The organism is Mesorhizobium sp. M1312 (genome assembly GCF_040318115.1).
Classification (GTDB): domain Bacteria; phylum Pseudomonadota; class Alphaproteobacteria; order Rhizobiales; family Rhizobiaceae; genus Mesorhizobium.
The window spans coordinates 112,468-170,138 of sequence record NZ_JAMYLQ010000003.1; the positions used below are offsets into that span (position 1 = coordinate 112,468).

Annotated in this window: 48 protein-coding genes (2 of these 48 only partly in view); 14 read left to right on the forward strand and 34 right to left on the reverse strand. The window is 61.8% G+C overall.

Annotation, left to right across the window (positions count from 1 at the left end; all coding sequences use genetic code 11):
* Both NKH36_RS05750 and NKH36_RS05755 read left to right on the forward strand, forming a co-directional pair.
* A protein-coding gene (locus NKH36_RS05750; RefSeq protein ID WP_352958001.1) for a CheR family methyltransferase crosses the window boundary here: on the forward strand, positions 1 to 637 show its end. It extends 2,462 nt beyond the left edge of the window; 637 of the gene's 3,099 nt are visible here — the last part of the coding sequence; its start codon lies beyond the left edge, outside the window; the stop codon is at positions 635 to 637.
* The gene (locus tag NKH36_RS05755) at positions 634 to 993 is read left to right on the forward strand and encodes a response regulator (RefSeq protein WP_352958002.1); all 360 of its coding nucleotides are present in this window, start codon (positions 634 to 636) and stop codon (positions 991 to 993) included. The genes NKH36_RS05750 and NKH36_RS05755 overlap by 4 nt, the downstream gene beginning before the upstream one ends.
* A gap of 18 nt (positions 994 to 1,011) precedes the next feature.
* Here NKH36_RS05755 and NKH36_RS05760 read toward each other — a convergent pair whose 3' ends face one another.
* Positions 1,012 to 1,395 (reverse strand): GFA family protein, encoded by a 384-nt coding sequence (locus NKH36_RS05760; protein WP_352958003.1) that lies wholly within the window; start codon positions 1,393 to 1,395, stop codon positions 1,012 to 1,014.
* Between the two features lie 458 nt (positions 1,396 to 1,853).
* Between NKH36_RS05760 and NKH36_RS05765 the strand changes: the two genes are divergently transcribed.
* From NKH36_RS05765 to NKH36_RS05775, 3 genes are all read left to right on the forward strand, one after another.
* Positions 1,854 to 2,072 carry a hypothetical protein gene (locus NKH36_RS05765; protein WP_352958004.1) on the forward strand — a complete coding sequence of 73 codons (219 nt, stop codon included), beginning with the start codon at positions 1,854 to 1,856 and terminating at the stop codon, positions 2,070 to 2,072.
* A 1,472-nt stretch (positions 2,073 to 3,544) separates the two neighbouring features.
* Positions 3,545 to 6,064, forward strand: coding sequence for a caspase family protein (locus NKH36_RS05770; RefSeq protein ID WP_352958005.1), 2,520 nt, complete (start codon positions 3,545 to 3,547; stop codon positions 6,062 to 6,064).
* Positions 6,065 to 6,079: 15 nt separating this feature from the next.
* On the forward strand, positions 6,080 to 6,403 hold the full coding sequence (locus NKH36_RS05775) for a hypothetical protein (protein ID WP_352958006.1): 324 nt from the start codon (positions 6,080 to 6,082) through the stop codon (positions 6,401 to 6,403).
* 60 nt (positions 6,404 to 6,463) lie between these two features.
* On the opposite strand, the gene NKH36_RS05780 is transcribed toward NKH36_RS05775, so the two are convergent.
* Positions 6,464 to 7,039 (reverse strand): DUF6931 family protein, encoded by a 576-nt coding sequence (locus NKH36_RS05780; protein ID WP_352958007.1) that lies wholly within the window; start codon positions 7,037 to 7,039, stop codon positions 6,464 to 6,466.
* Between the two features lie 191 nt (positions 7,040 to 7,230).
* Between NKH36_RS05780 and NKH36_RS05785 the strand changes: the two genes are divergently transcribed.
* Positions 7,231 to 7,761, forward strand: a complete 531-nt coding sequence (locus NKH36_RS05785) for an OmpA family protein (protein ID WP_352958008.1) — start codon at positions 7,231 to 7,233, stop codon at positions 7,759 to 7,761.
* 70 nt (positions 7,762 to 7,831) lie between these two features.
* On the opposite strand, the gene NKH36_RS05790 is transcribed toward NKH36_RS05785, so the two are convergent.
* The 7 genes from NKH36_RS05790 to tagH (NKH36_RS05820) all read right to left on the reverse strand — a co-directional run bounded on the left by NKH36_RS05790 (position 7,832) and on the right by tagH (NKH36_RS05820) (position 20,794).
* Positions 7,832 to 10,159, reverse strand: coding sequence for a M23 family metallopeptidase (locus NKH36_RS05790; protein ID WP_352958009.1), 2,328 nt, complete (start codon positions 10,157 to 10,159; stop codon positions 7,832 to 7,834).
* The gene (locus NKH36_RS05795) at positions 10,156 to 10,662 is read right to left on the reverse strand and encodes a DUF1036 domain-containing protein (protein WP_352958010.1); all 507 of its coding nucleotides are present in this window, start codon (positions 10,660 to 10,662) and stop codon (positions 10,156 to 10,158) included. The genes NKH36_RS05790 and NKH36_RS05795 overlap by 4 nt, the downstream gene beginning before the upstream one ends.
* 11 nt (positions 10,663 to 10,673) lie before the next feature.
* Positions 10,674 to 13,292 carry a serine/threonine-protein kinase gene (locus tag NKH36_RS05800; protein WP_352960710.1) on the reverse strand — a complete coding sequence of 873 codons (2,619 nt, stop codon included), beginning with the start codon at positions 13,290 to 13,292 and terminating at the stop codon, positions 10,674 to 10,676.
* A gap of 5 nt (positions 13,293 to 13,297) precedes the next feature.
* Positions 13,298 to 14,065 carry a PP2C family protein-serine/threonine phosphatase gene (locus tag NKH36_RS05805; RefSeq protein WP_352958012.1) on the reverse strand — a complete coding sequence of 256 codons (768 nt, stop codon included), beginning with the start codon at positions 14,063 to 14,065 and terminating at the stop codon, positions 13,298 to 13,300.
* Positions 14,066 to 14,225: 160 nt separating this feature from the next.
* The gene (gene tssM / locus NKH36_RS05810) at positions 14,226 to 17,789 is read right to left on the reverse strand and encodes a type VI secretion system membrane subunit TssM (protein WP_352958013.1); all 3,564 of its coding nucleotides are present in this window, start codon (positions 17,787 to 17,789) and stop codon (positions 14,226 to 14,228) included.
* A 22-nt stretch (positions 17,790 to 17,811) separates the two neighbouring features.
* Positions 17,812 to 19,326, reverse strand: a complete 1,515-nt coding sequence (gene tssL / locus NKH36_RS05815; RefSeq protein ID WP_352958014.1) for a type VI secretion system protein TssL, long form — start codon at positions 19,324 to 19,326, stop codon at positions 17,812 to 17,814.
* Positions 19,327 to 19,735: 409 nt separating this feature from the next.
* A complete protein-coding gene (tagH, locus tag NKH36_RS05820) occupies positions 19,736 to 20,794 on the reverse strand; it encodes a type VI secretion system-associated FHA domain protein TagH (RefSeq protein ID WP_352958015.1) in 1,059 nt (352 codons plus the stop codon).
* 199 nt (positions 20,795 to 20,993) lie between these two features.
* On the opposite strand from tagH (NKH36_RS05820), the gene NKH36_RS05825 reads away from it, so the two are divergent.
* The 3 genes from NKH36_RS05825 to NKH36_RS05835 are packed head-to-tail and all read left to right on the forward strand — an operon-like array spanning position 20,994 to position 24,936.
* Positions 20,994 to 23,321 carry a type VI secretion system Vgr family protein gene (locus tag NKH36_RS05825; RefSeq protein WP_352958016.1) on the forward strand — a complete coding sequence of 776 codons (2,328 nt, stop codon included), beginning with the start codon at positions 20,994 to 20,996 and terminating at the stop codon, positions 23,319 to 23,321.
* A 19-nt stretch (positions 23,322 to 23,340) separates the two neighbouring features.
* On the forward strand, positions 23,341 to 23,763 hold the full coding sequence (locus NKH36_RS05830) for a DUF6484 domain-containing protein (protein WP_065006851.1): 423 nt from the start codon (positions 23,341 to 23,343) through the stop codon (positions 23,761 to 23,763).
* 9 nt (positions 23,764 to 23,772) lie between these two features.
* Positions 23,773 to 24,936: a hypothetical protein gene (locus tag NKH36_RS05835; protein ID WP_352960714.1), complete on the forward strand. Its 1,164-nt coding sequence runs from the start codon at positions 23,773 to 23,775 to the stop codon at positions 24,934 to 24,936.
* A 1-nt stretch (position 24,937) separates the two neighbouring features.
* Here NKH36_RS05835 and NKH36_RS05840 read toward each other — a convergent pair whose 3' ends face one another.
* Genes NKH36_RS05840 through tssA form a run of 18 tightly spaced genes read right to left on the reverse strand, consistent with a single transcriptional unit; the run spans position 24,938 to position 44,917 of the window.
* Positions 24,938 to 25,987, reverse strand: coding sequence for a hypothetical protein (locus NKH36_RS05840; RefSeq protein ID WP_352958018.1), 1,050 nt, complete (start codon positions 25,985 to 25,987; stop codon positions 24,938 to 24,940).
* Positions 25,984 to 27,072 carry a DUF2169 family type VI secretion system accessory protein gene (locus NKH36_RS05845; RefSeq protein ID WP_352958019.1) on the reverse strand — a complete coding sequence of 363 codons (1,089 nt, stop codon included), beginning with the start codon at positions 27,070 to 27,072 and terminating at the stop codon, positions 25,984 to 25,986. The genes NKH36_RS05840 and NKH36_RS05845 overlap by 4 nt, the downstream gene beginning before the upstream one ends.
* Before the next feature lie 3 nt (positions 27,073 to 27,075).
* The gene (locus NKH36_RS05850; RefSeq protein WP_352958020.1) at positions 27,076 to 27,558 is read right to left on the reverse strand and encodes a hypothetical protein; all 483 of its coding nucleotides are present in this window, start codon (positions 27,556 to 27,558) and stop codon (positions 27,076 to 27,078) included.
* The gene (locus tag NKH36_RS05855; protein WP_352958021.1) at positions 27,558 to 27,980 is read right to left on the reverse strand and encodes a hypothetical protein; all 423 of its coding nucleotides are present in this window, start codon (positions 27,978 to 27,980) and stop codon (positions 27,558 to 27,560) included. Before NKH36_RS05855 ends, NKH36_RS05850 begins: the two co-directional genes overlap by 1 nt.
* Complete coding sequence (locus NKH36_RS05860) at positions 27,977 to 28,846, reverse strand: DUF4150 domain-containing protein (protein ID WP_352958022.1); 870 nt, start codon at positions 28,844 to 28,846, stop codon at positions 27,977 to 27,979. Before NKH36_RS05860 ends, NKH36_RS05855 begins: the two co-directional genes overlap by 4 nt.
* 2 nt (positions 28,847 to 28,848) lie before the next feature.
* Positions 28,849 to 29,388 carry a type VI secretion system-associated protein TagF gene (tagF, locus tag NKH36_RS05865; protein WP_352958023.1) on the reverse strand — a complete coding sequence of 180 codons (540 nt, stop codon included), beginning with the start codon at positions 29,386 to 29,388 and terminating at the stop codon, positions 28,849 to 28,851.
* On the reverse strand, positions 29,370 to 32,906 hold the full coding sequence (gene tssM / locus NKH36_RS05870; protein ID WP_352958024.1) for a type VI secretion system membrane subunit TssM: 3,537 nt from the start codon (positions 32,904 to 32,906) through the stop codon (positions 29,370 to 29,372). The genes tagF and tssM (NKH36_RS05870) overlap by 19 nt, the downstream gene beginning before the upstream one ends.
* 1 nt (position 32,907) lies before the next feature.
* Complete coding sequence (gene icmH, locus NKH36_RS05875; RefSeq protein WP_352960718.1) at positions 32,908 to 34,230, reverse strand: type IVB secretion system protein IcmH/DotU; 1,323 nt, start codon at positions 34,228 to 34,230, stop codon at positions 32,908 to 32,910.
* A 4-nt stretch (positions 34,231 to 34,234) separates the two neighbouring features.
* Positions 34,235 to 35,569, reverse strand: a complete 1,335-nt coding sequence (tssK, locus tag NKH36_RS05880; protein ID WP_126103011.1) for a type VI secretion system baseplate subunit TssK — start codon at positions 35,567 to 35,569, stop codon at positions 34,235 to 34,237.
* 39 nt (positions 35,570 to 35,608) lie between these two features.
* Positions 35,609 to 36,061 carry a type VI secretion system lipoprotein TssJ gene (tssJ, locus tag NKH36_RS05885; protein WP_352960720.1) on the reverse strand — a complete coding sequence of 151 codons (453 nt, stop codon included), beginning with the start codon at positions 36,059 to 36,061 and terminating at the stop codon, positions 35,609 to 35,611.
* Positions 36,062 to 36,064: 3 nt separating this feature from the next.
* The gene (gene tagH / locus NKH36_RS05890) at positions 36,065 to 37,534 is read right to left on the reverse strand and encodes a type VI secretion system-associated FHA domain protein TagH (RefSeq protein ID WP_352960722.1); all 1,470 of its coding nucleotides are present in this window, start codon (positions 37,532 to 37,534) and stop codon (positions 36,065 to 36,067) included.
* The gene (gene tssG, locus NKH36_RS05895) at positions 37,531 to 38,616 is read right to left on the reverse strand and encodes a type VI secretion system baseplate subunit TssG (protein ID WP_352960724.1); all 1,086 of its coding nucleotides are present in this window, start codon (positions 38,614 to 38,616) and stop codon (positions 37,531 to 37,533) included. Before tssG ends, tagH (NKH36_RS05890) begins: the two co-directional genes overlap by 4 nt.
* Positions 38,580 to 40,454 carry a type VI secretion system baseplate subunit TssF gene (gene tssF, locus NKH36_RS05900; protein WP_352960726.1) on the reverse strand — a complete coding sequence of 625 codons (1,875 nt, stop codon included), beginning with the start codon at positions 40,452 to 40,454 and terminating at the stop codon, positions 38,580 to 38,582. The genes tssG and tssF overlap by 37 nt, the downstream gene beginning before the upstream one ends.
* Before the next feature lies 1 nt (position 40,455).
* Positions 40,456 to 41,211 carry a type VI secretion system baseplate subunit TssE gene (gene tssE / locus NKH36_RS05905; RefSeq protein ID WP_352960913.1) on the reverse strand — a complete coding sequence of 252 codons (756 nt, stop codon included), beginning with the start codon at positions 41,209 to 41,211 and terminating at the stop codon, positions 40,456 to 40,458.
* Entirely contained in the window at positions 41,198 to 41,653 is a 456-nt protein-coding gene (locus NKH36_RS05910; RefSeq protein ID WP_095519759.1) for an Hcp family type VI secretion system effector, read from the reverse strand. The genes tssE and NKH36_RS05910 overlap by 14 nt, the downstream gene beginning before the upstream one ends.
* 48 nt (positions 41,654 to 41,701) lie before the next feature.
* The gene (tssC, locus tag NKH36_RS05915; RefSeq protein WP_352960728.1) at positions 41,702 to 43,207 is read right to left on the reverse strand and encodes a type VI secretion system contractile sheath large subunit; all 1,506 of its coding nucleotides are present in this window, start codon (positions 43,205 to 43,207) and stop codon (positions 41,702 to 41,704) included.
* Between the two features lie 3 nt (positions 43,208 to 43,210).
* Positions 43,211 to 43,750 carry a type VI secretion system contractile sheath small subunit gene (gene tssB / locus NKH36_RS05920; protein ID WP_352960729.1) on the reverse strand — a complete coding sequence of 180 codons (540 nt, stop codon included), beginning with the start codon at positions 43,748 to 43,750 and terminating at the stop codon, positions 43,211 to 43,213.
* Positions 43,751 to 43,756: 6 nt separating this feature from the next.
* Positions 43,757 to 44,917, reverse strand: coding sequence for a type VI secretion system protein TssA (tssA, locus tag NKH36_RS05925; protein WP_352960731.1), 1,161 nt, complete (start codon positions 44,915 to 44,917; stop codon positions 43,757 to 43,759).
* 325 nt (positions 44,918 to 45,242) lie between these two features.
* On the opposite strand from tssA, the gene tssH reads away from it, so the two are divergent.
* Together tssH and NKH36_RS05935 are read left to right on the forward strand one after the other, a co-directional pair.
* Positions 45,243 to 47,993, forward strand: coding sequence for a type VI secretion system ATPase TssH (gene tssH, locus NKH36_RS05930; RefSeq protein ID WP_352960733.1), 2,751 nt, complete (start codon positions 45,243 to 45,245; stop codon positions 47,991 to 47,993).
* A 189-nt stretch (positions 47,994 to 48,182) separates the two neighbouring features.
* Complete coding sequence (locus NKH36_RS05935; RefSeq protein ID WP_352960735.1) at positions 48,183 to 48,446, forward strand: hypothetical protein; 264 nt, start codon at positions 48,183 to 48,185, stop codon at positions 48,444 to 48,446.
* A 157-nt stretch (positions 48,447 to 48,603) separates the two neighbouring features.
* Here the strand turns inward: NKH36_RS05935 and NKH36_RS05940 are convergent, their stop codons facing one another.
* The 7 genes from NKH36_RS05940 to NKH36_RS05970 all read right to left on the reverse strand — a co-directional run bounded on the left by NKH36_RS05940 (position 48,604) and on the right by NKH36_RS05970 (position 56,091).
* Positions 48,604 to 49,338, reverse strand: a complete 735-nt coding sequence (locus NKH36_RS05940) for an ABC transporter ATP-binding protein (RefSeq protein WP_352960737.1) — start codon at positions 49,336 to 49,338, stop codon at positions 48,604 to 48,606.
* Complete coding sequence (locus NKH36_RS05945) at positions 49,331 to 51,103, reverse strand: branched-chain amino acid ABC transporter ATP-binding protein/permease (protein WP_352960739.1); 1,773 nt, start codon at positions 51,101 to 51,103, stop codon at positions 49,331 to 49,333. The genes NKH36_RS05940 and NKH36_RS05945 overlap by 8 nt, the downstream gene beginning before the upstream one ends.
* Entirely contained in the window at positions 51,096 to 51,929 is an 834-nt protein-coding gene (locus tag NKH36_RS05950) for a branched-chain amino acid ABC transporter permease (RefSeq protein ID WP_292180953.1), read from the reverse strand. Before NKH36_RS05950 ends, NKH36_RS05945 begins: the two co-directional genes overlap by 8 nt.
* 65 nt (positions 51,930 to 51,994) lie before the next feature.
* Entirely contained in the window at positions 51,995 to 53,161 is a 1,167-nt protein-coding gene (locus tag NKH36_RS05955) for a substrate-binding protein (RefSeq protein ID WP_352960742.1), read from the reverse strand.
* Between the two features lie 53 nt (positions 53,162 to 53,214).
* Positions 53,215 to 54,060 (reverse strand): nitrilase family protein, encoded by an 846-nt coding sequence (locus NKH36_RS05960; protein ID WP_352960744.1) that lies wholly within the window; start codon positions 54,058 to 54,060, stop codon positions 53,215 to 53,217.
* Between the two features lie 261 nt (positions 54,061 to 54,321).
* Positions 54,322 to 54,951: an ANTAR domain-containing response regulator gene (locus NKH36_RS05965; RefSeq protein ID WP_352960746.1), complete on the reverse strand. Its 630-nt coding sequence runs from the start codon at positions 54,949 to 54,951 to the stop codon at positions 54,322 to 54,324.
* Positions 54,952 to 56,091 (reverse strand): transporter substrate-binding domain-containing protein, encoded by a 1,140-nt coding sequence (locus tag NKH36_RS05970; protein WP_352960915.1) that lies wholly within the window; start codon positions 56,089 to 56,091, stop codon positions 54,952 to 54,954.
* 285 nt (positions 56,092 to 56,376) lie between these two features.
* Between NKH36_RS05970 and NKH36_RS05975 the strand changes: the two genes are divergently transcribed.
* From NKH36_RS05975 to NKH36_RS05985, 3 genes are all read left to right on the forward strand, one after another.
* A complete protein-coding gene (locus tag NKH36_RS05975; protein WP_352960748.1) occupies positions 56,377 to 57,024 on the forward strand; it encodes a class I SAM-dependent methyltransferase in 648 nt (215 codons plus the stop codon).
* Between the two features lie 240 nt (positions 57,025 to 57,264).
* Entirely contained in the window at positions 57,265 to 57,411 is a 147-nt protein-coding gene (locus NKH36_RS05980; protein ID WP_352960750.1) for a hypothetical protein, read from the forward strand.
* Positions 57,408 to 57,671, forward strand: partial view of a sensor histidine kinase gene (locus NKH36_RS05985; protein WP_352960752.1) — the 5' portion only. Its footprint extends 192 nt past the window's final position; 264 of the gene's 456 nt are visible here — the first part of the coding sequence; the start codon lies at positions 57,408 to 57,410; its stop codon lies beyond the right edge, outside the window. The genes NKH36_RS05980 and NKH36_RS05985 overlap by 4 nt, the downstream gene beginning before the upstream one ends.

Below are 57,671 nucleotides of genomic sequence, written 5' to 3' on the forward strand. Positions count from 1 at the left end.
CCAGGGCGTCGTGGTCACACTGGTCGATGTCACCACCTTGGCCGAGACGGAAGAGCAAAACCAGGTGCTCATTTCGGAGCTGAACCACCGCGTCAAGAACATGCTGGCGGTGGTCACCAGCATCGCCAACCGCACCCGTGAAAGTTCGGAATCGAAGGAAGAGTTCGCCGAAGCGCTGATCGGTCGCTTGCACGCCATGTCGCGGGCTTACGGTCTGCTGTCGAAGGAACGCTGGAAAGAAGCTTCGATCAACGAACTGCTGCATCAGGAACTCGAACCTTTCAGCATTGACCGGTTCGAGCTCGACGGCGCCGAAGTGAAGCTTAGCCCGCAACAGGGCCTTTCCCTTAGCATGGCCATTCATGAACTGGCGACCAACGCCGCTAAATATGGCGCGCTGGCGAAGCCGCAAGGCAGGGTGGCGTTGAAGTGGTCGGTAGATGGCGACGTTTTCGGGCTTGCCTGGCGCGAGAGAGATGGGCCGCCGGTCAGAAAGCCCGAAGTTAACGGCTTCGGGCTTTCGCTGTTGCAGGGCGAGATCGGCTACCGGCTGGGCGGAAACGTCGAGACCGCCTTCAATCGGGATGGTCTTGAGGTCCAGGTAACATTTCCGATGATGCGCAAGGAGACGCCGTGAGTGACCCGCTGCGCGTTCTGGTGGTCGAGGATGAATGGCTCATCGCCGAGGACATAGCTACTTGTTTGCGCGCTTCGGGACATCAGGTGATCGGCCCAGCCCCTTCGGTGGCGGCGGCCCTTGGCCTTATCGGCGAAAATCATGTCGACGTGGCGCTGCTGGATGTTCAACTGCATGGCGAAACGAGCCTGGCGATCGCAGAAGAATTACAAACCCGCCACATTCCGTTCGCGTGTCTGACCGGATTTGGGCCGCGCGATGTTCCATCGGCCTTCGCCAACTTCAAATTTGTTCGCAAGCCGGCAGATCAGACTGCCATTTTGAGTGCCTTGGCTGAATTGGTCCCGGCGTCCTAGCTTGTTTCAGCAGCCTCGTCATGGATCGGAAGGCCGAAAGCGATCGCCGGCAAATTGCTCCGCCCAAGGCAATACCATGAGCCATTTCTCGCGGCGCGGTACCCACAGCTCATACTCGGGAATGAGGTCGCTCGGAGCCATGTCAAGCGAACCAAGCATGATCTCCGCCTCATTGTCCCGCAGGCGATATGCGACCCGCATTGCGGACAGAAGCTGCGTTTGGCGAACGTCTTCATGTCCTTCATAGGCTGAGATGGGCCAGACGCCGAACGGCATGAAAAAGCTGCCGCTGGCGCGGCGGCAATCCTGACAGTGGCAGATTCCCACGCACAACGGAGCGCCGCTTACCTTGAAGCGAACAGCGCCGCACTGGCATCCGCCGTCCCGTTCGACCTCCGCCATCGCCCTTCAGTCCAGGGGCTTTTCGGTCGGCCGCGGTGTGGTGCCTTTCTGGCGCGGCCGGCCGGCATTGCGATTCGCCACCGGATTGTCCAGCGGAGAAGTCGAGGGTTTCGATGTTCCCGCAGTCTTTGGCGTCGGCGCTCTCGCGCATCCGTATCGTTGGCGTCCCGCCTAGGATGTCGCAAGCCGTCGGCATTCGCCTGCCGAATTGCCGGCTTTGATGTGGTACTCTTGTTGGCCATGGCGTCTCCTTCCTGCTGCGAGGGAAAGAACGGATGGGTTCGTTCGCCGTTCACAGCTCTTACCTGTCAACCGCCGCCACGGTGCGAAGTTCCACGACCTGCAGCTTGAGACGTCTGCTTCGGCGCAACATGCTGCGAGGCATTGCTCCTGCTCATCCAGGGTGGATGGGAACCATTTTCGCTACTGGCTGTTCGGCTCGCAGGAAGGAGCCGGACATGGAGCGACGTAACGCTATACTTTCGCTGGTGATAGCAGCGGTCATTATCGTCGGCTTTCTCATTGGTTTTCTGTATGCCGATATGGGCTGGCGTACCGCGCCGCTCAAAAGAGCCCCTGAGCAAAACCAAGGCGGGAACGCCCCGGCCGACACCTCGCCTGCCGCGGGGATCAAGAAGAACCCCAAAGAGAATACCGAGATGCCGGATCTGCAATAACCGCGATCCTTCGGGCAGGAATACAAACCGGGGAGCGGATTGGCGACAAGCTGGATAGCCTCCACCCAACGCCGGGAATCAATCGCTGGATCGGTTTTGCAGGTGATGTCAGACTTACCCAGACCGCTGATTCCTGGCTGCCAACGCAGCGGCCTCTTCGTCCGTCACTGAAATCTTCCCTGCGAGTGTAAGCCATTTTTGATATTTGCGTATGGAACCACGCTGTGCTCAGGCTCCATGGATGATAACCGGCCGATCCAATTACTTCTCAGCGATGCATCTTGATTGGCTTTCGCTGCGAGCCACTCCGCCCGCTCCCGCGTCAAGCCGATAAGGCAAGTGCCAGCGAAGTCCGCAGGCACATCCACGGTGGTATCGAACACGGCCCATGTGTTGGTCGGTTCCTGAACGGGCAAAAACCTCATAACAGCACCTGCTAATATGCAGTACAAACTTACGGACGGAGCATTGTTCCGGCATCAACCAAACGAAGGAGAGTTTTCGTTTTGACACGTGCGGCGGGTTGAGCCTCGGGCGGGCAAATTGGTCCATACCTTCTGCATCGCGGCTGCGACGTCGCCGATATAGGGTGGCAGATATCGACGAGCGAACGCACCGGCTGATGTAGTTCACCGGCTTTCTAAAATCGCAATTCCGAAACCTGCCGGGAGCCCGCCAAGCGGCGGGGCTTTTGCGCGTCAGCTATCCGCCTTCAGTGCTTCATCTTGCGGATAGTCGACCTCAGCGTATCCCTCAAGGAACTGTCGGCTGGCTTGGGAGCGCTGCTCGGAACAAGGAATCCACCCTTCAGCAACTCTAGGGCGTCGAGTGCCTCGTCATCCAGCAAATTTGTCAGCGCCACCCCGTCTGCGAAGACAACCCTATCGTCGTCTATGTCGTAGACCTCCCAAAGCCCTTCCTTGTTTCTTCGAATGGCGTGCCGATGCTCCATAAGAAGACGCTAATTGAGTCTTGGAAATGTTGGGTAGAGAAAATCAGGGGTAGACCGATATTAGTAGTGGAAAACTCGGGCGCTCTCTGACGCGTTGCGCGTGTACGGAGGTCAAGAGTGCAGGGCGGCGGTCAGGCCTGGCAGGCGGCAGTGCACGTTCGTCGCTGGGACGAAACATAGGTGCGCCAGCACGAGCTGTATTTTCTCCGGGCATCGCCGACCACAACCGAGCTGCAACTTGCTACGATCAAAATGCCGGCCGCGCGTGGTCCGAGGGGATCAAGCAGCGAGGTCGAGAAACCGTCTGACAATCATTGCGGACACTCGGCCTCTGATGTAATTTAGGGTCTGATCAAGTGAGGAATTTACCGCTGTCGCGACGGCTTTTCTCTCTTTTCTGTCTCGGCAGATAGCATGCTCTCTAACGGACCTTGGCACTGCAAGCTGTGTTCTTGTGGTCGAGGTAACAGCGGTTAAGGGATTTGCCATGCTCCGACGTTGCGGATTCGTTGCGGCATTGATGCTCGCAAGCTTCACGACTTTCGAGGCTTCTGCAGTCGAACGAAGGGTCGCCTTTGTAATCGGTAACTCCGATTACAAGGAAATCTCGGCCCTTAAGAACCCGGCCAAAGATGTGGTGGACGTGTCCAACACGTTTCGAGCGGCTGGTTTTGATGTTTTCGTCGCCAGCAATCTTACAAAGCTGCAATTTGAAGATCAGTTCCGCAACTATCTTGCCGCCGTGGACGGCGCGGAAGTGGCTGTCGTCTACTATTCCGGTCACGGCTTTCAGATCGGCGGCGAAAATTTCCTGATCCCTGTCGATGCCTCGTTGAAAGATGCGGCGGACGTCGAGGTCCAGGCAATCAAGCTGAACGACGTGCTGCAGCAGATGCGTTCGAAATCGAAGATCCAGGTGATTATCCTCGATGCCTGTCGCAACAATCCATTTCCTCGCAAGGACTATTGGCTCAGGGACCAGCTTCTTACCGCCAGCGGCACCGGCCTTGCGCAAATAAGAAGCTCACTGAACACGCTGATTGCGTTCGCCACCGAACCCGGCGCAGTTGCCTATGACGGCGCAGGCGACCTCAGCCCATTTTCGTTGGCGTTTTCTCGCCGCGCCTTGGCCCCGAACCAGGAGATCCGCACGGTCATGTCGGCCGTCCGCCGGGATGTGGTTGAGGCTACCAAGGGCCTGCAGGTTCCCTGGGAGAACTCTTCGCTGATCGACGAAGTCGTTCTGATGCGTCGCAGCAGCCGCCCCTCTCTACCGCCGGTGCTGGAGAAGGTCGTGCTGTCGGGGGTCGGGCCCGTCGATCTGAACCTCCCGGAACCGGTGGAGGTCGATGGCGGATCAATCACCGTCAGCATCGAAAGACCGCCCGCCTTGGGACGCCTGATGCTGAATGGCAAGGTTGTCGAAGCGGGGGATCTGATCCAGGGCAAGGATCTGCCGCATTTGCAGATGGATGTCCCCAAGGGAGTTGGCGAGCCAGAAGAGATGGATATGCTGGCCTACGCCGCACGCGACAATTGGGGGGGCGAAGCCAAGGGCATGCTGGTGTTCCGGGTCAAGAGCGGCGAAGGAGCCGAGGGCGAACAGGTGATGGCCGCGCTCGAAGCCGAGCAGAAGCAGCAGGTGCTGCAGCGCGGCATTCATGTCACCGGTGCGGCCGAGGCGATCGAGAACCGGGACGTCGACGTTCCGGTCGGCGTCGGCGCCGTTGCTCTGAACCTGGACGTCCCGACAGACGATGCGGCGGTCAGCCTGAAAGTCACAAACTATCCGGCAACGGGAACGCTCTCCCTGCCGGATCGGACCCTGTCGCCCGAATCGAGCTTGACGGTCGGTGAAGTAGAGGGACTGCGCTATGAACCCCAGATCGGAGCCAGTGCACCGGTCGAGATCGCCTTCGAAATTCGGGCGGACAGCGCAGCATCCAAACCCGCCAAAATGAAACTGTCGCCGAGCGTTGATCCGTGCGACTTGGCTGCCGGCGAACCTCTTGACCTTCAAGGCGTTGTCCCCGGCCTGCTGCCAAATGAAATCGGCGCCGACGCGGTGAAGCTCTGCGAGGCTGCTGTGAAGGCGTACCCCGATGTCGGCCGCTTCCGCTACGAACTGGGGCGCGCGCTGCTTGCAGCCGGCAAGGTCGACCAGGCCAGGAAAGCCATCCAGCAGGCCGCCGACAGAGGACACGTGCGCGCGGTGTTCGAGCTCGGCTACCTCTACGCGACGGGAACGGGCCTGGCTGTCGACCGCAAGCAGGCCAACACCTTCTACGCGGCTGCAGCCGACAAGGGTGATCCCTACGGGATGACGTCGTGGGGCCGTGCCTTGTTCCATGGCTACGGCGTCGAGCGCGACACCAGCAAGGGGCTGGACCTGCTGCTCAAGGCGGCGGCGATGGGGCACACCTATGCCATGAACGATCTCGGCGCGATCTTCACCGAAGGCCGCAACGGCGTGCCCGCCGATCAGGCCCGTGCCGTTGCCTTCCTGGAGGCTGGCGTCGAGCGGCAGGACATGTATTCGATGAACCTGCTCGGGCGGAACTATCTGTCCGGCGCGGGCGTCGAAAAAAATCCGAAAACGGCGCTTGCCCTGTTTCAGAAAGCCACCGAACTCGGCCAGCCTTACGCTCCAAGCAGCCTTGCGCGCATGTATCGCGACGGCGTCGGGGTGGAGCGAAACCCGGCAGAAGCGCAAAGACTGTTCGAGATGGCTGCCAGGCGGGGCGACCCGTCCGGTGCCTTCGATCGCGCGGTTCTCGAAATGGAAAAGGGTGAAAAGGCCGATCAGGCCACCGCGGTCCGTTTTCTTGCATTTGCGGCCGCACTGGACACCCGCGACCAGCTGCCGGAAGCCCGGACGAACCTCGCAAATTTCGGCACGAAGGTGAAAACGGCAGCATTAAAGCAATTGCGCCGGGAGCTCAGGTCGAAGGTCCCCGCGTCCGGTTCGCTGGACAGTCAACTGGTCGGCGCGGCCAGGAGGGTCTGGGAAGAAGCCAACCCGCGTCGGGATGTGTTTTAATCGATCAGGAGGCAAATGGTGCACAGGACATTCAAGCAAGCAATCGTCGGAACAACCCTGTCCGGCATCCTGGCGGGGCTCACAGGCTGCACGTCCTTGATGCCACCCGAACCGACGCCGCTGGTGGAGACGTCACCGCCGAAGGTCGTTCGCAGGACACCTGTAGAGCAGAAGGTCGTCAAGGCCGCTCCCAAACGGGTGGTCAACAAAAAAATCATCAAGTCGGTTGAGGAAGAGCCTGCCGCGCCTGTCGTGATCATTCCTGCTTCGGGCGGTGGGGGCGGTGGGGGCGGCGGTGGGGGCGGCGGTGGGAGCGGCGGAGGCGGCTGGGGCGGTTGACCGACGAACATTGAGCGGCAGCCGGAAATTAGGGCAAGCAATCTGAATCCAGACCGCAGTCTAGTATGCATCCGCTGATTGGCGCAGCGCCTCGATCTCCGCCATCTGAATGCCCATTTCGACAAACGCCGAAAGAACTGAAAAACGGTCCTCCAATGCAACGCGTGCCAGTCCGGCCAGAACCCCCGCACTCACAGCGCGGGCGGCTGGCTGCAAGGCCGATACCGCTGACGTCTCCATAGCTGCACCATTGCCATGCCATCCTGCAGCCAGGGCAATCCAGGCGGCAGGCGTTGTTGGCGGCATTCCTGCCGCAGCCTCGCTCACTTCTGGGCGATGCTGAGGGCTATCCGGTTCGCTGACCCAGTCACGAACAAGCGCGAGCAATTCCTGATCCCTGCTGTCGAGCAGAACGGTGAGGTGGCTCAGGCATTCATGTGCCCACCACACCGCAGCCCGCTCGGGAAGCAGATATGCACAGAACGTAATCGCCTCCTCGGGCACCCGCCCGGCAAGAAGCGTACGGCAAAATTCGATTGAAGGCTGTTCGGTCGGAAGTGCTACCATGTCCCTGGAAACAGCGGGGCAGGCCATGAAAAGGTCCCGTGCCGTTTTGAATCGAAGCTCATTGGCCATGGCGCCACGCTTTCACTGGGGAACAATCGACACTGAAGCCCTCGACAGCGCGCGGGTCAAGTCTCAGTCATAGCAAGATGCAACTGCCTTCCACTACTCGTATGGTTGGCGTTTATTCACAGACAATCGCTTCGGATTTTGGTATAGTCCACAACCGCCGAAATCGGATGCTCAAGACAGGAGTAACCGCTATGCAGTTGGGCAGTTTAGCCTTCGTGTTTACGGTCGCGCTTTTTTCGACCCACGCTTTTGCTGATCCGCTTCAGAAATCAGAAGACATCGTGAAGTTTTTTGACAGGGCGACCGAGTTCGGCCCGACACGTGGAATTTGCGTCGGCACCGAAGACGAGTGCAACAGCAAGAACAAAGCAGCGCCGGCCGAAAAACCCAGCCTCGACATGCTGATCAATTTCGGCCTGGATTCTGCGGAACTCGATGCGACTGCCCGCGCTGAACTGGACGAGTTCGCCAAAGCACTGAAGGACAGCCGACTGAGCGCTCTGAACTTCGTTGTTGAGGGTCACACCGATGCATCCGGCTCGGCTGATTACAACGAGGGACTTTCGGAACGAAGAGCCAGGTCGGTAACAACCTTCCTCACCTCTAACGGCATCGATCCTGCCCGCATCAAAGCGACAGGCCTGGGCGAAGCCAACCCGCGCAACCCCAACCCATTCGATCCGGTAAACCGCCGGGTGGAAATGCGGATAAGGACTGAGTAGCTGGAGCGGGTTCGACGCGAACCAAGGGGTCGGCGCAGCAAAACCGCTTCCGATAGGACCACGTGCTGGCTCACAGCGCATTCTGAACGGAACTCACCATAGCCGTGATCGCCTGCTTGTATTTTTCGAACTCGGGCGATGTCTGCCGGACTTCCGTCGTTGTCGTCGTCTGTTGGCTCACCTCAGTCGTCTTCGGGCTCAGCTTCCGCCCCATTTTCCTTTCGGCCCAGCTCACGACATAGCTGGCGGACTTACCGGTGAGAAACGGGTTGGCTTGAATGACGGCCGATCCGAGCACGGCGCTCAATTGCGCCGAACCCGGCGACGACAGCACTTGATGGGCGCCTTCCATTCCCAGGAAATGACAGAGATAAAGCCGGCCGGCTGTGATCTGGTGGCCGCGCGCTCGAAGATAAGCTTCGCCTTCGCGCGCCAGATTGCTGACCATCTCGCGCGAGATGGTGGCGTCGTAACGCAAAGCGAGCAGGTCGGCGGTTGACAGTGTCCGCGCCAGTTCCGGGCGGTATGTGTTCATCATCCTGATCCAGGTCTTGGTTATGAACTGACCGGCGCCGGTCGCCGAAGAAAGTGGGTTTTTGGCGCGGGCTTTGCCGCCACTTTCGACTTGAACGATACGGTCGGTTAGCGTTTCGACAGCGGAAACGTCTGTTGCGATTGCCGTGACCGTACCCAGCGGATCGATCGCCTGCCCATTGCGATAGAGCTCGAAATGCAGGTGCGGCCCAGTCGAAAGACCGGTGGTGCCGATATAGCCAATGATATCGCCTGCCTTCACCTTCGCGCCGACACCGGCCTTGACCGCGAATTTCTGCATATGCGCATAGCGCGTCTCGCTGCCGTCCCCGTGCGAAATCTTCATCAGATTGCCGTAACCACTTCCATCACCCTGAAAGACGATTTCGCCGTCGAAGGCGGCGGCTATCGGTGTGCCCAGAGGCGCCGCCCAATCCACGCCCTTGTGGATACGAACGGTTCCGAGGATTGGGTGCTTGCGTGGGCCGAAAGTGGAGGTCATGACCCCGTTGACCGGGGTGACCATGCCGTTGGCGACTGTCAGCGAGCGAACCTGATCGTCGCCGCTAACGCATGCAAACTGGCCGTCGGTCTGCTGGAACACGAAACAGTCAAGGCTTTTTTCGCTACCCTGGACGCCAACATACAGCACCCGTCCGGCCGTCTCTTCCTTGCCTCGTGGCTTTTGCGAATAGATCAGGACCAGACGCTGGTCTTCGCTGGCGAAGGCATCCAGATCCTGTCCTCGCGACAGATACATGATCGCTTCTCCGATCACGCCGGTCGGAACTTTGTTGCGTGCTGCTGTCGAGTAGATTGCGTCGAGCAGCCGGTATTGCCTTTTGTGCGTGCCTTGCGCCTGTGCGCCCGAGTAGTTGAACAGGTCTTCGCGGACCCAGGGGTCGACACCAGACACAAACACCCCAGCGGCATTGCGCGTCAGCGTGCCGACAAATACGTTCCTGGCGTAGATCGAAACCTGCATGAGGGACATGGTTGTCGTCTCGCGCGTCGGCCTGAAACCGCGCATGGCGACGACATGACCTGGCTCAAGGCTCTCCCGATTGAAAAGCGCTTTCAGGGCTTCGCCCGCCAGCTTGGCGTCCTCGGCGGAGAAATGCGCATCGAGCGCAACGCTGTCCAGGCTGCGGTCGTTGAGGATCTTTACGAAAATGTCCTCGGTAGCCTCGAATCGTTGATGTTCACTGACGACATTTGCAACGCTTGTGTTGTTTTCGATCTGGGTTTTCTGGAACGCGGGAAGGGCTGCCTCGCCTGAATCGATTGTTTCGCCCCAACCTGCTTCGGCATCATCGGCATGCGGGTCCGAAGCAACCGGAGCCTCGTTTGGAACGGGCGGTGGCTGAACATCGTTTTGCAACTCGTTGGACGGCGCCGGCGCGGTCTGTCGCTGCGCCTGGAAGAATGCGAAATCTTCTTGCGTGGATGGTATCGTTGTCATGAACTTTTCGCTGGCGCTAAGCATCACGTCGGACAGAATTTCGATCTGCGGAGAAACGCCGGCCTGATCGAGTTCTGCCGGGCGCGGGATCACCTGGCTTTTTGTTGCGCCGCCGGTGTCGGGCGCAAGGGTGATCCACATCGGGTCGCCTGCGAGATCGATGATGGCAGGCACATAGACAGATGCGTCGGCCGGCACATCGTCGGTTCCCTCGACGGCTTGCAACTCCTCATCCTCATCGCCAAACGACCAATAATCGGCGGTGAGAAAGAAGCCGGCGGCGATCGACGACAGGACAACCAGGGCAAACCCGGCAAGGAGCCTGCGCCAGAGCCTGCGTCTGCGCAGGGCGGCGCGCGCCTGCTTTTTCAACCTGAAGCTTGTGTCGATACTGTGCGTCACGGATTGCTTCCGGTCAGAAAAAAGGTCCACCGCACCTGTTCAAGCGTATCGACTTCGAGAAATCGTGCGGCGATATGGCCGCGCTGCCAGCATTCATCGATGCCGCGTATCGAGAAACGCCGCCGGGCGATGCACATTTCGGTCGACCCGGTCAGGGTCGCATGGCCAAAAACGTCCGTCGCATAGATGTAAATGTAGCGGTTGGTGAGTTCCTCGCGGATGACGTTCACGCACTGATTTGCGCCGATGGTCCACCAGCCATCGGTCTGGTCCGCATTGTCGACCTTTTGGCCGACAGCGAGATTGACGACGTCGAGCGTCTGATTGCAGACGGTGAATTCGGCGCGCGCTTCGTGGGGCGACAGGAAAGCCAGCAATGTCGCGCCCAACATCACCGTAAGTCTAATACGGCCTCTCGGGGCAAGCAGGCCGCGAAGCCAGTCACGCTGATTGTTGGGCGGGACAGCGGTCAGGAAGGAAAAACGCGAGCGGCGGTGGTCCATCGGCGTCCATGCTACCCGCCGAGCCGGAAGTACTTTGCCGTGGCGGAGAACTCAGATCGGTTGGTGTCGATCTCTTCGAGAATCCTGGGCAGCAGCAGCGCGGCTGGTGTCGGCGCGGAGAACGCCGCAGCCTGAATATCCTGTGGACCCGTGATGACCATTATGATCTGCGGCACGACCTTACCGGCCGCCTTGTCGGCTGCGCCGAGATCGATCGGAATGTTGAAGGTGGCCTTGTCCGCTTGCGCCAAGATACGATTGTCGAGGCTGAATGCCATGCCCCTGTGGTCGATCAGCAGCACGCTGGAAATGAGGCCGCCACGCGTCACCAGCGTGCCGCCGATCGGCGAACCGCTCGGCACCGTCGTTCGATCGAGAACAAGCCGCGGCTTGTCAGCCGGCATCTGGTCCAGAAAGCGCAGAAAATTGGTGACTTCGCATTGAGCCGGTTCAATGAGGCGGACACTGATGTCCGGTTCGACATGGAACCTTGCCTGGAAATCGGACAACATTCGTTCGAACGGCTGGACCTCTGTGCCCAATCCTTCGATCGCGACGGCGGTCTCGGTTGCCGACGTCAACGTCGCATAGAAACAGTCGCCGCCGTTGAAGTCGCGCACCCAGGAGACCCGTTGCGCAGCGTGGTCAAGGGCATTTTTCGGCGGCAGTTTCAGGTCCGGTTTCGGCACGTTCAAGGCAACAGTGGCTTCGCCCGGCTGTTTGCCTGGCGCCGGCTCGTACCGCTGCCGTTTTGCGCTCGCGTCATCCGTCTGCTCTGCGGCCCGCGCGTGCTGGCTGGCCGGCTGATCGGGCTTCCGGCTCTCCATCATTTCGGGCTGGACCGCTGCGGGCGGCGGTGCCTTGTCGGCCGGCGGCTTGGGCGCGACCTGGATGCGCGGCGCAACCGGCTCCGGGGGTTCCTCGGTTGGCGAAAGGACTTCGGCGGGCCGTGTCGGCTCCAACTTTTGATCCGCCGCGGTATCTGCCCGATTTTCAGCTGGCGATGGCGCCTCGGCTGCCGCCGGCTCCGAGGTCTCCTCGGATGCCGCCCGCTCCGGGGTTTCCTCGGTTGGCGAGAGGACTTCGGCGGGCCGCGTCGGCTCCAACCTTTGATCCGCCGCGGCATCCGGCCAATTTTCAGCCGGCGGCTGCGCTTCGGCTGCCGCCGGCTCCGAGGTTTCCGCGGATGCCGCCGGCTCCGAGGTTTCCGCGGATGCCGCCGGCTCCGAGGTTTCTTCGGATGGTGAGAGGATTTCGGCGGGCCGTGTCGGCTCCAACTTTTGATCCGCCGCGGCACCTGCCTGACTTTCAGCTGGCGGCGCAGTGGCTTCTGTTTGTGACTGCTCAGGTAGAACTGCCTTTGCCGGCTCATCGCCCGGCGAATTTGCAGCAATGTCCGTCGGGGTCGGTTTTGATGCGTTTGGCGACAAAAACGCTGTGTCGCCGGCGGTCGGCGTGGAAGGCGTCATCAGGCCGCTGAGATAAACGCCTGCACCCGACGCGACAGCTAATGTCGCCAAGGCAGCGATCGCGATCGATCGGGTCCTGGCGGACTTTGCAGGGGCCTTTGGCAAGATCGCCCGAGCAGGACCGGCAGCTGGCGAAGGCCTTGGTTCGGACAGATGCGCCGGCCGGACATGCGGAACGAAGCGCTGTTCACCGGGAGCCGCCGGAGGCTGACTTGGGAGCTTGGGGCCAGGCGCGGCGGTTCCCCCCGTTCGCAGCGTCCGATCGCGCGGTGTGATCGACGTTGGCGGCTTTGTCTCCTCGTCCGTGTCGTCACGTGTCGCCCTGGCGATGCCCGCCATGCTGATCGGCCGGTCTTGTGGATCCGGCTGCAGCATGGCTTCAACAATTCCACGAAAATCGGCATCGATGTCGGATAGGTCCGGAACGGTTCGGCGTTTTTCGACGATCTCGAACTGGGAGCCGCCCATGTCGATCGGTTTCCCGCGCAGAGCAGCGGCCAGCACCAACCCCAGGCTGTAGATGTCGGATTGCTCGCTGACGTCGCCGCTGTACAGCCCGAGTTGTTCGGGAGAAACGTAGTTGTACTTTCCAGCGAACTTTCCGCCGATCAGCGTCTCTCCGCCGACGGTCGCCGACCGCGCGATGCCAAAATCGACGATCTTTGCGCGTTCGACCCGGCCTCCTGGCAGGATGATATTATCCGGAGAGAGGTCGCGGTGTATTGCGCCCGCCTGGTGCACGGCGCTCAGGCCGGAAGCCAGGCGATGGCAGAGCTTGCGCACGTCGTCCGTCGGCATCGGGCCACGTCGCATGACATCGAACAGCGACTGGCCGTCGACGAATTCCATGGCAAGGTAGGGGCGACCGATACCGGGGTCGATCGTGAAGACGTGATATCGCACGACCGCGTCGTGCGAGAGGTGATTCAGGATCGACGCTTCCTTGCGAAACAGGGACAGGATCGTCTGATCCCGGGCGAACTCGGGCAAGACAATCTTGATCGCGACTTGATCGCCAGTCTGGATGTTGTGGCCACGATAGACTTCGCCCATGCCACCGAATGCGATCCGCTCGTCTAGTTCATAGATGCCGCTGAGTTGTGTGCCCACGGCTGTGGTGGCCACGTTAGGCGATATCCGCGTCTTGTCGTCGGCGCTCATCAGCCTCAACCTTCCGCTCTGGAAGGATCAGGATGGGCACCGTTACGCCCGTCTCCGATCTTCACCAGCACGATCGTGACATTGTCTGTTCCCCCGCGCGCCAGCACCGTATGCAGCAGGTTTTCGCATGCCGCCTGAGGCGTCGCCGACACCGCCGCCGCCTCGATCTCGGCGTCTGTGACATGCGCTGTCAGCCCGTCGGTGCTCAACACAAATATGTCGCCCGGCATGATTTCGCCTTGCTGGAAGTCAATGACGATCTCGTCACGGACACCGACCGCATGCGTGATGACGTTGCGGCGCGGCCAGGTAAGCGCTTCGGCTGCGCTGATCATGCCGCTGTCGAGAAGTTCCTGAACTTCGGTATGGTCCTTCGAAATCTGCGAGATCGAGGCGTTACGGATCAGATAGACGCGGCTGTCACCCGCCCACAGGCAGGCAAACCGCCCATCCATCGCCAGCAGGGCGGCGACGGTGGAGCCAATGGTTACTCCGCGGGATTCCGATATCCTGCGGATTTCGGCGTTAGCCCGGCTCAGCCGGTCCTCGAAGCGGGCGCGAAGATCCGGTGCAGAGCTTGCAATGCCGATCGTTGCCAGATGATCGACGATACTGGCCGAAGCGACTTCCCCGGCATCATGTCCACCCATTCCGTCGGCCACCACCCACAGGCCAGTTTCCGGCTCGACCAGATAGCTGTCTTCATTGAGCTCACGGACACAGCCTCTGTGGCTAACGCCGAAGCTTTCAAAGGGAAGGGCGACATTGTTCACTTTGCCACCAAGCGCTTCTCAAGCGTCCTCTGCGGCGCACCCGTCAGGCGCTCGCTCACGCCAGTTTGCCACAGGCTCGAATATTAAAGTATCGAAATCAACGCCGGCGCATCTGTTGCCGATGGACAGCCGCACCGTATTGGCAAGCTCAAAGCTCATCTCAAAACGCCTTTGGACAGCTGAAGCCAGAAAGCGCAGGCAGGAACAGAGGGTTGGGCTCCGAATTGGTCTGGATCGTATAGGCGACATCGCGTCCGCCGATCACGAAGCGGGCTTTCGTGTTGCCGCCGGTGCTGCTGATATCAGCCTTGTCCAGCAGACGCTTTAGTGCCCACGGACCGTCGAACTTGATCGCGGACTCACGGCCCGGCATTTCCGGAATGAGGCTCAGGCCCGCGGACGCGGACGCCATGCCGCTTGGCCAGCTCACCGTGCTTGGCGCGTTGCCCGCCTGGTTGCTTTGGACAATCTGGCCATCGACGTCGAGTACCGCCGTATCGGCCTCGCCATGCAGTGAAAACGGGGTAAAGGTGACACTGACCGACGGCACCGAACCACCTGAAGGAAAGAAGGCGTTGCGGATTTCCGCGGCCAGCTGGAAGTTTTTCAAGGTCGACTTCGACAGGTCGCGCCCGAAGCGCGCATCCTGTTTCCAGTTCCAGTCCTGGCCGGTCATGTCGGTCAGCGACGCGAGATTCTGTGCGAAGAACCGGTCCATCAGCCCGCCTGGAGCGAATAGTTTCGCGAAATCCGCCATTGCAATATCCTCTGAGCCATCGCTGGCGAAAGGATAACGGCCGTCGACCACCTCCTCGCAGGCGCGGGTGACCGTCTGGTCGAGCATCTGGTTCAAATTCGCTACCGAGGTTTCCGCGACGTTGCCGTCAAGCTCGTCGGCGGTCGCCGTGACCATTCGGGCGAGTTGCTTGGGCAGCCGCGAGACATTGGCGCGAAGTGTGGATATCTGCAGCTGCAGATTCATGTTGGCGCGTTCCATTTGCGAAGGGACGTCGGCCGCCAGTTGCAGGCTTTGATAGATGTCGCGGAAATTCTGGGTCAACGCATCGATTGGGCGGCGTCCGGCGGGACCGTTCACCAAAGCCTGGAATGATCTGAATTGCGCTTCGATGTTCGCCCCAGGATTCCCGTTTTGCACGCTAGCCGACCCCGTACCGGCCCGGCTTTGCGATTTGCCGCTGGCTACTTGAACGCCGATGCGGGCCAATCCCCCGCCGACATCTGCAGCCTTCTGCGGCTGGTTTTGAAGCATGTCGGCTTCGGCCTCGGAGCCGGAGTCTTTGCCGGAACCAGCTTCTCGCGTCAGAGCCGTTTCGTCAGCGATCGCCGTAAAGAGCTGGTCGATTGGCGACGTTGGTGACGCGGCAGCGGACAGTGCGATGTAGTGTGGCTTGTCCTTCAGCATCGGCTTGAACTTCAACTTGTCGAGAACGCCGTTCCACGCCGCCGCGAACTCCCTCCCATAGCGCTCGAGAAGTTCGGGACCGAGCTTAAGCAACTCCTGGTCGATGCCACCTTGCTCGCCCCCGCCACCGAGAACCCACTGGTCATCGACAAGCATCTGCGCAATGCGCGAGAGCTGTCCGAGATAGAAGTTGTTGAAGCCGCTATAGGTGTAGATACCGGGAACGCGAAGGCCTGACAGATCGCCACCATCGACACGCTCGAACAACAGCCGTGCTTCCGGGCCGCCTTTCACGGAGACGGAAAATTCATCCAGCGCTGCCGCGTATACCGCCGATTTCACCAAGGCAGAGGCACGATCGGCAAGGCTCATGCGTCCGAGCGAGCGTTGAGCGGCTTCGACAAGTGGCTGGTTGAGTTCGAAAACCGGATCGTAGGCGTCGTCCAACGCAAGCATGGCCCGCAGATGCTTTTCGAGCTGCGCCCGTCCCTCGCGGTTGTTTTCGCCCGGATACCGGTTCTGCTCCCAATCCTGCCTCATCCAGGAAACGATCAACTCGTCGTCGACCTTCGGCGCCTTGCCGCCAAGCATCAGGTAGATCTTCAGCGGTTCGTAAAGCGCGGCGGGATCAGCCATCTTGGCCTGGATCGACCGTTCGGCCTGAAGCAGCAGGCGCGAACGGAACATGCGCTCCAGCGCTTGCCGGTAAGCTGTTTTTGATGCCGAAAGAAGTCTTTCCCGCTGACTGAGCCCGAACGTCGCCTCGATCGGAGTCGGCAAGTCACTGGTGTCGAACCCAGCCGGCAGTTCGCGCAACTGGTCGAGCGGGCCTATGACGTTTTCGAGGTCGACATCGGCGACTGTCGTGCTTTTGAGGAGCGGGTCCGCCGTCTCGCGATAGCGGCTTACAGCTTGCGCTGTAGAGGCGATCAGCGACCTGTTGGCCGTAAAGCTCAGGGCCAAAGTGCCCAGAGCCGCGGCAGCGATCAACGCTATTGCGCCAAGACCGCCATATCTGGCAATCGCTGCACGTCGTTCAGCCGATTTGTCGTATGAAACCCAGCCGGATTCCGCGAAAATGACGCCGGTCAGAAGATCGTGCAAAAAGAAGCTTTTGCCAGTGCCGGAAAGATGGGCGCGAGAAGCGCTGCCGAAACTCCGACCGATTGCGCCCAGCACCTGGTCGATCGGCGTCCCCTCCTGCGTGCCCGATGAAAAATAGAGTCCACGCAAGCTGACGTTCACCTGGCTGCGGGCCGGATCGAATATGCTGGCGATGAAACTGGCAATACGGCCCTTCAGCGCACCAAACTGGGCTGGAAAGCCAAAGATGGATATGCGTGCGACCGGATCGGTCTCTTCCTGCAGGCGGTCGGCCATCTCCTGCGCCAGGCGTTTTGCCAATGCGTCGAATTCGGCCGGTGCCTCGCCGACCATGTTCTTGCTGCGATCGGCGGTCTGGAATGTCGCGCCCCATACTTTGCGGCGGCGCTGCTCGTCGAAACGGCCAAAATAATCCATGAAACCGGCGACAAGGTCGGCCTTGGTGAAGAGCAGGTACACCGGGAACTGGATTTTCAGTGTTTCGTGGATTTCGCGCAGGCGGCTGCGTATTTCAACGACATGGACATCAAGCTGCCGATCATCGAGGCTCATGAGATCGGCAAGGCTGATAGCCAGGATAACCCCGTTTATCGGTTGCCTGGTGCGGTATCTCTTAAGCAGCGACAAGAAGGCGAGCCAGCTCTTCTTGTCGCTCTGCGCATTGGAATCCTGCGTCGTGTAGCGTCCGGCGGTATCGATCAGCACCGCCTGGTCGGTGAACCACCAGTCGCAGGATCGTGTCCCGCCAATGCCGGCCACCGGCTGGGCGTCGCCCGAACCGGCAAGCGGAAAATTCAAACCCGAATTGACCAACGCCGTTGTCTTGCCGACACCGGGCGGGCCGATGACGACGTACCAGGGCACCTCATAGAGGAAATTGCCCCTGCCGCTCGACCGCTTGAGCGCAGCGATGGCTTCACTCATACGCGCCTCGAGTACCTGCGAGTCGTCATCCCTGTCGTCGTTGCGGGCGACTATCGTCTCGATCGCTTTTTGCGCCTTTCGCTTTTGCCAGAGACGTAGTCCATAGAAGAGCGTCACGATCGCAACGATCATGCCGATGATCGTCACGCGCAGCCAGACGGGTGCTAGCGGGCGGATGTCGGCAAAGCGGATCAATGGTCCGGCAAACCAGACGGCTGCCGCGAAACCGGCCAACGCTATCGCGCTGAATATCCGCAGGAGCCAACGCGTCATAGGCACTTCCAAATGGCCGTGCTCACAGTGTTTCCTCCTTGGGGATCATCACGTCGACACGGCGATTCTGGGCGCGGCCTTCCGGCGTCGCATTGTCGGCGATCGGCTCGTCTTCGCCCTTGCCATCGATCGTTATTCGCGAGGGATCGCTGAATCGCGGCGCCATCATCGCTGCGACGGCCTTCGCCCGGGCGATGGAAAGATCGAAGTTGGATTTGAACGGGCTCGATTTTCGCGGCGTCACATTGTCTGTGTGGCCGACGATCATGATCGGTCCAGGCTCCGGTTCCAGTGCGGCGGCGATGTCCGCGGCGATCGGTCCAAACTCCGGCTTTATCTCGGCCCTGCCGGACGGGAACAACAGGATATTGTTGATCTCCACGACGATGAACTTGCCCTGCGTGCCGACGGTCAGTCCGCCGCGCGCGATAGTCTTGGCCAGTGCAGCATGGATGCGATCGATTTGAGAGGGGATAGCGGCGACAGGCGGAGCGACTTTCACCGGCGCAGCCGACGGCACCACGCTGGCGCGTTCGATGGCGATCGGCGTCGATGGATCGAGCGCCAGCAACCTGCCGGCAAGGGCCTCGCCCTCGTTGGTGATGAAGACCCGCAATGCGAAGAATGCCGCCGTCAGCAGCGCCGACGCTGCGGCCGCAACCACCCAGAGCGGCAACCGGGGCGACGACTGTGCGCTTGACACCGCCATGCTTTGCCAGTGGGGCGAGATGTCGTCGCCGGCGCGCGCCCTGAAGTAGCGAAGCGTCTCGTAGACGTCGCGTCGAACGCGTTCGAGATTGTTATCCTCGCGCGAAAGGCCTCGATACTGGCCTTCGAACCCCAGCGACAGGCAGGCATGCATCAATTCAAGCAGGTCGTAGTGTGCCTCCGGCGCAGCCAGTATCTTGTTCAGCGCTTCGTAGAAGCCCGAGCCGGTGGGCACGACGTGAAAGAACTGTGACAGCATGCTGTGCTGCGCCCAGGGGTCTTTCTTGGGCCAAGGCAGGTTGCCGATGAGGTCGTCAGCGGTTTCGCAGAGAGCAAATTTTGAGATCCGTGCATCTTCTTCGGGAACACCGGCTTTTTCCATTGTCCGGTCGAATGTTTCGATCGCCTCGGCAACGTGTTCCGCCAGTTGTTCCGCCTGTCTTTCGACAGGCATAAGTCTGAGCTGGCCAAATAGCATCAGCAAAGGAACGGCCGCAGCGAGGATCTGATTTGCTGCTGAATATCTGATACTGTCCGTGGCATTCAGCAGGATGTCCTGCTCAATGCCCGGCGTCACCGCAAAGGAGCCGGTTGCCGCCGCTGCGCCTGGATCGGCACCTTGATAAATCACGGTTCCGGATGTCCAGCCCGGCGGTGCATGCCGAGCGACACCCGGATCGAAAACCGTTGAATCCTTAACCCGCGAGGGACCGGGCTGCCCGCTGTCGGGAACAGGGCCGTGAGGAGCCGGCGCTGATTTTTCAGCGCGGCGCGGTGCGCGAATGACGGTCTTGCCCGCTGGGCCGAAAGGATCGTCCTTCGAGCTCATCGCCAAACCTCCGTCCACGCGTGGTTGCTGCGTGTGCGCCACAGGGGGGCAAAACGGTCCCTGGTCAGGCGCAGGAAATGCGGGCGCTGCTGGCGAGGGCAGTGTCTGGAGGAAGCTCGGCTATATCTTTCTATCCCGCCGTAACATGACATGTGCCGCAGACCCCCAGGTCAATCAGCTTTACCCGCTGGCGAACTGTCGTAAGTGATCGTAAGCTTAGAAACGGTCGATTGGAACCAGATGCAGCGCTGCGAAAGGATTTTTCTTCGCCAACTACAGCCCGCATCTTTGGGCTCGCAAAGGACGCTCTAAAACTTTCCACCTGGCGCGTGATCCGTACCGCGGCCGAAGGTCAGCGCAGCAAACCAATCCGATTTCCGGGGCATGGGCCAGGCCCATTCTCCCTGGCTTATTTTTGCTTGTCGGCTTTGGCATAGGCTTCGCTGAAATAGGCCAGGAATATGTCGAGCATTCCGTTTTCGTGTGCTTCCTCCATGGTCCGCCATTTGGCGACAAAGGCGTCCCAAGCCAGGCTCTTCTTCGATGTGAATGACGTGGGTGGGAGTTTCTTGCCGATCGCCTCAGGCGACAGATCGTCAAGCAGCCGGGAGAGCGCAGCTTGCATGGCTGCATAGGTGGCAAATTCGTGCGTCTTGAGATCGCGGAATGCGTCTTCGACACTGTGCCTGGCATCAAGGTAGCCGGCTCTGCGCCGCGCAAACATGATTTCGAGGATGTCATCGGTTCGCGGGACGAACTTCAAGGGATTGTTATCGGCAGCGCTGATCATCGTCCGGTGTGTGCTCTTGGCCAGTATTTTCGCAGCCGCACGTGCTTTCAGCAGCAAGGCCAGTTCCTCGACAACCGTTCGAAGCACCGCGCCGATTTCGGCAGCAACTTCATGCGGATCACGCGATTGAAGCAATTCCGGCGAGATGCCGGCTGCGATCGCGATGTCCCGCAGCACCTCGTCTCTCGTCGAAGCGAGAGGCGCGGGCGGCGAAGACGTCGACACCGGTGCTCGCTGTCCGGGCCGTTGCTCTACCGGATTGAAGAAGGGCTCGCCTCCGAAGTCCAGCGGCCGACCTGACGCGACCGGCATTTCTCGTTGCGTCGAACCGTGCCTGCTTTGAGGATGACCCTCCGTGGTGCGCTCGTCGTCAATCGATACCAAGATGACGTAGCGGCCGATCAACAACCGGTCTCCATGGTCAAGCCGATGCGGGCCGGCCATGCGATGGGTCGACCCGTTGATGAAGGTTCCGTTACGCGAGACATCGTGCAGCCAAAACGCGCCTGCCTCGTATCGAACGTCGCAGTGTCGGCCGGAGATGAACTTGTCGGGGTCGGGCAAGGTCCAGTCGCAGGCCTCACGCCCGATTTCGAAACTGCGATCACGTGCTGAGTAGCCGGTCGACATACCGGCGGGCAGGGAATCGACATTGTTGATCTGCAGCCTGATGAACATTCAAATCGCCGTCGATCGCCTGCCGGGAAACTCGCCTAGAACACCCCATTATACCAGCAATTTGTGAGCGGCGGCACAGAAGCGCTCAAGTCGATGATTCCGAAGGCGACCAGGCCGCAGCCGCCGAGCGTCCCCTTTGGTCGCCGGAAGACATGTGCTAGGCTGAAGCAGAAACGAGCGGCGGGAGGGGGCACGACCCATGCCGAACGAACGTGCCACGGTTGTGCAGACGCCGGTTGGCGCTGACCTGTTGACCTTCACGCATCTTGTCGGGCGCGATGAGATCAGTCGTTGTTTGGCCTATACGGTCGGGTTCGTGAGCAGCAGCCCCGACATCGATCCGCTGAAGATGCTGGGCGGTGCTGTTTCGATCGAAGGTGAATCCGATCCGAAACGCTGGTTCAGCGGCCTTGTCTCCGAGTTTCGGCTGACCCGGATCGAGGACCGTCTGGCTTACTACGAAGCCGTCATCAGGCCATGGCTCTGGTTTCTCGGCAATACCACCGACTGCCGTATTTTCCAGAACATGAGCATCATCGAAATCGTCGAGGAGGTTTTCTCGAAATACAGCACGGCAAAATTCGAGAAGCGCCTGCAAGGCTCTTATCCGCCGCGTGAGTACTGCGTCCAGTATGACGAGACCGACCTCGATTTCGTGCAGCGGCTGCTCGAGCACGAAGGCATCCTGTACTTTTTCGAGCATGACGAGGGCAAGCACACGCTTGTCCTTGCAGACGCCATGAGCAAGCTCAAGCCTGCGCCGGGCTATGAGAAGGTGCCGTATCACTTTGAAGGGCAGGGCTCCCGGCGCGATGTCGAATACATCACCGAATGGATTCCGGGCAGCTCGGTGCGGCCGGGCGCCTATGTCCATACCGACTATGATTTCAAGAAGCCGGGCGCCGACCTGATGGCGAAATCCGCCCAGCCGTTCAGTCACAAGCTGGCCGCGGGCGAGAATTACCGCCAGCCCGGCGCGCATCTCGACGTCGGCCGCGGCGACAGCCTGGCCGCGATCCGGCGCGAGGAAATCCAGGCCGTGCACCAGCGCATCGCTGCAGTCGGCACCGTGCGCGGCCTGTATTCGGGCTGCACGTTCAAGCTGGACGGATTCCCAAGAGAAGACCAGAACCAGGAATATCTGGTGGTCAGCGCCGAATACAGGCTGTTCGATCCTGGCTACAGAGCCCTTGCCGATGTCGAAAGCGAGAACTTCAAGGTGATCCTCGGCGTCGCGCCGACCGCCTTGGCCTATCGCCCGCCGCGGGTCACGACACGGCCGATCATGCGCGGCCCGCAGACGGCGACGGTAGTCGGCCCGTCCGGCGAAGAAATATTCACCGACAAATATGCCCGAGTGAAGGTCCAGTTCCACTGGGACCGTCTCGGCAAGAAGGACCAGAACAGTTCCTGCTTCGTGCGGGTTTCGCAGACATGGGCCGGCAGCGGCTGGGGTTTCATCCAGATACCGCGTATCGGTCAGGAGGTGATCGTCGACTTCATCGAAGGCGACCCGGATCTGCCGATCATCACCGGCCGCGTCTACAACGCTTCCCAGATGCCGCCCTACGGGCTGCCGGGCAGCGCCACGCAATCAGGCTGGAAGTCGGATTCCTCCAAAGGCGGCGGTGGCTACAACGAGCTGATGTTCGAGGACAAGGCCGGCTCCGAACTGGTCAATTTCCAGGCACAGAAGGACCACAACCTTCTGATCAAGAACGACCGCACTAAGCTGGTGCAGCACGACCAGTCCGACCGCATCGACCACGACGCCAAGCACTCCGTCGGCCACAACCTCGACGAGGACGTCGGCAACAACAAGACGGTCAAGGTCGGCGTCGACCAGACAACCGACATTGGCAAGAACGATACCGAGACGGTGGGCGTGAACCGTTCGCTGACGGTCGGGTCGAACGAGACAATCAGTATTGGGTCGAACTCGACGGAGACGATCAGCATCGCGCACACGCAGACGGTCGGCGCGGTGCAAACCATCACGGTTGGTGCAGCGCGCGTCGATTCCGTAGGCGCTTCTGAAACCCGAAGCGTAGGCGGCCCACAAACCAATACGATTGGGGCGACACGGTCGGTGACGGTGGCGGCGGCGCAGAGCCACACGATTGGCGCGGCAGACAAGTGGCAGATCGGCGCGGCGCAGACTATTGACGTCGCCGCCGACCAGAGCTTTACTGTCGGCGGCGCCCATTCGTCGCAGGTCGGCAAGGCGCGCTTGGCCAAGATTGCGGCAGACGAGGGGATCGAGATTGGCGGAGCCTATTCGCTAAAAGTCGCCAAGGCGAGCAGTGTCATCGTCGGCGAAGATGGCGTGATGAAGTTCGGCAAGAAGCTGTACATCGAGGCGGCCGATGAAATCACGCTGAAATGCGGCGATGCCAGCATCATCCTCAAAAAGAACGGCACGATCAGCGTCAAGGGCAAGGACATAAGGCTCGACGGCAGCGGCGACATCGACGTGAAGGCCGACGGTAAGACCAAAATCAAAGGCAGCAGTGTTCACAACAATTGAGGGAATTGAGGGCCGAGCGATGGACGTTGTAGAACGTGTTGACGGAGTGATCATTGGGTTGCTGATCGGCTTCGAGGACGGCTCGCCGCTCGTCGTTTTCGTCGGCAATCCCAGCGACACGGCGCTCAAGGCCCGCAGTCTCGCCGCTCTCGACGCTTCCTCTGTCGGCTCGGAAGTGGCACTGCTGTTCGAAGCGGGCGACCCCGCCCGGCCGCTTGTGGTCGGACGGATAGTTGACCTGCGCCCCCATTCGCATCCCGTTGAAGTGTTGCGCGACGGCGAGACGGTGACACTGGACGCGCGCGATCGCATCGAGCTCAGATGTGGCTTGGCGTCCATCATTCTGGAGAAGAACGGGCGCGTCTCCATCCGCGGCACACAGCTCAACAGCCACGCGACCGGTACGAACCGTATACGAGGGGCGGCTGTTCACCTGAATTAGGTCGAGCCAATGCAGCGCCTTGCGACGATCCCCGCCATTGTTGACCAGCACGCGGAAGACGCCGCTTTCCTCTGGTCGCGTCGGTGCCGCGAGATCGACGGACCGCTTCTGGGCGAACTCGACATCGGCCGCATCGACCAGCGACTGGACGCCAATCTTGAAGGCCTGTTCGCGTCGGGCGAGGCTGCGTGGGCGGCGGCGAACGCGCGTTTCTCCGATTATCACGAAGCCCCAGAACTCTTTGTCATGGCGTGCTTGGCGCTCCATTGGGGACTGGAAAAGCCGCTTGCCGCAGTGATTGAGGCCGCCGCCGCGCTCGGCGAGACGGGAATCAAGGGTTTATCGGGCGCCATCGCCCGGACACCGCGCGAAAAACTCCGTCCTTTTGTCGCCAAGTGGGTCGATTCCAAGGAAACGATGCTCAAATGCATCGGGCTCGCGGCGCTCTGGCATTATCGCGCCGATGCCGGTCCGAGCCTCGGCGAATTAGCCGCAAATGGCCAGGCTGAGGTCCGGATCCGGGCGTTGCGGTTGGCTGGCGCGTTGCGCCGCCGCGATCTGCTCCCGGCGATAGCCGAGCGTCTCGCTGCCGATCGGCCGCCGGAGCGGTTGGCGGCCTCACTCGCCGCTTGTCTCCTCGGCGCAGGCCGCATGGCCCTGCCTATCCTGGATGAATTGCTTGCCTCCGGCAGTGTTCCCCCCGGTGAATTGATCGACATCCGGCTACTCGCCTCGGCGGGAACTTCCGCAAAAACCTGGCTTCAGAAATGTCTGAACGAACCGTCGTCGCGACTACCGGCTCTAGCCGCCATCGGAATGCTTGGCGACAGATCGATCGTGCCCTGGCTGATCGAACGCATGCGCGAGCCCCAATTCGCTTATGCCGCGGGCCTCGCCTGGCGCGATCTGTTCGAGGTCGATTTCAATGACACCGACGTCTTTACTGTCAATTCCGCGTCGCTTGGAAATCAGTTCGCCGAGATCGAGGATTCGCCGCTTCCAATGGCCGAACGCGCGACTGCGTGGTGGGACGACGGGCGGGGACCAGGCAAGCACGCCACATTCCACTCGATGCGTCGGCAGCGGCTCGCCGCCATCCGCGCCTCTTTCGAAAACCCCGACCTCCCCTTGGCCGACTGGCGGCGCACGCAGCGCTTCCCCGCATGGATGTAATTCAGCCGGACTTGACCTCGCTGACCAGCGCCGTAGCGCGCAATCCGGCTTCGGACGAGACCTCGCACATGGCGACCGGGCCGGGCGCATAGCCGGCGGTGAAACTGTCGGCCGCCACGAGCAGCGCCAGCGCCCCGCCGGCCGCCCCTATCTCGCCGACAGTCATTGCCGGATAGGCAATCGGCAAGATTTCGCGCCGTGTGCGATAGAAGCGAGACCGCGCTATGTTTGCTTCCCACCCGCTATAGCGCTCCCCATTGCCATTGCTGACGACAAAGACGATGTCGGGCTCTCGCGGACCATCGCCGGTCCCATTCAATGCACCCTGAAGCGCACCAAGCAGCGCTTTGCCCTGGCTGTAACGCTCCGTTAGCACAGTATCGGCTTCCTGAGCAAAACCGGCGCCGTGGATAGCGGCGAGACATGGCGACTTCGTATCCGGTCTCGATTGCAAGCAAACGAAGGCTGCCGCCTCTCCGGGAACAAGCCCTTGAGCATTGTCAGAGCCCTTCAGCCGTCCCGTTTCGGCGAGCCGAGCGATATCCTTGTCGTTGACCAGACTGTCGACGCCGCCGAGCAGAACGCGCTCGACGCCTGGATGGGCAAGCATTTCGGAGATTTGCTGAAGCACGCCGATGCTTGCTGCGGCACCGCCATCGAGCGCGCGCGAAGCCTTATGGAATGGGCCGCCGCATGCGTGCACGACGGCATTCAGAAAGCCAGAAGGATCGACTTCTTCGAAGGCCACATGGTTCCTGAAGTTCTCCGGCAACACTAGTATCAGCACGGTCGTGCGCGGATCCGCCGCCGTCGATACGAGCGCGTCCGTGATGGCGCGAGACGCCATGTTGACCAGCCAGTCCCAATCCGTGGTTCTCAGCGACCAATGAGTGGGAATTCGCGAGACGATCTGCGACGCACCCATAGGCTCGGCCAGCAGATACTCTTCAAAGGCGGAGAGCCCGGCGCGGATCGTGGCGAGCGTTTGCCGCCGGTTCAGGCCGGCGGGTGTCACTGCGCCGCCGCCAGCGATATACAATGGTCGTTTCATGGCAGCCACGCCGGGCGGTCAGTAATGGTGCCGTCAGTCCCGCGTAGCGCAAAATAATCCTTCCCCTTTCGCTTCGCCGCAATCAGCGCCGGCGTGACATGGCCGAAGACGAGTTCGCGCAGTGCAGGCCGGTTGCGCCGCGTCGTCACAGCCACCCGCGCTTTCAGCGTCACCCGAAATAAGTCAGGCTCGATGATGACCGTATCTGCCTTGAAAATTTGGTCTTCGACGCGGTCCTCGAAAATCAGGCGGATGGGCGCGACCACGCGCGGCAGCTTGAAGTTCCACCGGCCGTCCGGGGTGAGTCCCATCAGAGTGACCTGATCGCCGCCGTTGAGATTTGGAAGTTGCTGGTCCGCCGGCGCCGCGAGATTGTAGCGCGGATCGTAATTCTTCGGCGGCAAGGGCCACTGGGTGTCGATCCAAGCCTGATCATAGGTCCCTGCCAACGGCAGGCGCGGCTGCCACCCGCGCCCGAGCACCCCGAAACCGGCCGGCCGCGGCTTGTCCAAGGGGCTCATGAATGGCTCGTCCGGGTATGTTATGTTTGGCGCTTGCGTCTTGACTGCTGGATCAGCTGAGCGGGCATGCGCGAAACCCACTCCCAGCGGATTGCGAGGATCGGTCTTCAGATCGGCGGTGGTGCCGCCGTAGGCGCGTTCATAGACGATAGGCATCCGTGTGAATGGATGTGGCGCGCTATAGCTCCCGGCATCGTAAATGCGGTCGCCGGCGATACTGAGCACCTTTTGCAGTGGCCCGAACTTCAGTCCCACTTGCATTTCTCGAACCGGTTTTCCGTTCGGGGCATATGCGGTGCCGTTGACGATGACGTCCACGCCGGGCTTAAGCATCGCGATATCGGCCTCGTAGCGCGTAGATGAAAGGGCAGGATCGCCGAAAAAGACATCGCTGAGCGTCACCGGCAATTGTTCCTCGGCTGGTTCCAGGGCGGTCGTTTCCTCCGCGCCTTGGAAGCTCGCCGAGAAAAGGCCCAGGAAAACCTCCTGACCGTCCGCGTCCGGCAGCGCGTAAGATCCGACCGCGAAGGGGGTACGATTCTCCAGCCAGACCGCGAAGCTCATCGCTCAGCACCAGGCTCTGTTCTCATCCATGCCGATCGGCCAGTACGGCATACAGGCGATCAGGCGCACCAATTCCTTCTTCCTAGCGTCGATCAACCATTGCAGAAGCAGGGTTTCGGGATAGACGACCTCTCCAGAGCTCTTGTTGGCGTCGCAGCAATCAAGCCAGTAATTGCGTACGATCCAGACCACGTTGCCATGCGCGGCAGCGCCGGCGGCGCGCTTGTTGAACGCCTTGCGGATAGCCTCGTCGCGGTTCAATCCCTGCTGCTGTTGTGCTTTGACCGTGTCTGCCCACCAGGGCACCGCGATCTCGTAGGCCATTTGGATATCTTCCAAGTAGCCGTCGAAAAGATCCTGATGCCGCCCCGAACTCTGGGCGAGCTTGCGCGCTGCGATTTTCGCATCCCGGGGCTCGATGTAGCCCGGCTGGCGTAGCAGGCGGCGAATGCCGCGGTCGGTTTCAAAATAGGTGATCAGCGCCATCAGGTGATCTCTTCGTCCTGGTCAAGCCCGATCGGCACGAAAACGAAGCCGTTGACGACTTCGGCGAGATCGGGGGCCTTACTGGGGATGTCGTCGATCAGCAAGTCTATATGGCCGACATAGCGGGGGCTGTCGCCGAGGTCGTCGACACCCCATTTTTCCTCGGGCGACTTCTCGGCCTCCTCGACGAATTCGTGCTCGTTTTTTCGGTTCAGATTCTCCACCTCGAAATAGTGCGTGCGAAAGATATGCAGAAAGCGTGGGTGCCCGGAAATTCCAGTCGGCCAGATTAGTGAGATGGCATCGAAGGTTTCGACTGCAACGATGCCGCTCCACCAGGCGTTGATTTCGGGCAGGAGCGCGCGCAGTTCGGCGATGTAGCGCTGCTGGATGTCGTCATAGCTCTTGGCGATCGTGATCATGGCGCACCTAGCTTTGTCGCATAGGCTTCCGCCTGGCTTCCCTGACTGCGATAATGCGCTTCACAGTGCGGTTTGACCCTGCTTGCCCGTTCGAAATACTTCTTGAAATCCGCAAGTTTCATATTGCATCCGCCAAGCGCCCAGGCCACGCACAGCGGCGGCTGATGGTCATGGGTCATATGGCCTTTACCGCGCGCCATATCCTTTCCATGGACAGGATCCTCGTATCGTACGATCGCTCCACCGCTCGGTCGCGTCGTGCGCCAGTGAGCGCGCTTTACCCGCGCGTCGTCCCGCTTGCATTCCCAGCATGGCTTGTTGCGGACCGCCTTCTTCTGGGCCGAGGAAGGATCCTTATCCGGTCTGTGGACCTTCGCGTCGTAAGGCTTGCTCGGACAGGGGCCGGGTGCGATACCCTTGCGTCTCAGCAGCGCCTTGAAGGTATTGATCGCTGTCTGGTCGATGCAGTTGGGTAGATCGCTGGCCGTGTTCTGAGCCATCATGTCGCCGTGGCGATCGACCCCCTTGCCCTCCGCCTTGACCGTGAACGACCACAGTTTGAAGACGCCCTTGCCTTTGATCTTGTGTGTGATGACGCCTGCACCAAGACCCTGGGTCGCCGGCTCGTTGCCGGTGCTGGTCGAAATCTCCGAAGAATTCTCGATCGCCGTCGGCTCGCCGTCGATCTTGACGCTTTTGGTACCCTTCGACAGGTCGGAAGAGGACAGCATATTGACATAGGGCACCGGAACCGGGCCCGCCGGCGGCGATGGCGGCGACAGACAGACATCGCCGGGCGCGATGCCCTTGCCATTGCTGCCCTTGTGGAAGAAGCCCATGTTCTCGGCGAAGACGGTGATGGCCATGATCAGCTTTCCTCTGCCGGCAGAGGCACGGTACGCATAACGGGCAGGCCGTTGTCGGCCAGATCATGAATGTCTTTGAAATGGCATTCGTGCACGTTCCAGCCGTCGCACCAGAAGACGATCTTGGGCTCCGCGTGGTTGGCCGGCGGCGGCTGAACCGCGTTGATCCGCTCGGTAACCATGGCACTCGTCCAGTAGTGCGACACCGAGTCACCTGCGATCTTGGACACCGCATCGAACCATTCGTCTTCCATGCGGGGCGGGCGTCCGACGGCGGCGACCACGAATGGATATCTACGCCCGACGCGATCCTCGCTCATCCGCCACGCGCCAGCACAAGGCCTATCGCAGAAAATGCCAGCGGGCGCAGTGAAGCGCCATACGCGTGAGTCGAGATCTCCCTCATCCGGCCGCGCCCGCAATTCCATCGACATCCAGCGGTCCCAGCGGTCGATGAAAGTCCGCGGCAGGTTCCAGGCGACAAAGTCGCCCGTCGCCGGGATCTTGCCAAAAAATCCGGTGGTCATATCTGCGGCGGACATGAGAACTTCTTGAACATCTGCAGGTTGTAAGGGTTCTCGACGCTTGCCGCCTTAAGCTCGAAATCGGCGTACATGCCTTGCGTGCCCAGTCGCAGGCTGTAGACGTCGGACAGCGAGGTGCCGGTGAAGCGGCCGCTGCGCAGCAGCCTCAGCCAGGCCCAGCTGCCGGTCTCGTTGAGCATGATTTCGGGCGAGCCGTCGATCGGCTGGAAGGCGAGCGAGATGACGCCGGTGCCGTCCTTGCCGGGCCAGGTCATCGGTTGCGGCCGCGTCGCGTTGTTGTAGTAGACGAGGTTCTGGCCATCGAGGTTGAGCGTCACGCGCGTGACGTTGGGAGACAGGTCCTTCGGTTCGAGCGTGAAGCTCATCACCGGGCCGGTACCGCCTGGAAACAGATCGTCGCGGATCCGCCTGGCCTGTTCGAACGCCGCCAGAGCCGCCGGATCGAGCCCAAAATCGGCGCGCCATTTCCATGGCTGGGCGGCGGTGTCGACATAGCTGATCAGATGATCGTTGATGAAGGCGTCGATCATCCCGGCCGGTCCGAACAGGCGGGAAAAATCGCGGACATTGACGTCCACGGCGCTTTCGGGGCTGAACGGATAGCGGTCGTTCAGCGCCGCCTGGCAGAACGGCAGGATGTCGGCGCGCCAGATGGCGTTGAGTTCCGAGGTGACCGCCTTCTGTGTCAGGCCGCTGGTGTCGCCGGCAATGCCGCCGAGCCAGTCGTCGACCGGATCGGGCAGGATCTGCGCTTGCCTGGCGACCGCTCCCGTCAGTTCGGCCAGCCCACCCTGCTTCTTGATGGCGTCCTGCGGGTCGGGATTGGCCGTGACCGTCTGCAGCACGTTCGAAAGTGCCGTCAGCGCCACCACCGCGGCATCGAGTGCCGGCGGCTGGCCGTCGACCTCGGCAATCGCGCCCTTGAGCGGCTTGAAATGTTCGGCCACCAGATTGCCGGTAAGATCCACCTCGTTGGCAGAGCCTGCGCGCGGCAGCAGTTTTGCCCCTGTCTTGGCCAGCTTGCCAAGCTTGCCGAGTTTGCTGAGCAGTTTCGAGCCGCCTTTGGCTGCTGCCTTGTTGTCGGCCGGCGCTTCATCGGATCGGGTAAGCTCGGTCTCCTGAACGACCGCCGTAAGCAGGCGCTTCAGCGCGGAGTCGGCACTCGAAAGGTCCTTGAGGTTCTCGCTGGCGACATTCAGGTCGGCCAATGGCGCGAGCCTGATATCGCGCAGGATGCTGTCCCATTGTGCGATGTAGTCTTCGTAATAGAGTTTTAGAATATCCTCGGACAGCGCCGAGACGGAGGTTTCGGAATTTTCCGAACAGCCTCCGGCAAAGACCGCCCGATCCAGCGCCGCCTGGGCGGCGACATCCTCGACCCGGTCGAGAATGGCATCATGGAAGCCGGAATAGGTGAACGCGCCCGAAATGCCGACGCGCAGCGTCTTGTCGGAACGCCGTGCAAAAACCTTGGCGCCGTTGGGACCGGCAAAATTCGCTGGAATCCATTCCTTGAGCCCGGCCACCGCCGGATCGGCCAGCAGCTGTCTGTAGGCACGCGCAGGCAGCGAAATCGTGCAAACTGTTTTCAGCGCCTCGGCAACCAGCGCCTGATCCGCGGCGATGTAGCTGTCATCGACCGCCATGCGGCGGATCGCGGCAAGCTGGTGCTCTTCCGCGTCGGCGGTCGGAAAGGGCGGCGCCGGTGCGAATTCCGGCAAATCATTGACCCACCAGTTCTGGACGAAATCGGCGTCCATCTGCGACAGGCCCGTCATCATGCGATAGGTCTTCAGCGCCCCCAGCATGAAATCCGGATCGCGGATCTGCCGCCACATGGTCGCCTCGAGCAGAGCGACCATGTGCGGCTCAAGGACGTTGCGCAGCGCGTGGTCGTAAGTGTCGGCCTGCGCCCGCAGCAGCTCCGCCGATGCCGATGGTCCCAGCAGATCCTGGGCACTGCTCGGCGGTGCCGTTCGGGCATTTGCGACCTCGGCCATCGCATTGAGCGCGCCATCTATAGCGGGCTGCTCCACCGATGCCGGGCTCGCGGCTGCCGCGGTCAATGGCGCCTGCAGCGCCTCGAACTGGCCCGCCTGCGCTGCGATCGCATTGCGGTTGTCATAGTAGGACCAGGTGAACATCGCACCGGCCAACAGGGCGGCGGCGGCACAGGCGGCCGCGGCGCTACGCCAGATCCAGGTGCGGCGGCGCTGCGCCAGCGGATCGAACGTCCCCAGGCCGGCTTCCCTGAAGATGACCTCGGTCAGCAGGTTCTTCAGGAAAAAGCTGCGTTTTTCCACGCGCGCCGCCGGCATGGCCCGTCGCGGCGGGAGACCGAAGGATGAAGACAGCGCCGCGGTCAGCCGGTCGATGGGCGCCCCTTCCTGGGTCGCTGACGTCAGATACAAACCGCGCAGCCAGGCGGCTTCTTCGTATCGGCTTTCACCGAACATTGCCTCGATCAGCACCTGGATCGGCTCGGAAAGGCTTGTGAGCTGGGCGGGAAACCTGAAAATTTCGGCGCGAGCGGCGAGTTTGTCCTCGTCCTCCAGGCGCGGCACCAGCCGCCGCTCGAGTTCCGTCGCAAGGGTGGCGATTTCGCGCTCTATTGTCTTTGCGTCTACCCGCGCATCCAGCGCGAAGGTCGTCCCCCACACCTGCTCGCGCGAGGCCGTCGACAAGCCTTCGAAGAAAGCCTCGAAGCCCTTGATCAGATCGGCCTTGGTCAGCATCAGATAGACCGGAAGGCGGATTTCGAGCCGGTCGTTGAGCTCTGCCAGCCGACGACGGATCTTGCGGCCATGAGCCTTGATGGCTTCGTCGCCCTCTGAGAGCACGTCGATCGACAGCGCGACGATCACGCCGTTGAGGGCACGGCGGCCGCGGTGCTTTTTCAACAGGTCGAGGAAGCCCAGCCATTCCGCCGCATCGACGTCGGGCTGGCTCTCCTGCTGCACATAGCGGCCCGCAGTGTCGATCAGAACCGCGTTCTCCGAGAAAAACCAGTCGCAGTTGCGCGTGCCGCCGACCCCCTGCAAGTCGTCGGTGAGATCGATCGGAAAGTTCAGACCGGACTGGCGCAAAGCCGTGGTCTTGCCGGTGGCCGGCGGCCCAACGATCACGTACCAGGGCATCTCGCGCAGGAACTTGCGTCCACCTAGTTTGCGGCGCTTCAGTTCGGCCATCACCTCGGCGAACTTGGCGCCGACGGCGGCGACGTTCTCTTCGCCGGGGCTCAGCGGTTTTTCCACCGCTGGCGCAGCGATTTCAGCGACGAACATGCGGTTGGCTCGGATCGCCCGGCGCTGCGCGACGATCAGCCAGATCAGCCAGAAGATGACCAGCAGCGCAATAATGACAATGCGCACATTTTCCGAGGCGAAGGGTTCGTAAGCACCGACCCTGACGATCGGCCCGAACACCCAGATAACCAGAGAAAGCAGCGTGATGCCGATCAGCGTCCACAGCCAGCGCGATGTCAGAACCGCCCAGAGGAAGCGCAGGATGAACATCTCACAGCCTCTTTTCGACCAGCACCTCGACGCGGCGGTTCAAGGCCCGTCCCGCGCGGGTGCTGTCGTCGGCCACTGGATCGGTAGCTGCGCGTCCTTCAAAGCGAATGCGGTCCTGCGGCACACCGTTCTGGACCAGCATCTCGGCAATGGTCGCTGCGCGCGCTTCCGACAGCCGCTGGTTGGTGGAAAGCGGATTGGACCGCTGCAAAGGAACACTGTCGGTATGGCCGACCACCGTGATGTTTCCGATCAGTTCCTGATTGGCGAGGATCACTTTGGCGATTGAACCGATCAGCGGTTCGAAGCCTTCCGTCAGTGTCGGCCGCGACGACTGGAACAGTTCGGGGTTGGAGGCCTGAATGATCAGCCTGGCCAGCGAAACGCTCTCGGTGCCGCTTAGCGCGGCTCTGAGATTCGCCGGCGCTCCGGTCTGAAATTCCGGCACCAGCGCGAAATCCACAGCCTCTGGCGGCGGCGCGTCGACCGGTGGCGATGTGCGGCTGATTTCGCCGCGCGTCGGCGGCGGCAAAGCACGAACCAGCGTCGAAAGCTCGACCGCCTGACTGCTCAGTCCCATCGACAGCCCGAGATAGATTGCCGTGGCGAGAACCGCCGCGCCGAGCCCCATCACCCAGATCGGAACGATGAAGCGCTGCGGCTCGTCGGATGCGATCACGCCTTTCCAGTTCGGCGACAGCGGCGCGCCGTCGGCGTCCGCATCGCGCAGAAAGCGCGCCGCAGCAACGCGAACCGCATTGAGCGAGCGGTCGCCCGACCGGCCTGGCACACGATATTTGCCGCGGAAGCCGAGCGCCAGGCAATGGTATTGCAGTTCGAGCAGCTCGCGATCCCGGTTCGGATGCCGCTCCAGTTCGTCGAGACGCGTGAAGAACTGCGTGCCGGCGTCGACATCGCCTCGAAGCATCACCACAAGCGGCTGGCGCGGCCATGCGCTGGCGCCGCCCCATGGCGTGTTCAAGGCCAGATCGTCGAGCAACGCCGCCACCACCCAGGCTGCCTGGTCGGCGCGCTCCAGAGAGGTTCCTGCCGCCATTGCCGCGTCGCGTGCCCGAACCAGCTCATCGAGCAACCGGGTGCGCAACGCTTCCGGGTTTTCCGGCGGCAGCGCGCTTTCAAGCTCGGGCGCGAACTCGAGCAGGGGCGCGAATGCGTTGACAAGCGTGTTCGGATGCGTACGCGACCGTTTGATTGGCACCCCCGACAAGAGTGGCGTCATCGGTCGCGGCATCGGCGCGCCGGTCAGACGTATGCGAGTGCGTTCGCGATCCTCCGACAGTCCGAAAGGATCATCCCGGCTCATCATCTCACCTGTTTACCGAATAGCAGTCCACCTGCGGCTCGCTCGGCAGTACACCCGACACGCCGATGACGAAGCCAGGGGCGTCGAGCAGCGAGGCCCAGTGCTCGCTTTTCTGATCCAGCTCGAGGCACAGCCGATCGCCATCGTAGGGGATTTCGCGGGGCTGGGAATGAAGCGGTTTCAGTGGAATGCCGGGTAGACGGGATTTCCACAGGCCCTCGAACTGATCGGCCGAACCGACAGTCGCCTGGTTGACGAAAATCTTGCGCAAGGCGTCTTCCGACAGCTCGGAGCCGACCCGGATGACGATCCGGCTGGCCACCAGCAGCTTCGGGTTGTCGATGCGGATTTTCCAGACATTGGTCGAATGCCGCATGACAGGTAGTGCGCGTGATTTAGGCTCGATGTAACGCAGGCTCAGGATGAGTGAGCGCAAGGCGTCCGCCAGCGCCGAATAGGCGGGGCCGGGCGCCATGTGATCGTAGGCCGGCAACTCGCTCAGCCGCCGCGCGCTCGAGCCATAGGTCGCCATTGAACCGGCAAGACCGGCAAGCTCCAGATAAAGCTCGGCCGGATGGAAAACATCCTGCGCCAGCATGTGAGCCAGTCGCGGACGCGCCGCATTGGCGAGATTGAGCATCAACAGGTCTTCGACGCTGCGCCCTGGCCCGCCCATGACCATTTTGCCATGCGCCTCGGCGATTTGGTCGAGGCCGGTGACAACTTCCAAAAGCAACTGGCGGTACCAGGCCACCGCTCCGGTAACCAGTGTCGGCGGCAGGAACGTCTCATCCAGGGAGACGCCACCATCGGCTCGAACCCCTTTGATGTCGGCTATCGGCAGGGCGGTGTAGCCACCAACCGATTTTCCGGGTGCAAGCAGCAGCGCCTGCGGACGGGCGATTTCGATTTCTTCGGGATCCGAACCGCCCTGGACGGCGTCGCGGACCGAAACGATGCGCCCATGATAGCGCGCGCCGGTGGATGCGGCGTGCGCCGGATCGAAGCCGACACCGCCTGCAGGCTCGAGCGGCAGGGCGACCAGCACCGGTCCAGCGCCGGTATCGGCGGTGACCGGCAGCGGTCGTGGCGCGTCCATCAGGTCTGGTATGGAGAAGGGGGTTCCATCCGGAAAGATGCCTCGTGCCGACAGGATGGAGACCTGGCCGGCGTCGAGCATTGCCTGGTCCAGCGTCAGCTGCTGAAAGCCGAACGTATGGAGCTGCCCGGCCTGCAACGCGCCGCGCACAGTCGCCTCGAAAAAGCGATCCTGCTGCTGAAAATGCTGGGTCCGGAGAAACAGGCCTTCGGACCACAGCACCCTGTTTGCATCGCTCATGCCGCTACTTCCTGCATTGAGCACCCCTTGCCCTGGCCGCTAGGCGGAAATGCCGCCGCTGCCAAGCGTGACGTTGACGGTTACTTTTGACCCCGGCGACACCGACTTGGTTGTACGCCAGTTCCGGCCGCCGGGCTCGCGAACGAGGGCAACGAAGCCCAGCGCAGCCGCGTCCGGCTCGACCGTGATGGTTTTGGATGCGGTCTTTCCAGGTCCGATGGAGATCTGGTCGGATCCAATGAGGTCGCCTCCGAGTGCGGAGCCGGCATCCCCCTGCAGCGCGAAATAATCGGCCGAGTTGAATTTACCGGTGCTGCGCAGCCGCATCACGAGGACTGTCACGGGCCGGTCGCCGCCACCTGGTCCCGGGTTCATGCCGGCCGCGCCGGTCAAGTTGACGGTGACCGCGGATGGTTTCGGCGGACCGCTCTGGCAAGCCGCAAGCAGCCCGGTTGCGCCCAGGGCAACGATAAATTCGCGGCGATCGATCATTTTTCACTCCTCCTCATATGCATCCCGAAAATCAGCGCCGATTTCGCCGAGGAAGCTCGATTCCGCACTCTGGGCGATTTCACGATGGCGTTTCTGGTATAGCTCCCACAGCTTGGCGCTGCGCCCGCCCGAAAGCAGGGTGCCGATCGCCGAACTCGACTTGAGCTCTTCCTCGATCGCTGCCGGGTCAAAACGGTCAATCATCCGCCGCAAGGCGGACTGCACGCCTCGCCAGGCGCGCACGTGATGTTGCGCGAGATCGCGGACCGCGTCGGCGATTGCCGCTTCGCCGGCCAGAAATCCGGGGCTGCGCTCCGCGATAAGGGTCACGATGGCGTCGTCGACCGTTGGCAGAAACTTGAGCGGATTGACTTCAGAGGCCCCCACCACCGTCTGAGCGACGCGAGCGTTTCCCTTTTCCTCGGCTCGCTTGCGCAGCAACTGCATCAGGCCTTCCATCATGCGCCGATACTCGCGACCGAATTTCTCCATTTCCGCGACGCTGTCGCGTCCAGGAAAATCGGCTTCCTCGATGCCCATGCCACGCAAGAAGGCGGTGCGAAGGGCCATGTTCGCCTGTTGCGCCGCTGCCGGGGAGGGGGCGGGTTTGGGCGCAGCGCCAGCACGTGGCGGAGAAGGGATATCTGTCGCCTGGCCAGGCAAATCCCAGGGATTGGCCGACTGCGGCCTTCCGGCGATGTGTTGGCGTTGACCGGTCGAGCCGGCGCCGTTTCTCAAATCGGACGAAGCGGCCGGCCCGAAACCGAAATCGTCATCGAATTCGGATGATTTTCCCGAAACAGGCTGGCCTGGAACGGGCTCGGTTGCACCGGAAGGTGTCGGATCGAGGCTGAATGGGTCTGCGGCGCCTGGCACATCACACGGTTCGGGATAGGCGCCATTGGGCGCCGGCGTCGATACCGGGTCGAGGCTGAACGGGTCGTCGAAGGCGGGCGAACTGCGCTGGTTGGCGCGCTCGAACGCTCCTGGGATGGGCTGCTCGAACGGGTTCGGCAGATCGGCGGGACGCGGTCGTCGCGGCTCCTCCTCGACCGTGGCTGAAAAGAAATCATCGCGGCCGATGCTTACCGGCGCTCGTGATGCCGGCGGCGACCGTTCCGCGAACGATTGGCTGGCTGGCGGTGCTTGAGCGGCCGACGTCTGCAGATCGACGCCTACGATGTAGTCGCCCAGCCTCAGCCGCATGCCGTTCTGAAGACGGACCGAGGTCCCGGCGCCGAGCGGGCTGTCGGAGTCGTTTATGAACAAACCGCTGCTTGATGTGTCGGTGACGAAATATCCATCCCGCCCGCCGGTGATCCTGCAATGGGCGCGTGAAACGAACATGTCGGGATCGTCGATCTGCCAGTCCGCGTCCGAGCTGCGGCCGATCACCAGTTCACCCTCGTCCAGCCGGGTCTGCCGTACCACCTGAGTGCGTGGCCCGTGCTCCAGCGTCAGCAGCAGACTCATGCCGCGACCTCCGCCATTTCCGGCCGCCATCCGACGATTGTCCGCAGCCGCATATCGTCAGCATCGCCCCTTTCAGCGGGCCGCGCAAGCCAGCTGGTTCGGCCGAGCTGCACCGCTCCGATACGGGGCTGCGGCACTGCTTCACGCGCGAGCACGATCCGCAGATCGACATCGAGCGATTCCCCCACCATGTCGCGAACGGCCTGTTTGAACATTTGCAGACGTTGACCGCCCGGCAGGAACGTTTTGAACTCCTCATACCCGAGGGGGCCGACGCGGAGTTCGATCCTGCTTTGGCGGCTGAAAACGCGCGGGCCGATCGTCGCCCCGCGACCCAGCACTGCGTAAGCTTGGGCAAGGCGGGTCTGGAGCGTCGCCGGTATGGTCATCCAGGTGGCAACGAACTCCTTGATCTGGACCGGCACCTTGAACGCTTCCGCCAGGAATAGCGTCAGCCGCTCCGGACCGTCGACCTGGCTGGCGAGCGACGCCGCCTGGCGAAGCTTCACGGCGTCGAGAGCGGGATTGTGGGTGCCGGGAAGTCCGATTCCCGCCATGGCTTCAAGCATGGCTCTTACCCGGCCGCCGACCGCCCGTTCGACCTGTACCGCCGGATGCGCGTCGGCCCAGGCCCGATAGTACAGGGCGATCATGCGGTGCTGGAGAATATTGACGAAGTCCACGAACGTCGTGTCGCTGGTCTGCCGTGCGTCGGCGCCGGTGAACCAGCGCTGCGACAGACGATCGAGCACCCAACGTGTCAAATGAAGCGGCATCGGGCCTTCCGGTCCCATCAGCCCGAGATTTGCAACCGTGACCCGGGCCGGCGTCCCGATCTTCCCCGGCGTCTTGTCCTCGGCTTCGCGGAACGCAACCACGTCCTTGGCTGAAAAGCTAAGACGCACATGCTGCCCGAGTCTTGCCGGCTCGCGATCCGCGTGGCCGGAATAGCCGAATAGCCCGCCCCTTTGTTCGAGCCGGCGCAACAGTTCGAAAAAGTCGAAGGTATCATCCAGCTCTTCGACCCGGTCCAGGTCGAATGTGTCTAGATCAGGTAGCGATTGCCGGGCGTCATCGGCCATGGCACATCCTCCTGCTTCTGCAGCAGCCGCGTACGGGTCCGCACAAACCCGTTTAGTCCGGCGTGACGGGCAAACAGCCGTGCAAGCAAGGCTGAAAGCAGCAATGTGCTTTGCCCTGCCAGGACCGACTGGTCCACATGCAGCGTCACTTCCGTGCCCCGTCCGAAGCACATCGGCCCATCGATCTGCAGCCGTTCAATGACGGACCGCGAGTCGATGCGAACAATCGAGTGCACATTGCGGGCGAGGCTCGGATCGCCCCGGTCGGCATAAAGATCGAGCAGCGCATGCAGCGGATCGACACCGCGGCCCTCCTTGGCGAGGCTGAGAAAGTTGAGCGCCAGCTGCGCCACCAGCCGCCAGGCGAGATTGTCGGCTCGGGATTCGCCGTCGGCGCCCGCGGGCAGCGCGGCCGGGATAGCCGGCTGGGGCGAGCGCAACGCACCGAGAAGCCGGACCATTTCGACCGGATCGCCTGTCTCCAGCGTCAAGGTAGGGTTGTCGTCGAGGATCGGCAGATCGCGGTTAGTGCAAAGCGCCATGATGTCGAGACGCTTCAGCGGCCGGTTCGCCGGGCTTCCCGCCGGCCGTGAAACCGAAAGGAAAACGTCGTCTCCCGTGTATGAAGTGCGGGTCAACCCGTCGCGCCGTTCATCTTCGGTGGCCCGGCGAGGGCGCCGTTCGGTGGAATAGACCCAGCCATTGCTGCGGTTTTGCCCCAGGCTGAAGAGCTCCGGAATTTCGGCGTCGGGGCCCTCGGCGTCGGCGTCCTCGACGTGGGTCACCCGATAGATTTCGAAGTCCCGTGCCCGCGTGCGGTCGGCATGCAGCACTTGCCGGGTTCTGCGCGGATCAAGCTCGATGACGTTGCAGTCACGCTCGAAGAGGTTGATGATCGGCGTCACGAAAAGTTCGAAATCCGCCGGCGTCACATCGGCAAGTTCGGGTACTGGACGCCGGAACATGAAGATGATCTCGAGCCCGGCGTCGCATCTGCGCACGACCGATTGCAGTCCTGAAACCCGCACGTAGTGAAAGCGCTCGGGCATCATGAAATATTCGCGCAGCAGACGGTAGCCTTCGAATGTCGGACGGGTACGAGGCATCAACGCCTCGTCGTCGCTTATGCCGACCATTTCGGGTCCCGGCAACGGCGATAGCGGATTGGCCTTGCCCTCGGCTCGTGCACCAACGGCCGAGCAGGCGCCGAAAATCGCGTCGAACAGCAATGGCGCTTTGGTACGCCCGGCAAAATAGAAATCAAGCCGGTCGAGCGCCAATTCGCCGAGCCTGCCTTTTCCGGCCCGACCCAGCGTGATGCGCAGCGCCGCCTCGCCGCCAACGCCGCCGATCGGTGTTATGCCGGCCGCTGCCAACCCGCTGCGATCTTGGAAATAGCTGACCGACATGATGGTTATCGGCCACAGCGTCATTTCCTGCGCGGTGGTGAATGTGCAGCGCGTCGACAGGCCGGGTTGCAGGCTGGACACCAGCCGCGTGTTCCGCTTGATGACATGGCCGGCAATCATCGACTGGACCTGCTGGCCGGGTTTCACCACTGCCATCGCCGTTGCCGGCGCGGGCGTAACCAGATCGGGATAAAGGACATCCAGCACGCTGCGTGAAAACCGCGAACGCTCGGCATCGACTTTCAACCGAGTGCGCGCAGCGAGGAAAGCCACGCCGTCAAGCAGCCGCTCGACATACGGATCCGGGCAGGGGACGGTATCCAGCGAAAGATTGCGCGCCACGGCCGGATGCATGTCGGCGAATTCCGCCGCGAGTCCGCGGATATGGGTCAGTTCCTCCTCGTAATATTCTACGAAGACCCGATCCATCTCAGCTGTCCCTAAATTCGGTCCGCGCCAGGCCGTTATCGAGATTGATCGTGGTGCGCAAGCGCATGCGTTCCGGCGTCGGCGTCATGATCAGCACAGCGTCTATCTCGATCTTCAGGCCCACACTTTTGTCACCAAGGGTCACCGTTACCTTGGTTGCGCTTTCCTTGAGACGGGGCTCGAACGTGGCAAGGACCGAGCGGATCTCGCGCGCCAGGGCCTCACGATCAAAGTCGCGGGACGAACGGCCCGAGAAGGAAGGCACGCCGTAATTGACCACACTTCGGCGCACTTCCGGAAAATCGGCCAGCGATGGCGGATTGTCAGCGGCCTGTTCGCTTTCGAAATCGGAAAGAAGCGGAACAGCTTCGAAACGCTCGGTGTTGAACAAGGCCTCGATGTCGCGCCGCACAGCCTCCTTGAGGACGCGGGCCGATACGACCACGCCACGGCTTTCGATCTCCGCGCGGTGTTGGGTCTGAAAGGCCAGGCGATGCAGACGCCGCTTCTGATCGGGTGTCAGCTCCGCGTCGGCATCGATAAGCCGCGTGCTGTCCGCAAGCAGGGTATCCAGCCGGTCTGCGCCAAGCTCGTCCTGTAAGGTCTGGCGCAGCCCGTCTATCTCGGAGGTCACGCCCGGCAGGTCGTTGACGAGGCGGTCCCAAAGCGAGGGCTGGACCGCTTCGCGTTTCGCTCGCGAATTGCCGGTAACCTGTAGCTTGTCCGCGCCGGGCCGCCGCACCTCACTTGCCGACATAGACATCCATTTCGATTTCGTCATCCTTGTCATAGACGAACTTGATCTTCTTGTAGGCGAAGCTGACCTCCTCCTCGATCAGGTCCGCTTCATCTTCGGCCTGTTGCATGTCGTATTCCATGATCGAGGCGTCGGTCAGGGTAACGACCAGGTAATCGCTGGTCTCGCCATCGATGGTCCGGCGGGCGGAGAACACAACTTCGTCCAGCGCCTTGTTGTCGAACAGCGCCTTTTTCAGATAGGGCGAGGACTTGTCATAATGCTTGGTGAACTTGATCATCCCCAGGGACACACGACCGCGGCGTGAGAGCGAATTCGGATCGTACGGCGCGATTATCTTGTAATCGACCCCATGGACTTCGATTTCATCCTCGTGGCCGTCTCGAACGCTTGGACCTTTGATGTCCGGAACCTTTAGAAAACCATCAATTTTCACTGGCATTGTCTTTCTCCACCGCTTTCAAACAGAACAAGGTGTGGCTGCTGCGAATCAAGTCTTTACGGACGGGAGTTCCGACACCAGTCGGAGCGAAGCGTTGATGCCCTCCAGCTGGTAATGCGGACGCAGATAGAAGCGAGCATTGTAGTAGCCCGGCCGTCCTTCCACGCTGTCCACTTGGACCTCAGCCGCAGCAAGCGGGCGCTTGGCGCGCGCCTTGTCATCGGCAAAGGCCGGGTTGGCCAGCACGTATCGGTTGATCCACTCGGTCAACCAGATCTGCATGTCGGAGCGTTCCTTGAACGACCCTATCTTGTCGCGCGCAATGGCTTTCAGGTAATGCGCAAAGCGGGAAACCGGGAAAAGATAGGGCAGGTTGGCACTCAGCCGCTCGTTCGACTGTGCGTCGGGATCGACCAGCCGCCCGGCACGTGTCTCGTCGTCCTGCAGCGAATGCGCACCGATGAAAGCCGCGAGATCCGTGTTTTTCCTGTGCAGGATGGGCATCAGGCCGAGCTTCGCCAGTTCTGCCTCGCGCCGGTCGTCGATGGCGACTTCCGTCGGACATTTCATCGCGATCGACCCGTCGTCGGTCGGGAAGCTGTGCACCGGCAGGTTGAGCACCGTGCCGCCATTCTCGACGCCGCGGATCTGCGTGCCCCAACCGTAGAGCTTATGGCTGCGGTTGATGTTGACGCCCATCGGGAAGGCGGCATTCATCCAGACATATTTGTTGTGGTCGCCCTGCACCTCTTCCTCGAAGGTGAAGCCCTTCACCGGAACGGTGTCGGTGCCGTACGGCAGCCGCGCCAGCACTCGCGGCATGGTGAGGCCGATATAGCGCGCATCCTCGCTCTCGCGCAGCGATTGCCAGGAGGCATAGGCCGGGTTCGACACGATCATCTGAAGGTCCTGCGGGTTCGGCAGTTCCTGCCAGCTGTCCATGCGGAACAGGCGGGGCGAGGCGGCCGCGATGAACGGCGTATGCGCGGAGGCACACACACCCGACATATTGCGCAACAGGCCGACGTCGCGCGGATGGTTCGAGAATTCGTAGGCGCCGATCAGACAGCCGATCGGCTCGCCACCCAGCATCGAATACTCGTCCGTGTAGACCTTCTTGAAGATCGGGCTTTGGTCCCACATCTGGCCTTCATAGTCTTCGAGCGTGTCGGCCAGCTGTTCCTTGGAAATGTTCATCACCCGGATCTTGAGCTTCTGATCCGTCTCGGTGTTGTTGACGAGATACCACAGGCCGCGCCATGTGCCTTCCATTTCGCGCACTTCCGGCGCATGCAGAATCTCGTTCACCTGGGTCGTCAGCATCTTGTCGATGCCTGATATCAGCGACTTGATCGACTTGATCGCGTTGGACGAGATGGTCGTGGTGTCGGAGCGGGACTGCGCCGCCAGCGCAAGATTACGGACGAGTTGCTGCAGCTTCTCGCTGTCGTCCTTCTTAACCTTGAAATCCTTCTCGAGGAGCCCGCTGAATTCTCCGAGGTCGATGGCTTCCGCCTCAGCGGCAACGGCTGCGGTTTTTTGTTGTTCGGCCATGATTTACTCCTGAACCTTGTCGTCGTCGGATAATGCCTGGTTGGCGATCTTGCCGAGAAGCGGCTCGTTGTTCAGAAGTTGCGCTATGCGCTTTTCGGCGTCGACACGGCCGTCCATGAAGCCGAGCAGTTCCTCGAGCTGGCGACGCATCTTGAGGATTTCGGCCAATTGCGGAACTTGCTCGGCGATCTTGTCCGGCGCGAAATCACCCATTTTGGTGAAGGTGAGGTCAAGCGCCAGTTCCTCGTCCCGTTCGGCGCCTTCAGCCTGGGGTAGTGTATTCTTCACTCGGGCTTTGACGCGTGGCCCGAGTGCCTCCATGAACTTGGGGAAGCGGTTGGCGTCGGTCTCGACAAAGGCGCGGTCCAGCACCGATTTCGACGCTTCCTTGGTCTGTGAAGCGCCGGAGAGGTCGGCCATCACACCCATGACAAACGGCAGTTCGATCGTCGTCGGGCTGCCGTAGGTCTCCACGTCATAGGCGATCTGCACGCGCGGTGCGCGATTTCGTTCGATGACCTTCGCTTTGCTTTCGGCTACCATGGCTTGTTACCTTTCATCCTTCTGAGCCGTCTTCTTGGCATCGGGAACGCCGGCAAGAAGCCGGAATTCCTTCAGCCCCGAGGGGGCGAGATCTTCCATCAGTTCAACAAAATCCATATGCACCATCCGGCGCACGCGCCGCGCGAGGTGCGGGATCGGGCTCGACGGTTCGGTGCGGTCATAGAAGGCGACGACGAGGTCGAGGCATTTGACGACGTCGTCGCGCGAGGAAATCCGGTCGGGTAGGCTGCTGCTGGCGGGCTCAGCGTAGCTTGCCACACTTGCCATAGGATCGGCTCCATGACCGTTTCGAGCAGGCGTTGCCGGTTCCGCAGGCGCCGAAACTGGCTTCGCGGCGCCATTCGCGGTGGCCGAGTTTCGTTCGAGGGTCGTCAGTACACGCTGCAGAAACCGTTTCAGTTCCGGAGCGGTGGCGCCACCTTCGACGCGAGCGTTGAGGGCTGCCTCGACCGCATCGAGAGCCGCGATCGCAGCGCGGGCGTCGGCGATGAGCGACGTCATCTCCGCGCCGGCCTGATCGATCTGTGTCGCGCATGCGCTGCGCACCCGGTTCAACAGTTGGCTGTGCGCGCTCGCCAGCGCTGCCTTTTCGGCCGCGTTCAGCCCCGAGGCAGCCTCCAGCAGCATGACGCGCTCTTCGAGGGAACCCTTCTCCAGGTCCTCGCCGAGGACCGGCCCGATGCCGCGCGGCGCGAAAAACGTCATTTTCCGCAGGTCCTTGAGCAGGCCATCCTGGCTGTTCTGAAGGTCAGTCAGCGCATTGATGCGGCGCAGGGCGGCGTCGCGCGGCGTAGCACCGGACCGCAGGGCCGGGTGCATGGTTGCCCAGTGCTGATCGAAGGTTTGCGCTATGAGGGTCAGGCCCTCAGCCAGCCCGGCCAGCCGATACTCGTTGGCCAGAGCACGCGTAACGATGACGAGGAGGCGCAGGTCCCGGCCGTGTGGACGCAGATCTTCGGCCTTGGTGAGCACGGTGGACCAGTCGATCGGAACGGCAACTTCTAACTTGGCGTTCCCTTGATACTCGACCTTTTTCTGCTGTTCCGTGAGGCGCTCCAGCTCATGAAAGGCTGGATCGTTGCGCAAATCCTCCCCCGACGGATTTTCACCGTCCAGCGGATTCAGCCAGAGTGCGAGATCGATCACACCATCCCCCAGCGAGCGGCTCTTGGGCCGTGCGTGACCCAACGTTACCACACCGCGACACTTTACCACAATTTAGTTGCTGCTCAATCTTAATGGAAGCTTCCAGACCGGGGCCTGAGCTCGAAATCGGTGGTCGCAATTGTATGTGAAGGCATCGCAAAGAGCTGGACACTCCGCGGCTGTTTGTAGCCGATGGCGTTGGCTTTTGCTGGGAGGGAAGAAGTCGACTGGTTCGAACACCCAGACGCCCCGTCGATAACGCTCCTTTGTCAAGTCGCCCGTTATGTGGCAGTTTGTTCACTGGCAGATTGGAGGAGCAAGTTCGATGGAACAGCGCCGGTCGTCGCAGAGCGTCAAACGCAAGGAACTGGTCGGCAAGCTAAACCACCTCTGTTTGCGCGCCTTTAAGGCTGCGGCCGACGCCGCCAAACTGCGCGGCAATCCCTATATCGAACTCGTTCACTTCGTCGAGCAACTGGTGCTTTCCGAGCGCTCGGATGTGCAACTGATACTGGCCGACGCCGGAGTGGACCTGAGCCGGCTATCGGCCGATATGACCCGCGCCGTCGACAAGCTGCCCTATGGCGCCACTTCGATTAAGGAATTTTCCGATCACATCTTTCACGCCATCCAGGAAGCCTGGACTCTGGCGACGCTTGAGTTCCGCGTGGAGGAGGTCCGCGGCGCCCATATCATCCTGGCCTGCCGGAAGACGCCAGTGCTGGACGGCCTGCTATCGCAAATCAGCGGCGAGTTCGACAAGATCGATGCCGACGCGGTCATCGCGCGCTTCGCCGAGGTGACGGGGGGATCGCTCGAGGCCGGCTCCCCCGCGGCAGCTCCCGCCCCCGAAACACCGCGGCGGGCTGCGGGCGGGGATTCGGCGCTGGCGAAGTATGCAACCGACCTGACCCAGCGCGCCATCGACGGCAACATCGATCCGGTCGTAGGGCGCGATCCCGAGATCAGGCAGATCGTCGATATCCTGATGCGACGCCGGCAAAACAACCCGATCCTGACGGGTGAGGCCGGGGTCGGCAAAACCGCGGTCGTCGAGGGCTTTGCCTTGCGTATCGCCGAGGGCGACGTGCCGCCGACGCTGCAGGGCGTCAGCGTGCGCATGCTCGATGTCGGCCTGATGCAGGCGGGCGCAAGCGTAAAGGGCGAATTCGAAAAACGACTGAAGGCGGTCATTGACGAGGTGCAATCCTCAGAAACGCCGGTCATCCTCTTCATTGACGAAGCGCACACCTTGATCGGCGCCGGCGGCGCGGCAGGAACGGGCGATGCGGCCAATCTGCTGAAGCCGGCGCTGGCACGCGGTGAGCTTCGCACGATCGCGGCAACGACCTGGGCCGAATACAAGCAGCACATCGAGAAGGACCCGGCGCTCACTCGCCGCTTCCAGGTCGTCAAGATAGATGAGCCGTCGGAAGCAGTGGCCGTTCTCATGCTGCGCGGTGTCGCCGGTAAGCTCGAGCAGCATCACAAGGTGCAGATACTCGATGAGGCGATCGAGGCGGCGGTCAGCCTGTCCCACCGCTATATCCCGGCGCGGCAACTGCCCGACAAGGCCGTGAGCCTTCTCGACACCGCCTGCGCCCGTGTTGCCATTTCGCAGCACGCCACTCCGGCGGAGGTGGAGGATATTATGCGCCGCCGCCAGGCGCTGGAGGTCGAGCGCGCCATCATCGGCCGCGAGGCAGCGATCGGCATCGGCGTGGCCGACCGGCAGGCTCGGGTCGAGACCGGCCTTGCCGAGACCGAACTCACGCTTGCTACCGCGCAGGAACGCTGGGATCGGGAAAAGGCGCTGGTTGGCGAGATACTCGAATTGCGCGCCAGGCTGCGCGGCGAGGGTGTGCCGCTCGATGCCGTGGAGCCTCCGGAGGCGGTCGCCGAAACCTCAGCCGCCGATGTATCTGAGATCAAAGCGCCCGAAAGCGATGCGGATCAAACGGCCACTGCGGGTCCTTCTCCAACCGATCCGGCTGCCGATCTCGCGCGGTTGCGGGAACTGACGGCCGAACTCGCAGAAGCGCAGGGCGAAACGCCGCTGATCCTGCCGTCGGTCGATCGCAACGCCGTGGCGGCCGTGGTGCAGGACTGGACCGGCATCCCGACTGGCCGGATGCTGTCGAGCCAGACCGAAAAGGCGCTGCGGCTTGCCGCCACTCTGTCCGAACGCGTAGTCGGTCAGGATCACGCCATGGAAATAATTGCCAAGCGCGTGCAGACCAGCCGAGCCGGGCTCGGCGCGCCCGAAAAACCAGTGGGGGTTTTTCTGCTCTGCGGTCCCTCGGGCGTCGGCAAGACCGAAACCGCGCTGGCCCTGGCCGAGACGCTCTATGGCGGCGAGCAGAACCTCATTTCGATCAATATGTCGGAGTTCCAGGAGGCGCATACGGTCTCAACCTTGAAGGGCGCGCCACCCGGATATGTCGGCTACGGCAAGGGCGGTATCCTGACCGAGGCGGTCCGGCGCAAGCCCTATTCGGTGATCCTGCTTGACGAGGTCGAGAAAGCGCATCCGGATGTGCATGAAATCTTCTTCCAGGTCTTCGACAAGGGAATGATGGACGACAGTGAAGGCCGGCGGATCGATTTCAAGAACACGCTGATCCTGCTCACTTCGAACGTTGGCTCCGAAGTCATCATGGACCGGACCAGCAGCGGCACCGTACGGGCGGGGCTCGATGATCTCGACACGGCATTGCGCGCCCCGCTGTTGAAGGTTTTCCCCGCGGCCTTCCTTGGCCGGGTGGTAACCATCCCTTACTACCCGCTCTCGGACACGATGATCGAAGCGATCACCCGCCATCAGTTCGCCAAGATCGCCCGCCGGCTGCGCTTAAGCAACGATGCCGAGCTGGTGATCGGTGACGGTGTCATGGATCTGGTCAAGGCCCGCTGCACCGAGATAGAATCCGGCGGGCGGATGATCGACGCCATTCTGACAAACACGCTTCTGCCGGAATTGAGCCGCGGGGTGCTGAACCGGTCGCTCGAGGGCGAAAAGATGACGAAGGTTACTGTCGGAGCTTCCGAAGGAGGTTTCACCTATTCCTTCGAATAGCTCACGAGCAATTCTATAGTTATGGATCAAAATCTGACGGTTGATTCCGGAGTGGTTAGCAGTCCTTGGCCCAACTCTTCGGAAATGGCGAATTGCGTCAGGGTCTAGCGGACCGTCCCGGCGTCCGCCGCGGTTCATCGACGGTTCGGGCTCGATGGCTTAATGTGATAGCCCGCGAAGGAAAGAGCCATGCGTATCGAGTTTGTCCTGTTTGCTATTGCGGCCTTGGCGACCAGCTCGGCCCAGGCGGGGAGCCAATCTTCGAATACGATTTCGAACAGCTCATCCAACAACGGCGTGGTGCGCGAGCGGATTGTCGAAACCTATTGCGAAGACGGCTATTGCGAGCGGTACGTTAAGCGTCGGGTCTTTGTCGAGGATTGGAGCAGTGATCACGACCGCGAGTGGGACCGTGGCCGCTATGACGATGACGATGACGATGACGATGATTAAGTCATTGCTCAACTCAGCCGGAGACACAACCGACCTAGGTACGAAGCGTCAGATTTTGACCGCTAGCCCAGCGTTTAGGTCGGAGCAGTAGCTGTTGTGATCGATCACCCGGGGAGCATTTCCGTCAGCCGCGACCTCCCTTCCGGATGCAGGTGTCTTAGATCTTCAGGTGCTGAAGAACTCGGGCCGCTGTGCCCGCCGTCACATCTCCGGCATCGTCGATCCGGCCGAGCTTCAGCACCGCCCAGCTGTCCGCGATGCCGAGGGCGAAGGGTAGGTTCTGCTCAACGATCAGGATTGTCGTGCCGTTCGTCCTGCGCTCCTCCCTGAGTGCCGCGGCGATGCGTTCGACGACTGAGGGCTGCAGGCCCTCGGAAATCTCATCGATCAGCAACAGCTTCGGCCGCAGCATCAGCGCTCGGCCGAGAATGAGCATCTTCTGCTCGCCGCCGGACAGCGTTCCGGCCCGTTGCGACAGGCGCTCCCTGAGGAACGGAAAATGCCCGTAAACCCGTTCCACGGCTTGCCCAAAACCGCGATCCGAGCGCAAGGCGAGGCGCAGATTGTCGCGCACGCTGAGATCCTGGAACAGGGCCTGTTCCTGCGGCGCATAGCCGACGCCGGACGCGATCAGCGAGGCCTGCGAGACACCTGACATAGAAGCGCCATCGAGGCGGATGTCGCCCGAACGCAGCGCCACGAAGCCGAGGATGGTTTTCAGCACGGTGGTCTTGCCCATGCCGTTCTTACCCATCAGCGCGAAGATCTGTCCGGGCGCGATGGCCAGCGATAGGGCATCGATGATGGCAACAGGCCCGTAGCCGCTCGATACATTCGACAGCGACAGTTTCGGCGCGATGATTTTGGTCTCTGCCTGTCTTGCCTCAAGCATGGGCGCCTCCCGAATAGATCGTCCTCACCACTTCAGAATTGACGACCTGATCGACGCTGCCGTCGAGGACGAGCTTGCCCTGGTGAAGAACGACGATCCTGGTCGAGATGTCGCGGACGAAATCGAGATCGTGCTCGACCAGGATGGCGGCGAAGCCGAGCTCGCCGGTCAGTTTCTGCAGCGTCGCGCCGATGGTGGTGCGTTCGACCTTGGTCAGCCCGGCCGTCGGCTCGTCGAGCAGGATGAGTTTTGGCTCGAGCGCAACGACCATGGCGAGCTCGAGGCTCTGCTTCTGCCCATGCGACAGCAGTGACACCGGCCGGCCGAGCATGCGGTCGAGCCCGGTGGAGCGCAGAATGTCGGTCGCAGCCGCCGGCAGTCCAAGCGTGGCGGAGCGGCGCAGCAGGCTCGGCGCGTTGCGCGATGCGCGTGCCATGCGCAGGCAGTCGGCGACGGTCAGGCTGTCGAAGACGCTCGCCACCTGGAACTTGCGTCCGACCCCGATGGCGACGATTTCATCCGGTGTCATGCCGCTGATGTCTTGGCCGGCGATGGTTACGGTTCCGCTCGTGGCTTCGGTGCCGTCGCTCAGGCAGCGCAGCAGCGTCGTCTTGCCTGCGCCATTCGGACCGACGAGGCTGACCAGCTCGCCGGGGTGAACGTCGAGGTCGATCCCTTGCAGCACCTGCAGACTGCCGAAGGATTTGCCGAGGCCGCTCACGGCGAGCACGCGGTTGCCGGCTTCCGACCCGTCGCCGGCCGGTTCGGCGGCGAGGGTAGGGCTACCCGATTGGCTGGCCTGCTCTTCATTGCGGCGCGGCAGGACGATCCTGGCCAGTTGCGCCAGCCCGTTCGGCAATAGGATGATCATCACGACGAACAGCGCGCCGACCACTAGGTTCCACAGGAAGGGCAGGTCGCCGGAAAGCTGGGCGCTGAGATAATCGATGCCGATCGCGCCGATCACCGGCCCGATGATCGTGCCGCGGCCGCCCAGCGCCGTCCAGATGACGATCTCGGTGCCGAAGACGAAGCCGGTGTTCTCTGGTGCCACCACGCCCGACGCGTTGGCATAGAGGAAGCCGGCAATGCCGGCGACGCCGGCGAGGATCGTTGTCAGCACGATCTTCAACCACTGCGGATCGAGGCCAAGATAGGCGCAGCGCGCTTCATTGTCGCGAATGGCGACGAGCAGCTTGCCTGCATCCGAGCGGGTGAAGACCAGGGCGACAACGGTGGTGACGATGAGGCAGATGCCGGTCAGCCGGAAATAGCCCGGCAAGCCGAGCGGCAGGCCGGAATAGCCGACCAGCCCACTGCTCGATCCGGTCCACACGCCACCCGAAAACACCAGCTGCGTGACAACGATCGGTACGACGAGCGAAATCACCGTCGCATAGAGCGGAGTCGAGCCGTGGCCGAATGACAACCAGCCGACGAAGGCACCGAGCAACACGGGCACGATGATCGCCAGTGCAAGCGCCAGGACCATCAGCGCCGGGGAGGCGCCGAGATGGCTGAGCACCATGGCGCTGGCATAGGCGCCGGTGCCGAAGAACGCAGCCTGGCCGAAGGTCAGGATGCCGGTGTAGCCCCACAGGATGTCAACGGTCACCGCCAACATGGCGTAGATCATCGAGCGGGTCAGCACGTTCAGCGTAAAGCGGTCGAACAGCGCCGGCCCGATGATGACGACGACCGCTGTCGCAAGCGCCAGTGCGGCAAACAGCCAGACCCTCGCGGGGGTGGAACGGTTCTCATGCACGGGCAAATCCCTTCGGGCTGATGCGCAGCACCAGGGCGCATAGGACCGCCACCGTGATGCCGCCGAAAATGGGGCTGACGAAGGTGCTGACCAGAACCTGGGCGCCGCCGAACACGAGGCAGGCGATGGCCAGCGTCGAGAAGGACGAGCCGGCCACCATGACCAGCATGAACGAGCCGATCAGCCACGCGACGCCCATGTTGGGATCGACGCTGGTCAGTGGCGTCAACAGCACGCCGGCCAGCGCCGCCAGTCCGGTGCCGACCATGAAGGTAGCCAGCCGTACGCGCGCGGTATCGATGCCGAGCGCGCGCGCCAGCATCTCGTTCATAATCACTGCCTGCGCCGACAGGCCGAGCCGCGTTCCTTCGAGAAGGAAGGTGAAGGCGAGCCCGATCACCAGCGCGGCGGCGACGGCAAACAGCCGGTAGAGGGAATACCCGACGCCAAAGACATCGACGGTGCCCGACAGGAGGTTGGGGGTAAACTGCACGTCGCGCCCGAACCAAAGCGTGATCAACTGGCCGATGACAATGCCCAGGCCCCAGGTCGCCAGGATGGCGTCGAGCGGTCGGCGATAGAGCGGCCGCACGATGACCAGCTCGGTGATCCCGCCGAGGATCGCTCCCACGGCAAAAGCGATCGGCAGCGCCAGCCATGGGTTGAGCCCGAGGCCGGCCGTGGCCACCGCGCAATAGGCGCCGATCGTCAGCCAGGCGCCATGCGCGAAATTGATGATCTTCAGCACGCCGAAAATCGCCAGCAGGCCGGCGGCGACGATGAACAGGATCGCCGCTGTCGTCACCATGTCCAGGAGAAGCGTCATGGCAAGTCCCCGATCATGTGGAAGGGTGGCGGACGGGCGCCACCCCGTAGCAATTGCAGGCGCGACTACAGGTTCGGGCATTGTTCGCCGGGGTCAACGCCCTTGAAGATGTCGACCACCGTGACCGAGCCATCCGCCTTCACCTGGCCGAGATACATGGTCAGCGGAGCATGGTGCTGGCTGTTCATAGAGACCGTGCCGCGCGGGCCGACAAAGGATACCTCGGCGAGGGCTGCGAGCACAGCGGCGGTGTCGGTCGACCCGGCTTTCTCGACTGCGGCCTTGTAGAGATAGATGCCTTCATATTCCGCCACCGAAAGGTCGTTCGGCGTGCGAAGTTCGGCGCCGAACTTCTTCTGCATGGCGGCAAGGAAGCTCTTGTTGGCGTCGCTGTCGATGCTGGTGACATAGGAAGCGGATATGAAGATTCCGGCCGCGTCTGCGCCCATGCTCTTGGCGGTTCCTTCATCGACGGCCAAATTGCCATAGGGGATGGTGACACCGGCCCCGCGGAACTGCTTGGTCAAGGTGACGTTCGGCGCGCCGCCCGCTGTCGAGGTGATCACGGCATCGGCGCCGGAGCTCTTCAGATTGGAGATGATCGCCGTCCAGTCGCTGCCTTCCATCGGCAGGTATTCCTCGCCGACGACGCTGGCGCCCGCCTTCTCGATGTAAGCCTTGGCGAACTCCAGCATGCCGCGGCCGAAAGCGTAGTCCGAGCCGATCAGGAAGAACTTCTTGGCGCCTTGCGTCTTGATGAAATTGTCGACGATCGGCGGCACCTGTTGCTCGGGCACCCAGGCGTTGACAAACAAATTGGCGTTGCAGGATTTGCCCTCGTAGAACGAGGTGTAGATGTAGGGGATGTCGCCCTTCGAGATGATCGGCAGGCCGGCATTGCGTGCCGCGCTCGTCTCCATGGTGATGACCGCGTTGACCTCTTTCTGGAAGACCAGCGAATCGAAGGCTTTTTGTGCGCCTGCCGCACCCGACGCATCGTCGGCGATCTCCAGTGCGAGCTGCCGCCCCAGCACACCCCCGGCGGCATTGATCTCGGCGACCGCCAATTCGGCCGACTGGACGACCGATGGCGCGACGACGCTGTTGGCGCCTGACAGCCCCACCGGGATGCCGATCTTGATCGGCCCATCCTCGGCGAAGGCGGTGGTCGCCAGGGCGACGCCGGCCAAGGCGGCGCTGGCGAATGCAAGGATCACTGTTCTGTTTCTCATGGTATTCCCTTTCTCAGTGTTGATCGTACCGGGTCGTGCCGGCTTCTTCTTGGTTATCCGTAGACGTCGGTGCGGCGGTCGCCGATAGCGTCGTTGCGCTCGCTCAGCGCCCGGCTCTTGGCGATGTCGCCGAGCCTAATCGTGGCGATGAGGATTTCCTCGTCTTGCTCGCTGGCCGGGCCGGCGAGCGGCCAGCCGGTCGGCCCGACGATCAGGCTCCGGCCAACAAAAGGCTGGCCGCGCTCGGTGCCGACGCGGTCGGCGCAGGCTATGTAGATGCCGTTGCTGTGGGCGGCCGCCTTGTGCAGGATGTTGGCCATCGGCTCGAGGTGATGGCCCTGGCCGGGCATCGGGACCCAGTTGGTCGGCACGCAGACCAGCTCGGCACCCTTCAGCGCCAGCTGCCGGTAGGTCTCGGGGAACCAGCCATCGTAGCAGATCGCCACGCCGATCCTGCCGATCGCTGTATCGAACACCGGCAGACCGAGATTGCCCGGCTGGAAATAGAGCTTCTCTCGGTTCCACAGATGCAGCTTGCGGTAGGTGCCGATAGGGCCGGACGGCCCGCACAGCATGGCTGCGTTGAAGAACCGGTCGCCGTCGCGCTCGGCAAGGCCGCTGACGATGTGCATGCCGAGTTCATATGCCAGCGAGCATAGCAGCAAGGCACTGCGTCCGGCAGGGATGGGGGCGGCGATTGCGGCCAACTCTTCCTGGCTGTCGAAGACATAGCCGCTGTCGGCGAGTTCCGGCAGCACCGCCACGGTCGCGCCGAGCCCGGCGGCCTGGCGGATCAGCCGCTCCATCGACTTGAGATTGTCGTCCAACCGGCCGATGGCCGGCTGAAACTGGATGCAGGCCAGACGGAGGTCCGCAGATGCTTTCTCAGATATTGCCAAGACCAGTCTCCAAACGCAAAAAACCCCTGGCGCGGACGTCATCCGCGAGCCAAGGGCTACATAGCCATCAATGTGAAACGGCACTCCTGCCGATGAGCAAACCTGCTCGTGCTTTAAGAAGTTGCACAGCCGGGAGGCCGCGTCAAGGGCCAATGAGTCCGGCAGTCTGCCGCACAGGAAGTGGCTATTTAGAGTAATAATATCAGCGAGCTGTAAGAAACTTCTGATGCGGTAAATCTTGTCGGGCTGTCGGCTGTCCGGTTATTTCTGATTGCCTTGCGCGGAAATCCCGAAGCCGAAAGTCCGCATTGCTTCCTGTGCGGCCAGGATGCCTTCGGCCACCGAAACCAGGGCGACCCGCTTCGATGTCGCCTGGTCGCGGATCAACTTATAGGCGGTTTCCTCGTCGACGCCGTTCATCTCGACCAGCACCTTGACCGCCTTCTCGATCGTCCGACGCCCCTTCAGCGTGTCCTCCAGCTTGCGTACCTTGTTGGCCAGCCGCCCTTCATAACCGTAGCGGTAGCGGGCCAGTGCAAACTGCGTCAGCACGCCCAACTGCCTGAGCGGCTTGGTGATGACGCCGTGGGCGTTGAGGTCGATGATCGCCTTGATCGAGGTTGGGCTTTCATAGGTGACAATGGCGACCACGGCAGCGTTGGCGCCCTCGATGAGCGACACCATCGCGTCGGTCGGCGCCTCGCCCACCTGCACGAACACCGTGTCGATGTCGCCCGGGATCGAGGCCGGCTGCGGCCACGCCGCCCTGACTTCGCAGCCAAGGCGTCTGAGGTGATCAACGAGGGCGGCGCCATCCTCGTCCTTCGGGTGGACGACGAGAATCTTCGCCTGCCGGAGGTCGTTTAGGATGCGTTTGAGCGTCGCCGTCATCTAAAGCCACGGCTCTTCGAAATGGGTCGCCGCAAGATAGGGGTCTGGCCGGATCGCGACCTGCGACTGCCAGGCGATGTCGAACTGCCCGGTGGCGTTGGCGATGCCGATGCGCGGCGTCGACCAGACGTGACGGTTTTCCTGATCGAACATCATCTTGCCCTCCGGCGATGCATAGTCGACGGCAAGGGCTGCCTGCCCGAGGCGGAACGTGTCGAGGGTTCCCGCCTTCTCCAGCGCGCGGGCGAACAGATGCACCTGCGTATAGGCGGTTTGCGACCACATGGTCGCGGTCGTGCGGTCGCCGAAGCGGCGAGCGAGCTCGCCGACGAAGCGCTGGTTCTCGCCGCTGTCGACGCTCGCCAGATAGGGGGCGGCCAGCACATGTCCGGTGCAGTGCTCGGCGCCGATCACGCGAATCTCGCCTTCGGCGAGGGTCAGGCTGGCAATTGGCCGCCGTGTCCGGTCGATCCCGGCTTCGGCATAGAGCCTGTAGAGGATCTGTGCGCTGCGCCCGATGACGGTCGAGAAGACGGCGTTCGGCGCGGCCTTCTCGATGTCGGCCATCAGCCGGCGCATGCGGCGTTCATCGGCGTCGAGCGGCACATACTGTTCCTCGACGATGGTGCCGCCCTTGCATTCCAGGAGGTCGCGCATCACCCGGTTGGATTCATGCGGATAGATGTAGTCGGACCCGGCCATGAAGACGCGCGGTCCGTAACGCTGCAGGATGAAGTCGGCCAGTGCGAAGGTGTTCTGGTTGAGCGTGGCGCCGGTGTAGAGGACGTTTTCCGAATATTCGAAGCCTTCGTAGATCGACGGGTACCAGAGCAGGCCGTTGTAGCGCTCAACGATCGGCAGCACCGCCTTGCGGCTGCCCGACATCGAGCAGCCGAAGATGACGTTGACATCGTCCTCGGTCAGGAGCTTGCGGGCCAGCGATCGGAACGCCTCGGGGTCGCTGCCAGGATCGTAGGCGATCGGCTCGATCTGCCGCCCCAACACGCCGCCGCCGGCATTGATCTCCTCGATGGCGAGCGCGGTTCCATAGAAATGCTCGCTTTCGGTGACCGAGGTGATGCCGCTGCGCGAAAAAAGGATACCGACGCGCCATGTCCCGGCTGTTTCTCTCACGGCAATCCTCCCTGCGCTTTTCCGGCAAAGGCCTATTGCACGCAAGGCGTCATGGCAATCGCCAGCGTGGTCGCTGGCTATCTCTGCTTTCAGGAAGCGGCAATCTCTCCGGCAGAGATAGAGGCATTGCCGCCCCCGCAGTCTGGGCCGTAACCTGACCGTCCGTGATTGGGAGCCATATGGCTAAAGGCCCATCCGCTACCGCCCGAATACCGGAACCGCTCAGTTGTCCGGTTACGTCGCGTTTAGCTCTGCCATGTAAGGAATTCGGAAGCCGGAGGCCGCACGCTAATGTTGGACAACTACGAGGTTGACGGGTTTGGCGTGATCCACCAGATCGACTTCACACCGATCAAGTACGACAAGCAATACATTTCCTATTACGAGGACCTGAGTGACCGGACCATCAAGCTCGGATACCAGCGACTTGGCTGGGTGCTGGGAATCACCAGCCAAATTCCTCGGTCCGTCCTGGAGATTGGATATGGCACGGGCACATTCGTCGAAGCCGCGAAAATAGCCGGGGTCGCCGACTGCGCCGGCTGCGACATCGCCAGGTTTCCACTGCCCAAGGGAGTCCGCTTTGTCGATTGGGATGAGGCTCTCGCCAGCTCGTGGGATCTCGTCGCCATGTTCGACGTGCTTGAGCACATCCCGGACCTGGGTTTCCTCGCCCGCCTTCAGGCCCGCTACCTGGCCGTCGCCGTCCCTTATTGCCGCTGGCGCGAGCTCGGCACCGCCGGCGACGCGTGGTTCCGAACGTGGCGTATGCGTCTCCCCAACGAGCACCTGCACCATTTCGACCGTGACTCGCTGGTGGCACTCCTCGCAGACGGCGGCTTCCAGTGCGTGACGCTGAACTGCTTCGAGGACGGGATTAGACTGCGGCCCGGCGAAGTGGGTCCGAATATTCTGTCCGGCTTCTTTAGAAAGCCATAGGCCAGTTTCCCCGCGGGCTCGACCAAAGCGATAACGCTCGCCGCGTCACATGTTGAACATCTTTGGTGCCGCTAGGAGCGACTGGGCCGCGTGGAGGCGAACTGCGACTTCGTCCGCCATATACGGGCGAGAGGAACTATTGAAAATGCTGGCCGTTAGGGTGTTCACCAATGCGAAGGGGGCCAACGTGGAAAACTGACGGCGCTTCACCGATACTCACAGGAGTTGAAGGCCTCGATTATGTCCGTCGCGGTGCGCGCCCGCGCCCGCCAGATCGAGGTCAAGTCCTATATCGAACAGAAGCAGGAAGTGACCCAGCGGCAGAACCTGCTGATCCGGGAACTGCATCATCGCGTCAAGAATACACTGGCCGATGTTAGGCCATGATGGGCGCAACGGCCATGTCAACCGATAGCGTTGAGGAGTTCGTGCGTAATTTCTCGGCCAGGATCGTCTCACTGGCCGAAACGCATTCGATTTTGACGGACGACTACTGGCAGACCGCCTCTTTGAACAAACTTCTTGAGGGGGAACTCCGACACTACGAAACAGACGACAGCCCACGTATACGGCTTGAAGGACCGAACGTCGCGCTCATTGCCGACATTGCCGTACCGGTCGGCATGGCCCTCCATGAGCTTGCCTCC

Excerpts from the sequence above, each read along its gene's own strand:
- NKH36_RS05785 (WP_352958008.1), top strand. The coding sequence starts at position 7,231 with ATGCAGTTGGGCAGTTTAGCCTTCGTGTTTACGGTCGCGCTTTTTTCG.
- NKH36_RS05845 (WP_352958019.1), bottom strand. The coding sequence starts at position 27,072 with ATGAGCTTCGCGGTCTGGCTGGAGAATCGTACCCCCTTCGCGGTCGGA.
- tssK (WP_126103011.1), bottom strand. The coding sequence starts at position 35,569 with ATGAGCGATGCAAACAGGGTGCTGTGGTCCGAAGGCCTGTTTCTCCGG.
- tssM (WP_352958024.1), bottom strand. The coding sequence starts at position 32,906 with ATGTTCATCCTGCGCTTCCTCTGGGCGGTTCTGACATCGCGCTGGCTG.
- tagH (WP_352958015.1), bottom strand. The coding sequence starts at position 20,794 with ATGTTCATCAGGCTGCAGATCAACAATGTCGATTCCCTGCCCGCCGGT.
- NKH36_RS05935 (WP_352960735.1), top strand. The coding sequence starts at position 48,183 with ATGCGTATCGAGTTTGTCCTGTTTGCTATTGCGGCCTTGGCGACCAGC.
- tssM (WP_352958013.1), bottom strand. The coding sequence starts at position 17,789 with ATGACGCGTTGGCTCCTGCGGATATTCAGCGCGATAGCGTTGGCCGGT.
- NKH36_RS05910 (WP_095519759.1), bottom strand. The coding sequence starts at position 41,653 with ATGCCAGTGAAAATTGATGGTTTTCTAAAGGTTCCGGACATCAAAGGT.
- NKH36_RS05825 (WP_352958016.1), top strand. The coding sequence starts at position 20,994 with ATGCCGAACGAACGTGCCACGGTTGTGCAGACGCCGGTTGGCGCTGAC.
- tssL (WP_352958014.1), bottom strand. The coding sequence starts at position 19,326 with ATGAGCTCGAAGGACGATCCTTTCGGCCCAGCGGGCAAGACCGTCATT.
- NKH36_RS05770 (WP_352958005.1), top strand. The coding sequence starts at position 3,545 with ATGCTCGCAAGCTTCACGACTTTCGAGGCTTCTGCAGTCGAACGAAGG.
- NKH36_RS05795 (WP_352958010.1), bottom strand. The coding sequence starts at position 10,662 with ATGGACCACCGCCGCTCGCGTTTTTCCTTCCTGACCGCTGTCCCGCCC.
- NKH36_RS05835 (WP_352960714.1), top strand. The coding sequence starts at position 23,773 with ATGCAGCGCCTTGCGACGATCCCCGCCATTGTTGACCAGCACGCGGAA.
- NKH36_RS05975 (WP_352960748.1), top strand. The coding sequence starts at position 56,377 with ATGTTGGACAACTACGAGGTTGACGGGTTTGGCGTGATCCACCAGATC.
- tssG (WP_352960724.1), bottom strand. The coding sequence starts at position 38,616 with ATGGCCGATGACGCCCGGCAATCGCTACCTGATCTAGACACATTCGAC.
- NKH36_RS05855 (WP_352958021.1), bottom strand. The coding sequence starts at position 27,980 with ATGATCACGATCGCCAAGAGCTATGACGACATCCAGCAGCGCTACATC.
- NKH36_RS05840 (WP_352958018.1), bottom strand. The coding sequence starts at position 25,987 with ATGAAACGACCATTGTATATCGCTGGCGGCGGCGCAGTGACACCCGCC.
- tssH (WP_352960733.1), top strand. The coding sequence starts at position 45,243 with ATGGAACAGCGCCGGTCGTCGCAGAGCGTCAAACGCAAGGAACTGGTC.
- NKH36_RS05940 (WP_352960737.1), bottom strand. The coding sequence starts at position 49,338 with ATGCTTGAGGCAAGACAGGCAGAGACCAAAATCATCGCGCCGAAACTG.
- NKH36_RS05860 (WP_352958022.1), bottom strand. The coding sequence starts at position 28,846 with ATGGCCATCACCGTCTTCGCCGAGAACATGGGCTTCTTCCACAAGGGC.
- tssE (WP_352960913.1), bottom strand. The coding sequence starts at position 41,211 with ATGTCGGCAAGTGAGGTGCGGCGGCCCGGCGCGGACAAGCTACAGGTT.
- NKH36_RS05980 (WP_352960750.1), top strand. The coding sequence starts at position 57,265 with ATGTCCGTCGCGGTGCGCGCCCGCGCCCGCCAGATCGAGGTCAAGTCC.
- NKH36_RS05955 (WP_352960742.1), bottom strand. The coding sequence starts at position 53,161 with ATGAGAAACAGAACAGTGATCCTTGCATTCGCCAGCGCCGCCTTGGCC.
- tagF (WP_352958023.1), bottom strand. The coding sequence starts at position 29,388 with ATGTCCGCCGCAGATATGACCACCGGATTTTTTGGCAAGATCCCGGCG.
- NKH36_RS05965 (WP_352960746.1), bottom strand. The coding sequence starts at position 54,951 with ATGACGGCGACGCTCAAACGCATCCTAAACGACCTCCGGCAGGCGAAG.
- tagH (WP_352960722.1), bottom strand. The coding sequence starts at position 37,534 with ATGAGTCTGCTGCTGACGCTGGAGCACGGGCCACGCACTCAGGTGGTA.
- NKH36_RS05765 (WP_352958004.1), top strand. The coding sequence starts at position 1,854 with ATGGAGCGACGTAACGCTATACTTTCGCTGGTGATAGCAGCGGTCATT.
- tssC (WP_352960728.1), bottom strand. The coding sequence starts at position 43,207 with ATGGCCGAACAACAAAAAACCGCAGCCGTTGCCGCTGAGGCGGAAGCC.
- tssF (WP_352960726.1), bottom strand. The coding sequence starts at position 40,454 with ATGGATCGGGTCTTCGTAGAATATTACGAGGAGGAACTGACCCATATC.
- icmH (WP_352960718.1), bottom strand. The coding sequence starts at position 34,230 with ATGAGCCGGGATGATCCTTTCGGACTGTCGGAGGATCGCGAACGCACT.
- tssB (WP_352960729.1), bottom strand. The coding sequence starts at position 43,750 with ATGGTAGCCGAAAGCAAAGCGAAGGTCATCGAACGAAATCGCGCACCG.
- NKH36_RS05760 (WP_352958003.1), bottom strand. The coding sequence starts at position 1,395 with ATGGCGGAGGTCGAACGGGACGGCGGATGCCAGTGCGGCGCTGTTCGC.
- NKH36_RS05830 (WP_065006851.1), top strand. The coding sequence starts at position 23,341 with ATGGACGTTGTAGAACGTGTTGACGGAGTGATCATTGGGTTGCTGATC.
- NKH36_RS05950 (WP_292180953.1), bottom strand. The coding sequence starts at position 51,929 with ATGACGCTTCTCCTGGACATGGTGACGACAGCGGCGATCCTGTTCATC.
- NKH36_RS05850 (WP_352958020.1), bottom strand. The coding sequence starts at position 27,558 with ATGGCGCTGATCACCTATTTTGAAACCGACCGCGGCATTCGCCGCCTG.
- NKH36_RS05775 (WP_352958006.1), top strand. The coding sequence starts at position 6,080 with ATGGTGCACAGGACATTCAAGCAAGCAATCGTCGGAACAACCCTGTCC.
- NKH36_RS05800 (WP_352960710.1), bottom strand. The coding sequence starts at position 13,292 with ATGAGCGCCGACGACAAGACGCGGATATCGCCTAACGTGGCCACCACA.
- tssJ (WP_352960720.1), bottom strand. The coding sequence starts at position 36,061 with ATGATCGATCGCCGCGAATTTATCGTTGCCCTGGGCGCAACCGGGCTG.
- NKH36_RS05780 (WP_352958007.1), bottom strand. The coding sequence starts at position 7,039 with ATGGCCAATGAGCTTCGATTCAAAACGGCACGGGACCTTTTCATGGCC.